Genomic DNA, 57,671 nt, shown 5'->3' on the forward strand with positions numbered 1-57,671 from the left:
GGATTTTGAGGGGAAACCATAAACCATACCTCATCTAAGTTTTCTTCTTCAAGAAAGGCTTTGGCAAGGGCTATATGTCCGTTGTGGATGGGATTGAATGAACCACCAAAAATGCCGATGGAAGCCTCCCCCGATAAAGGGGTAGCCTCCCCCAACCCCTCCGAAGGGAGGGGAGTGCTAATAGGAGTGAAGTGAGATGATGGTTTCATGACGATGTTCTGAGGCTTTAACTGTTCTGTTATGGGCTGATGGCTACAGTAGTTTATATGTCTGAACAACTATGGAGGATCTAAACTATATAACAAATACTCCCTTCTTATTCTTCTTGTTGGATTGAGGCTCCCCTCCTTTCGGAGGGGCTGGGGGAGGCTTTCTTTATCCCTCTAAAAACGCCTTAACAACCTCATAAGTTTCTTGCTTTGCTTTCTCAAGGTCATCATTAACGATAATCTTGTCGAACTTCTCAGAAAAGGTAAGTTCGTAAGAAGCCTTAGCAAGTCGGCTTTCGATAGCTTCAGCACTATCTGTCTGTCTGCCAACAAGGCGACGACGGAGTTCTTCAACAGATGGAGGCTGAATGAAAAGACTCAAGGCACGATCGCCATAGAACTTTTTAATATTACATCCACCCTTTACGTCAACATCGAAAACAACATTCTGACCAGCAGCTGACTGGCTCTCCACCTGTGACTTCAATGTACCATAAAAGCGGTCCTCATAAACCTCTTCATACTCGAGAAACTCGCCATTAGCTATCTTCTCTTTGAACTGTTCCGGTGAAAGGAAGATATATTCCACGCCATTCTGCTCCGTACCACGTGGTGCGCGGGTTGTACAACTGATAGAGAAAGCTAACTTCAATTCAGGATGTTCCTTCATTAACCACTGAACGATGGTACTCTTACCAGCGCCAGAAGGTGCGGAGAGGATGAGTAATCTGCCGCAGGCAGAATCTTGAATATTTGATGTTGTGTTTTTTGTTGTTACCATATTGGGTGAGTATAGGATAGTGTGAGTATTTTGAACTATATGATTTTATGTTGTTAGAGAAGCCCTTTTGTACAGTTATAAATCATCTTTTCAAACGGTACAATGTCTTAATTTCAAATTATTATCATGAAAGAAAATATTTTTTTTCATGATAATAAATATTTTTCTTCGTGAAAATAAATAATTCTTTTCGTGAAGAAAATTTGATAGAAGTGACTGATAATGCTGTTTCAAATTAGTGCAATGTAGCTTATTACAGCATTATCAGTCACTTTAAAAAGGCTGGTTAACCTGCGTTTACAACGCATTCAAAACCTGTTCCTTTATCTGCTCCAACTCGTCCTTCATCTTAACAACGATGTTCTGCATCTCTGCTTGATTGCTCTTAGAGCCAGTGGTATTGATTTCGCGTCCCATTTCTTGTGCGATGAAACCGAGCTTTTTGCCAACACCATGACCACTCTCTTTCATTGTTTCATGGAAGTATTTGAGGTGGTTTGTCAGTCGCTGCTTCTCCTCGTTGATATCAAGTTTCTCAATATAATAAATCAGTTCCTGCTCAAGACGGTTCTTATCGTAGTCAACCTCTGGAATCTGTTTAAGACCATCGATAATCTTTTCTCTAATCTTTGGTACACGACTCTTTTCAAAAGGTTCGATGCTCTTCAAAAGGTTAGCAATATTGTCAATCTTCTCAGTAAACTTCTTTTGTAGAGCAGCTCCTTCTTGTTTGCGGAATTCGGTGAGCTTTTCAATAGCCTCGTTGATAGCCTGCTGTGCTACTTCCCATTCCTCGTCATCTAAAACCTCAACTTCTGTTTTTGCTGTTACGTCAGGAAGACGAAGGAGTGTAGTAAACCAATCCTCAGGTTCTGGGATACCTGTAGATGCAGAGATAGCCTTAATTTGTTTATAATAATTCTCTATCAGAGCCGCGTTGATAGGAGTGGCGTCAACAGTTGACTCCTTTTCAACCCATAGGGAGAAGTCAACCTTACCACGCTCTAACTTCTGTGCAAGGAGACGACGGATTTCCATTTCCTTTTCTCTGTAGAGGGGTGCGATGCGTGCTGAGAGGTCGAGTGACTTACTATTAAGTGATTTCACCTCAACATTGATTTTCTTTTCCTTGTAGGCTACAACAGCTTTGCCATAGCCAGTCATTGATAGTATCATGAGCTTTTCGCGTTAATTTTTTGCAAATGTACAAAAAATGTGGAATAAAAAGAGTATATTTGCAAGTTATTTAGAACATAATTGATTTTTATGTCTTGTATATTAAATATTGATACGAGTACAAATGTGTGCTCTGTTGCAGTAAGTCAGGATGGAGCTTGTATTTTCGATAAGCAAGATACGCTCGATCCTAAGCATAGAGAAAAGTTAGGAACATTTGTAGATGAGGCACTTGCCTTTATAGATGATAATGGCTTGCCACTCGATGCAGTGGCAGTTAGTGGTGGTCCAGGTTCATATACTGGATTGCGTGTTGGTGTGTCTATGGCAAAGGGAATCTGCTATGGACGTGGCGTAAAGCTGTTGGCAGTACCTACGTTAGAGCTGTTGGCAGTGCCAGTATTGCTTCATCATGAGGAGATAGAAGAGAATGCTCTTCTCGTTCCAATGATTGATGCGCGCCGTATGGAGGTTTATTCTGCTGTATATGACCGTGCCTTGAAAGAGGTTCGTGGCATTCAGGCAGATGTAGTAGACGAGAATACCTACAAGGAATACCTTGAGCGTGGTCCTGTTTACTTCTTCGGTAATGGCGCAGAGAAGTGCATGGAGATTATCTATCATCCTAATGCACACCTAATCAAGGGTATTGATGCTTTGGCTAAGAATATGTTCCCATTGGCAGAGAAGCGTATTGCACAAGAGAGGTTTGAGGATGTAGCTTACTTCGTTCCATTCTATCTCAAAGACTTTGTTGCTAAGCAGGCAAAGCCATTGCTGTAGATAAGGCTTTATAATAGGCCTGCCGTCATCACTTAAAATGAAACATTCATCATTCAATGAATATAGAAGGATTAGATTATAACACACAGCGAGAGCGACTCATACTGCCACAGTATGGGCGAGAGATACAAAACATGGTAGATTATGCCATTGGCCTCCCTACAAAGGAAGAGCGTCAGCGGTGTGCAGAAACCATCATTTCCATTATGGATAGGATGAATGTCCAGAACCGTAGTAACTTTGATCACATGGAGAAGCTCTGGGATCATTTGGCATTGATGGCTAACTTTGAGTTAGATATTGACTATCCTTGTGATGTGTCAGAGGCTTTGAAGATTGCTACTAAGCCAGAGCCAATGAGTTATCCGATGTCGAATATTCCTGTAAGACACTATGGAAAATTGTTGTTTGAAGCTTTTGAAGAGCTGAAGACAATGGAACCAGGGACTCGTCGGGATGCATTCGTGCGTTCGGTTGCTAATCAGATGAAACGTAGTCTGATGCAGTGGGGACATGGTACTTGTGATGATGAGAAGATAGCTTCAGACCTTGCTCGCTATACAGATGGTAAGATTCAGTTAGATCTTGATACATTCAAGTTTGAGAAAATTAATGCGAGAGAATTTGCTCAGCCTCGTAATAAGAAGAAAAAGTAATATAACGACACATGGAATCCTTTATCATAGAAGGTGGACATCGGCTGAGTGGCACGATTGCTCCACAAGGTGCAAAGAATGAAGCCTTGGAGGTGATTTGCGCAACCCTGTTGACAACAGAAGAAGTTATCATTCGTAACGTTCCAGATATCCTTGATGTAAACAATCTCATCAAGCTTTTACAGGATATCGGTGTGAAGGTTAAGAAGCTCGCTCCTAATGAATTCTCTTTCCAAGCAGACGAAGTAAACCTCGATTATTTGGAGAGTAGTGACTTTGTGAAGAAGTGCTCTTCTCTGCGTGGGAGTGTCTTGATGATAGGTCCATTGTTGGGTCGTTTTGGAAAGGCTACGATAGCTAAGCCGGGTGGTGACAAGATTGGTCGTCGTCGTTTGGACACCCACTTCCTTGGATTCAAGAATCTTGGTGCACACTTTGGGCGTGTTGAAGACCGTGATGTATATGAGATACAAGCTGATAAACTTGTTGGAACCTATATGCTCTTAGACGAAGCATCTGTTACGGGTACTGCCAATATTGTTATGGCAGCAGTGTTAGCAGAAGGAACAACAACAATTTATAACGCTGCTTGTGAGCCTTATATCCAGCAACTCTGTAAGATGCTTAATGCAATGGGCGCAAAGATTAGCGGTATTGCCAGCAACTTGATTACTATTGAGGGTGTGAAGGAATTGCATACTGCTGAACATAGAATCCTGCCTGATATGATTGAGGTAGGCTCTTTCATTGGTATTGCTGCGATGATAGGTGATGGCGTTCGCATAAAAGACGTGTCTGTACCTAATTTGGGATTGATACTTGATACCTTCCGTCGACTCGGTATACAGATAATTGAGGATGGTGATGATCTTCTTATCCCACGTCAGGACCACTATGTGATAGACTCTTTCATTGATGGAACGATTATGACTATCAGTGATGCTCCATGGCCAGGATTGACACCAGACCTTATCTCTGTGTTGCTCGTTGTTGCTACACAGGCACAGGGTAGTGTACTTTTCCACCAGAAGATGTTTGAGAGTCGTCTGTTCTTTGTAGATAAACTTATTGATATGGGTGCGCAGATTATTCTCTGTGATCCCCACCGTGCCGTAGTTGTTGGTCATGATAACGCCAAGAAACTTCGTGCAGGTCGTATGTCAAGCCCTGATATTCGTGCGGGTATAGCATTACTTATTGCTGCATTGACCGCACAAGGGACAAGCCGTATTGATAACATTACACAGATCGACCGTGGATATGAGAACATTGAAGGACGTCTCAATGCTCTTGGTGCAAAGATTCATCGAGCAGAGGTTTGTTAGTAAGTTGTGTTGGTGTAAATAGATATCAATGATAAAGAAGGAAGAAGTCTATAAGATTGGGCGCATCGGGAAGCCGCATGGCGTACACGGAGAGTTGCAGTTGCAGTTCTCCGATGACGTTTTTGATGTGGTAGATGCCGATTACCTGATATTGGACATTGACGGAATCCTCGTTCCTTTCTTTATGGAGGAATACCGATTCCGTTCTGATGAGATAGCCCTGATGAAGTTCTGTGACATCGATAGCGATGCGCAAGCACGCGAACTGACGGGATGTATTGTCTATTTCCCACGTAAGTTGGCAGAAGAAGGGACAGATGGTATGTCATGGGCGCAGATTGTCGGTTATTCCTTGATAGATGAAGCAACGAATAATGTGATTGGCAAGATTGTTGCTGTAGATGAAACAACTGTCAATACGCTCTTTGAAGTGAGCACACCTGAAGGCGAGGAAATACTCATTCCTGCTACTGACGAGCTTATTGTTGCGACAGACATAGCGGCAAAGACGATTACGATGCGGATTCCAGCAGGACTACTTGACCTCTGATTCGCAGTATAAACTAAAAGAATTAATGAAACAACAAATCTGTATATTAGGCTCAACAGGTAGCATTGGCACGCAAGCCCTTGATGTTATCAGTCAGCATCCTGACCTTTATGAGGCTTATGCGCTTACTGCCAACCATCGTTGGAAGGAACTTGCAGAACAGGCTCGTCGCTTTAATCCTGCTGCGGTTGTCATTGCTGATGAGGCTTACTATGACGCTTTGAAACAAGAATTAGCTGATATGCCTGACATAAAGGTGTATGCAGGTAGTAAAGCTTTGGAGGATATCGTTGAGTCACCATCAATAGATATGGTACTTACAGCGATGGTTGGCTATTCTGGTCTTGCTCCAACAATTCACGCTATCAAAGCAAAGAAGAAGATATGTTTGGCAAACAAGGAGACACTTGTTGTTGCTGGAGAGTTGATTCTTCAGTTGGCTCAGCAGTACCACGTACCTATCCTGCCTGTAGATAGTGAGCATAGTGCTATCTTCCAGAGTTTGGTTGGTGAGGACGAGAATGAGATAGAGAAGATTCTTCTCACTTGTTCAGGTGGTCCTTTCCGTACTTTTAGCCACGAACAGTTGAAGAGTGTTACAGCAGCCGATGCCCTAAAACACCCAACATGGGATATGGGAGCAAAGATTACTATCGACTCTGCATCTTTGATGAACAAGGGTTTCGAAGTGATAGAAGCTAAGTGGCTCTTCGGTGTTCCTGCTGATAAGATACAAGTGTTGGTTCATCCACAGTCTATTGTCCACAGTGCGGTACAGTTTTGTGATGGTGGTGTGAAAGCACAGTTGGGTGTTCCTGATATGCGATTGCCTATTCAGTATGCCTTTTCGTTCCCACAGCGTCTGCCATTAGGGGGCGATAGATTAGACCTTTTCCGTCAGCCGTTAGAGTTCTTTGAACCTGATGTAGAGAAGTTTAAGTGTTTGGCAATGGCATACGAGTCTATCCATAAGGGTGGTAATATGCCTTGTATTGTCAATGCAGCCAATGAGATTGTCAACGAAGGGTTCCGTAAGGGTGCTTGTAGTTTCTTGGCAATGGGCGACATCATTGAGAAGGCAATGCAAACTGTTGCTTTTGATAGCAACCCAGATTATGATGTTTATGTGCAGACGGATGCGGAGGCACGCCGTGTAGCACTTGAGATTATGAATAATAAATAATGAATAGATAAATAATGGAAACATTTCTGATCAGATTGCTTCAGTTTATTCTGGCAATCTCTCTGCTTGTCCTGCTGCATGAAGGCGGACACATGTTCTTTGCGAAGCTTTTCGGTGTTCGCGTTGAAAAGTTCTTCGTATTCTTCGATGTGGGCATCGGTAAGTGGAAAGGTAAACTCTTTAGTTGGAAACCTAAGAAAGACGATACGGAATATGGTATGGGATGGTTGCCACTGGGTGGCTACTGCAAGATTTCTGGAATGATTGATGAAAGCTTCGATACCGACCAGATGAAGCAGGAACCACAACCATGGGAATTCCGTACAAAGCCAGCTTGGCAGCGTCTTTTGATAATGATAGGTGGTGTGTTGGTCAACTTTGTCCTCGCTCTCTTCATTTATTCAATGGTGATGTTTGTATGGGGAGACAGCTATTTCAAGGTGTCTGACATGAGTATGGGTATGCGTTTCAATGCTGAGGCTAAGGCTTTAGGGTTTAAAGACCATGACGTAATGTTGGGAACAGATCAAGGTCCTTTCCGTGAGTATGCGAATGTGAATGGCGATTTCTTCCGTCAGATAGCACAGGCAAAGCGTGTAGACGTATTGCGTAATGGCAAGAAACATAGTATTACTCTGCCTGGCGATATGGATATGCTGCCAATGATTAAGACACGTCCTTTGTTTGCGGAGCCTTTCATTCCTGCACAGGTGGATAGCGTGTTGGGTGATACACCAGCAGCGAAAGCAGGTATTAAGGCAGGCGACCTCATTAAGTCTATTAATGGAAAGCCAGTTGAGACATGGACAGATATGAATTATCAGACAGGTGTCTTGAGTGATGTCTTGGCAGTGAAGAATACGCATAAGGATTCTCTTGCAGTTCGTTCTGTTGTGCTGACGGTTCAGCATAAGGGCGCAGCAAAGCTCGATACATTAAAACTTATGTTGACACCAGACTTGAAGTTGGGTGTTCTGCAGTCAACATTGGCAAGTTATTATAAGCCTGTACAGGAGGAATACTCCTTCTTTGAGAGTTTCCCTGCAGGTATAAAGCATGGTTGGAACGTGCTGCGTGGCTATGTCGGTAACTTCCGTTACCTTGCTTCAGCAGATGGTGCAAAGAGTATAGGTGGCTTCGGAGCTATCGGTAGTCTCTTCCCTCCATTCTGGGACTGGTATATGTTCTGGTCGATGACAGCTTTCTTGAGTATCATGCTTGCCTTCATGAACATTCTTCCTATCCCTGCATTGGATGGTGGTCATGTGGTATTCCTTCTCTATGAGATGATTACTCGTCGTAAACCTTCAGAGAAGTTCATGGTACGTGCAGAGTATGTAGGTATAACCATCCTAATCCTCCTTATGATATTTGCCAACCTTAACGACATTCTTCGTTGGTTGCATCTTATGTAAGAACAAGTTTTCTTTAGCGGATTTAATCTCATAGAGTAGACCGTTAATAGTATCTTAATACGAAGTCACGCAATACAAGCTATAGCAAGTATTGCGTGATTTTTGTTTATTCTTGTCGCTTATTCATAAAGGTTTAGTCGTTTTCTCTCCCTTACTTGCTATTCTCTTTACAGTAGGCTACTCGGATTTTTACTACATGCTGCGCACGTGTTAAGGCTCCGCACCAATGGTGTTCATGCTTAGCACCAATGGTGCGGAGCCTTAACACAATAATAAAAGGTGGCTATAAAGGGCTATGGCAAGTGTTATTAGAAGCGGTAAGCACTAAAACCTGACTCGTAAGGGATGTGTTATGATGAGCTTACTATATCCTAATAAGAAATTACGCAATGCCTACTATGGTAGATATTGCGTAATTATATATTGTCACTTTAATGTTGAATATTTCGATGTTAGTAGTCTTCACCCTCCCTTCCTTTATGGAAGAAAGGCAGGGGGGAGGATTCTTTAATAAAGCAACACTATTCCTGCAATGCCTGCATAACATATCATGCGGATAGGGTTTATCTTCAACCACATCGTACCGACAAAGGTTGCAGCAAAGAGGAACAAGCTAATCCAAAACTGCCAAGGGTTAATACTTGGTGCAGAGAAATTCTCCTTATTACATAATAATAAGGTAGCAGCTGCTAATAGACCTACTACAACAGGGCGTAGACCTGAAAAGATTGACTGCACGATAGGAGTCTTCATATATTTGAGGAACATCTTACTGATAAGAATCATCATTATGACCGAAGGAAGTACAAGGGCTACAGTGGCGGTGATACTACCTAATACTGCCATTCCTGCGCCAAATCCTGCATTATGTATAGCTGTATAACCGCAATAAGTAGCAGTGTTGATGCCAATAGGGCCAGGCGTCATCTGTGATACAGCAACGATGTTTGTAAATTCAGCAGAGCTAAGCCAATGATGGTTCACAACTGTTTCTGTTTGTATCAGTGATAACATTCCATATCCTCCACCGAATCCAAAGAGCCCGATGATAAAGAATGTGTAGAAAAGTTCTAAGTATATCATGTTGTTATTTCTGTTATTAGTCTGTTTTTTGGTGTGCTGTTCTTTCCAAAATTATCCCATTAGCCTATTTAATTCTTCGCAAGTTCCGTTCGATATTTCTTTTGCGAAGTATATCCCGTTAGGCTCTCCCCTCCTTTGGAGGGGCTGGGGGAGGTCTTTCTTACTCCGTTGGTTTAATAAACTTCCCATAAAGGAATCCACCCAAACCAGCAGTAAGAATGAGGTAAACGGGATTAACGCCTAACAGCCAAATGGCTATGGCGGTAACAATAGGAATCCAACAATTTGCCAACGATATTTTGGCACTCTTAGCCAATGTGAAGGTTGGTACAGCTATCAAGGCAACTACTGCAGGGCGTATTCCACGGAACATTGCTGCCACCCATGGGATGTCCATAAACTGATGGAAGAAGAGTGCGATGCAGAGAATGATAAGGAAAGAGGGGAGAATTGCGCCTAAGCAGGTGCAAATGGCTCCTGGGGTCTTCCGCATCTTATATCCTACAAACACACTGATGTTTGCAGCAAGGACACCTGGACAGCTTTGTGCAACAGCTATCAGGTCAACAAACTGGTCTTCGGGAATCCACTTTTTCTTTACTACAACCTCGTTTTGAATAATCGAAATCATAGCATAACCACCGCCAAGTGTGAAGGCTCCAATCTTAAAGAAGGTTTTGAAGGCTTCCCAGTAGAAGTCTTTGGGTGATGGGTGTTGGGTGTTTGGTGTTGATGAAATGTTATCTTTGTCCACTGTGTCTTGTTTTTATAGTGAAATCAATATTAGAGAGGTACAGACGCCCCCATCTGTTCACATATACCTATTCGGTAATATAACTCAGATGAGGGCGTTTCCCTGCGTTGTTTATATATATTAAAGGTGTACTAATCTATTACACCTTCAATAGGGGAGGGGGCAAACTTTACAATTTGCTTTCAACCCACTTGCGTGCATTTACAAATGCTTCAATCCATGGTGTAACCTCTTCCTGACGACGCTCACGTGGATAGTAAGCCTGCTGCCAAGGGAAGATAGCACGCTCCAAGTGTGGCATCATTGCAAGGTGACGACCGTCAGCTGAGCAGATACCTGCCACGTTATAGTCTGAACCATTAGGGTTACCTGGATATTCAGCGTAGTTGTATTTAGCGATGATATTATACTTATCTTCAGCCTCTGGTAGATAGAAACGACCTTCGCCGTGTGCTACCCAGATACCAAGTTTGTTGCCACTCAACGAACCGAACATTACACTATCGTTCTGTGGAATGGTCAAGTTCAAGAATGAACTCTCAAACTTCTTGCTGGTATTGTGGCAGAGGTGAGCACGATGCTTGTGTTCTGGGTTGATGAGGTTTAACTCAACCATCAACTGACAACCGTTACAGATACCCAATGAGAGTGTATCTTCACGTGCATAGAAGCGGTCGAGTGCCTGCTTAGCCTTTGGATTATAGAGGAAAGCACCAGCCCATCCCTTTGCTGAACCGAGTACGTCTGAGTTAGAGAAACCGCCACAGAAGACAATCATGTTTACCTCTTCCAAGGTCTCACGGCCAGTGATGAGGTCGGTCATCATAACGTCCTTCACCTCGAAGCCAGCCAAATAGAGTGCGTAAGCCATCTCACGCTCACCATTAGTACCCTTCTCACGGATGATAGCTGCCTTTGGTGTTGGGTGATGGGTGTTAGGTGTTGCAGTCTTCCAACGGTCTGCATCGAGTCCATACTGCTGGAGAGTACCAGTGAAGTCAGCATTGAACTTCATCTCAATAGGCTGCTTCTTATAGTTCTGAGCACGCTTCTTTGCCATGCCGTTCATACTCTGCTTGCGGTCGAGAAGGTAAGATGTCTTATACCATGTCTCACGCATTGCATCAATATCGAACGCTACCTTCCAGTCACCATCAGCAATACTGAGCGTGCGTTTATCTGGACTTGGTGTACCGATACGAGCAAAGCCGATGCAGTTCTCCGTCAAGAACTCTTTAACTTCTTCCTTATGTTCATCAGCAACCTGAATAACTACACCCGGATTCTCAGCAAAGAGCTTCTTGATGGTGTCGTCGCCCTTGATGTCGTGGAGGTTGATGTTAAGACCACCTTTAGCGTTGGCAAAGGTCATCTCAAGCAATGTTGTGATCAAACCACCTGCTGAAATGTCGTGTCCAGCGAGTATCCATCCACGGCGAATCATCTCTTGTACGGCATCGAAGCAGTCGCAGAAGTACTGTGGTTCTTTTACTGTTGGAACGTCACTGCCAATCTTGCCAAGGCTCTGTGCAAAGGCAGAACCACCAAGACGCTGCTCGTCAAAACTGAAGTCGATATGATAGAGGCGTGTGTTCTTGTCGTTAACAAGTACAGGAGAAACGACCTGACGAACGTCGCTCACTTCACCACCACTGGTTACAATAACGGTTCCCGGAGAGATAATCTTATCTCCATTAGGATATTGCTGGGTCAGAGAAAGTGAATCCTTACCCGTTGGAACGTTCACACCGATAGCGCAGCAGAAGTCTGATAGTGCCTTAACAGCACTGTAAAGACGTGCGTCTTCACCCTTCTGTGAGCGGCAAGGCCACATCCAGTTGGCTGAAAGGCTCAGGCTATCCATGCCGTCTGCCAATGGTGCCCACACGATGTTGGTCAATGACTCGGCTACGGAAAGAACAGAGCCTGCCTCTGGTGAAGCGAGTCCTGCTTGTGGAGCGTGACCGAGTGCGGTTGCGATACCCTTATGACCACGGTAGTCTAAAGCTACAACACCACAGTCTGAGAGTGGCAACTGAATCTCACCCTGACACTGCTGACGAGCAACCTTACCCGTAACGGAGCGGTCAACCTTATTCGTCAGCCAGTCTTTACATGCCACAGCTTCTAACTGAAGCACACGCTGGAGGTATTCCTCCACCTTATCTATACTATAAGATACATTCTCATATTTGCGCTCAACGGTCTCATCTTTCATGATTGTTTTTGGAGAATGACCGAACATCTGAGCTACGTCTAAGTCGAATGGCTTTACACCATCGCCTTGTACGAATGAGAAGTGGGCGTCACCTGTTGTCTCACCAACAACATACATTGGTGCACGCTCACGCTCAGCAATCTTCTTCACGTGGTCGAGGTGCTTCTCGTCAATGAGCAAGCCCATGCGCTCTTGTGACTCATTGGCAATGATTTCCTTGGCACTCAATGTCTTATCACCGATTGGTAATTGTGTCATGTCAATCTTACCACCACACTCTTCAACTAACTCGCTAAGACAATTCAAGTGTCCTGCAGAACCATGGTCGTGAATAGAAACAACGGGGTTGTTGTCCTCTTCTACCAATGCACGTACAAGGTTATAGGCACGTTTCTGCATCTCTGGGTTAGCACGCTGTATGGCATTCAACTCAATACCATTTGAATAACGACCCGTATCAACCGATGATACAGAACCACCACCAAGTCCGATACGATAGTTATCGCCACCAACAACAACAACCTTGTTACCAGCCTGTGGCTCGCCCTTCAGACAGTCACGCTTGGTACCATAACCAACGCCACCAGCAAGCATAATCACCTTGTCGTAAGCATACTTCTCACCATTCTCTTGATGTTCAAAAGTGAGTAGTGAACCAGTAATTAAAGGCTGACCGAACTTATTACCGAAGTCGCTCGCACCATTAGATGCCTTGATAAGAATCTGCTCTGGAGTCTGGTAGAGCCACTGACGAATAGGAAGGATGTCTTCCCAATCACGTAGGGCTGGAGTTGTACCGTCATCTTCTGTCAGACGAGGGTAAGCGGTCATATATACTGCTGTTCCTGCAATTGGCCATGAACCAACGCCACCACCCATACGGTCGCGAATCTCACCACCCGTACCTGTTGCTGCTCCATTGAATGGCTCAACGGTAGTTGGGAAGTTGTGGGTCTCGGCTTTCAGAGAGATAACACTCTCAATAGGCTTTACTCGGAAAAAGTCAGATGTGCTCTGGTTTGCTGGCGCAAACTGTTCTATCTCTGGACCTTGTGCGAAAGCTACGTTATCTTTATAAGCTGAAAGAATCTTACCGGGGTTCTCTTTTGTAGTCTTCTTGATGAGGCTGAAGAGACTGCTCTCCATCACCTTACCATCAATGACGAACTCTCCACCGAAAATCTTATGGCGGCAATGCTCAGAGTTAATCTGTGCGAAACCGAAGATTTCAGAGTCGGTGAGTGGTCGGCCATTCTGCTTCTCAATCTTATGGAGATATTCCATCTCCTCAGGTGAGAGTGCTAAGCCTTCCTCTTCGTTGAACTTCTCTAAGTCCTCCACACGCTTGATAGGCTCTGGCTCGTGGTTGACAGTGAAGATTGTCTGGTCCAGACCCTCATACATGCGTTGCAACATTGGGTCGTAATCAGCATCTTTGCTGCTTACAGGGAAGTACTCCTCTATACGCAAAATGCCGTCAAGACTCATGTTTTGAGTAATCTCGACGGCATTCGTACTCCAAGGAGTAATCATCTCACGGCGTGGTCCCACATAGTAACCCTGCAGTGTCTCTTCGTTCTGCAAGTAGGTGGCATCGCCATAGAGCCAACAAAGTTCGTTGATTTCCGCGTCGGATAATGCATGATTGACTTCTGTGGCAATCACGCTTTTGGACTGAGTTCTGAAGAAAAGAATCATAGTCTTTATATAAAATTTGGTGTTACTTCTGTTTGCAAAGATACGATATTCTTTGGATATACTGCCCTTTTGTCCAGTGTTTTTTAGTCTTCTTAGGTATTATAAATAATCAGACTCGGTTTTGTCAGTCTTATCCTACGGAAGTTGTATTTGTTGTCTTGAATTTCTTTTCATGAAAATAATTGGTTCTTCCGTTAAATGTGTAGATTGAAAATAGTATAAGACTGATACACCTGCTTAGTATGACAATCCCAAATTAGATGGTTTTTCACAGGGGATAAGCTACAAGATAAAATGCAAATTGATACTATATCTATCTGCCGCCTACAAGCAGTTTATGCCCTTATTGACCGATATTTGTAAATTATTTTTAATCAGCTCAAATTCAATATATGCTCTTTTATGCTCTAAAAGACGGCTAATTGACTTGCAAAAGATGCTCTTTTGAGGGCTAACTAACGCCCTTTTGAAGTCCAATTAAGCACCTTTCACTTATCTACTTTATAACCTATTGATTTTCTTATGGTTACAAATCAGCTCCGTGTATATGTTTTTGCCGTTATTTATAGATGTCTTATTTGAATTTATGTAATAATTTTTCAAACCCTTGTCTACAGATTTTCGAAGTCTTAAAATGAAAAGGTTTTCAGTGTCAGAGGATGATAAAAGAATAGATAGTTGACGGTCTTAGCTATATTTTTGTTTAATAAGTAACTTCGGTTCTTCTGTTAAAGCAATACGAAAAGCATCCACGCATTTAGCGGAAGAACCATATTTTTCTGGAAAGATATGGCCTTTGTTTGTACAATCCACTTATCCTTCTTAAAATTATTTAATCAAACATGAATCTTATCATTTTCTTTTTAATATCCACAGGGCATTTATCAAATGGTAGTATTCGTTTATGATATATATATCCGATAAATAAACTCCCATCATCAAAATAAACCCTGCACCAATCACTTCCCCAAATTGGGGTATATAAAAATATCTGGTTCCTACGAATCTTTGTCTTTACTTTTGACTTCGTTGTAGGTCTCTCTCTGACATAGGTGAAACCATCTGGGTCATTAATCACAGCAGGAAATTTCATGTAATCCTCTTTATATAGAAGATTACATCCTTTACTATCATAGATGCAATTGATATCAGAATACCTGAAGCTACGAGGTGGTTCAGTAGTTACCATAAAATAGAGTGCTTTATCACCCAAATCAAGTTCTACAACGGAATCTAACGGGTTACCATAACTGAAAACATGAGCCTTGGTGATTGCTGCAAAAATAATACTATCACTTTTGTCTTGATAGAGCGACTTTACAGAATAAGTATTGTCCCCTATATCTATGCATTTTGACTGGCATGTTTCTAACACTTTATAAAGATCATATATACAATCTTTACAAGAGTGTTGTGCATGTGTGGATAAAAAGCATACGCATGCTAAAATTAACATGGTTATATATTTCTTCATAATCATAATTTATTAAAGTTTCCCACCCAAAAAAATAGATAGAAATAACCGTTTGTCGAATTTTCTTTGTAAATTAGTAATCGCTAAAGAACTGATTTTAAAGACAAAACAACAAAACTGTTATGGAAGCAAAAATAGAGAATATAAGTGAGTTATCCAAACTTTTGAGTGTTAAAACTCGAATGAGTGATGATTTATTTCATCTTTCTGGCAAGTTTGGTATCGGCCACTTGCTATCTCGCCTGTCATTAGAAAAACAGGACGGGGTTTCGGCTTCGGAGTTGATTCTTTCTCTTTGTCTCTTCCGCATTGTCGGTGAGAGAGCATCAACCGTATATGCAAACACTTCCACTGCGTAACGTATGTTACCCTGCCTGGTTTGGCACAATCAGCGTGCGCACGTCTTCAATACTTCACCCATCTTACCATTGTAATACTCGATAGCGCCGCTGCCGTTCTCACGAATTCTTATCATGGACAAACCATTTGTTGTTCATAAGTAAATTAAGTACCTTCTCATTATTAAATTTTTCAACTTGAAAAGAAAAAGTCAAATATCCCACATCGACATTATTATGAATTAACCATTCAAACGTTTCGTCAAAAATAGTTAACCCTATCATATAATAAAGATTGATGCTTTCCTTACTATGTCCTCGTGGAGTATAAGTCTTGTTACCTTTCATAAACTCTATAAAATCTTCTCTTGAAAACTTAGAATATTTTTCATTTAGGGCTATATCATATCCTTTTGTCAAATAGATAAAATTAGAGTCTATGTTGTGAAACAAAGGCATAAAAATTGGTTCTAAGAAATCGACAACTGGCCATTCATATTCAAAATTAAATGTTTTTACTTGTTCCTGATTAGTTACGAAACCGTCAATATCTAATTTGTATATTTTATATAGTTGCTCTGTTATACGCGAATCAATAACACTTTTTATCATTATTTCCTATTTATGTAACTATTCAGCGATAATAAACGTTGAATAGTTGTAAATTCTTTGTAACTTGTTAGAAATCCCTAAAGTTTCACTTGTGTCCTCTAATAACTTTACCGCTTTCTTTTTTCTTTGGTTGTTAAATCTCCAACTCATTCATAACCCCCAAGAGAAGAGTATAGAGTCCGCCTCACATTTTGATATTACGACATCAATACTATTATATAAATTTTTAATTTGAGAAGGGCTATTACTACTATTGTAATTTCTTTTAGCTGTATGATAGACGTATTCCCATTTCTTTTCTTCGAAATAGTATGTAATATCCAAAGATTCTCGTATACTTCCATCTATCGTCATGTAAGTTTTACTTCCTAAATATATATCACTTTCCCAAATTATCCTATTGTTCTTTATTAAATTACGCTTTTGAAAATAGCAAGGTACTCCGTCCTTTTTTAGCGGATTAATCCAAGTCCCCCCCGATGGATAGGAGGGGGAGTATTTCCAAGAGGAATCTAATAGAGGTAACTTTATAATACTCCTTTGGTCGTTAAAATTTATGTCATATTTATTCTTTTTATCAGCACAGCTAAATATTATCAAGATGACACATAAAAAGCAAAGCATATATCTTAGTCTTCTATTCTTACTGTTTCTGTCCATTTCCAAATTTCTTTAATGCTACCACCAAGCCTTATGCCTTCTCCTCTCATTTTATTAGGGATAATGGCATCGTGTTGTCCATCATGATTATTACTAAAGTTTCCCACCCTAATAAATAGATAGAAACATAACAATTTGTCGAATTTTCTTTGTAAATTAGTAATCGCCAAACAACTGATTTTAAAGACAAGACGACAAAACTGTTATGGAAGCAAAAATAGAGAAAATAAGTGAGTTATCCAAACTTTTGGGTGTTAAAACTCGAATGAGTGATGATTTATTTCTTCTTTTTGGCAAGTTTGGTATCGGCCATCTGCTATCTCGCCTGTCATTGGAGAAACGGGACGGGGTTTCGGCTTCGGAATTAATCCTTTCTCTTTGTCTCTCCCGTATTGTGGGCGAGAGCATCCACCGTATATGCAAACCTTTTTCCTATGTTCTTTCTTGCTCGAAGAACCTGTCTCTCGGTTATTGTATCTTCCAATTGTTTATTCTGTATAATTTCATCAAAAAGTTCCATTAATTGTAAGTTTCAGGTTAAAAATGTCTAAACTCATTATACAACTATTTGTTTTACACGTCTTTATAATATCTTTGCAATAGATATACCGCATTCTGTGAAATGAGGTTAGTTTTGTGTACCTGTTTGCGTCGTTTTATATAATAATGTGAGCGGGTTTCAAAACAGTAGAACTGACTACTTTTTACGTTATGTTAGGAAGAATCTATTACAAGTAGAATAATAACCAAAATAAAATAGTAAATATGAAAAAGAGTCTTTTTATCGTAGCTTTAGTAGCAGGTACACTTGCATTTAGCAGTTGTGCCAGCAAGAAGGATTTGGAGAATTGTCGTACAGAGAATAATCAGTTGACGGCAGATTATCAGAATGCTAAGGAAACGATTGCAGCCAATAACGCACGTATCAAGAGCTTGGAAGATCAGTTGGCTCAGGCAAGAGAGAGTGCTGCTGCGCTGCAGGGTAGTCTTGATAACAGTTTGAGAAATGCCAATTCAAACAATATCAACATCTCTAAACTTGTTGATCAGATTAACGAGAGTAATCAGTATATCCGTCACTTGGTTGAGGTGAAGTCTAAGAGCGACTCATTGAATATGGTATTGACAAACAATCTTACTCGTTCTTTGAGCCGTGAGGAGTTGAAGGAGGTTGATGTACAGGTTCTGAAGGGTGTTGTTTATATTTCTTTGGCTGATAATATGCTTTATAAGAGTGGTTCTTATGAGGTGAATGATCGTGCTGAGCAGACACTGAGCAAGATTGCTAAGATTATCACTGATTATAAGGATTATGATGTGCTGATTGAGGGTAATACTGATAACGTGCCTATTAATACATCTGCTGACAAGATGAAGAATATCCGTAATAACTGGGATCTCTCTTGTTTGCGTGCAGCATCTGTTGCACAGTATCTGCAGGACCGCTTCGGTGTAAATCCTAAGCGTTTGACAGCTGGTGGTCGTGGTGAGTATAACCCACTCGCAACTAATGATACTGAATTGGGCAAGCAACGCAACCGTCGTACACAGATTATCATTACTCCAAAGCTTGATCAGTTCATGGATCTCATTGGTGAGGCTCCAGAGACTAAGGCTGCAAAGTAAGCTGTAGATGAGTATAAGTGTTCTGTTCTTGATGCTTCAGAAACGCTCACGAAGATATAAGCGAATGTTGGTAGCACTTTCTATATGTGTGATTTATTTCTGTGGAAAGTGTTTTGGAGCAACAATGTGGTGTTTACTGCATTGAGTGAATAAGAAGAGTTTATAATAATAAATCTGCATCTTGTCTGTTTCATGTTGACAAGATGCAGATTTTGTTTTTATATTAAGGTGAAATAATAATATGGATTTCGTTTTTAAGATTTTGGCTACACTGGTAGCCGTTGAGCACATATATATAATGTCTCTTGAGACTATTTTTACTAAGTCGGCTACTACGGCACGTACATTTAATATGAAAAGAGAAGAGTTAAGTCGACCATCTGTCTCTACCTTATTCAAAAATCAAGGTGTTTATAATCTATTGTTGGCGGTATTGATTTTAATCGCTGCTTGGGGAATGAATGACTTGTTTTGGACACGTTGCTTCTTGGGGTATGTGTTATTTGTGGCAGTATATGGAGGGCTTACCAGTAATCCAATGATTATCCTAAAGCAGGGTGGTCCAGCTTTGGCGGCATTAATTTATAGTTTTGCCTGCTTATAGTTTTATTGGATTAAGCGTTTGAAAAGGAAATTCCCTTGTTTTCGATTTTGCGTCTAAGGGGTTATTTTGGTTTTTGTCTCTTTGTGGTGCTTTTTTCGGCTTTTGTTGGTTTGGTGTGATTGTAGGGGTGTTGTGGGTGTTGTTTTGGTTGATTTATGTCAAGGTTGCGGTGTGTTTTTAAGTTTTTTGAAAAATATTCTTGAAAACATTTGGAGGGAATAAAATTTCTCTATACCTTTGCACTCGCTTTTAAAAACAAGCCATCTGGCAAGTTACTGAAAGCAACAAAAGAAAGAGTTCTTTGAAAAGATTTACATAAACAGAGAAGTAGTACAAGAAGCGTCTGTTTGGTTTTATATCAAATGGATGGGTAAAAGAAACGAACCGATCAATTCATTGTCCCTGCTTTTGAGGCATTGCCTCAAAACAATTAAGGAACAAAAGAAAAGGTGCTTTTTACTTGATACTTTTAGGATAAGCGTTCTGAAACAGAGATTACTCGGTGAAGCGTTTGGGTTAACGTGGTATTCATTATCACTTATCACCTATCCTTATCACCAAAACATATTTTACAATGGAGAGTTTGATCCTGGCTCAGGATGAACGCTAGCTACAGGCTTAACACATGCAAGTCGAGGGGAAACGGCATTGAGTGCTTGCACTCTTTGGACGTCGACCGGCGCACGGGTGAGTAACGCGTATCCAACCTTCCCATTACTGTGGGATAACCTGCCGAAAGGCAGACTAATACCGCATAGTCTTCGTTGATGGCATCAGATATGAAGTAAAGATTTATCGGTAATGGATGGGGATGCGTCTGATTAGCTTGTTGGCGGGGTAATGGCCCACCAAGGCGACGATCAGTAGGGGTTCTGAGAGGAAGGTCCCCCACATTGGAACTGAGACACGGTCCAAACTCCTACGGGAGGCAGCAGTGAGGAATATTGGTCAATGGACGGAAGTCTGAACCAGCCAAGTAGCGTGCAGGATGACGGCCCTATGGGTTGTAAACTGCTTTTGTATGGGGATAAAGTTAGGGACGTGTCCCTATTTGCAGGTACCATACGAATAAGGACCGGCTAATTCCGTGCCAGCAGCCGCGGTAATACGGAAGGTCCAGGCGTTATCCGGATTTATTGGGTTTAAAGGGAGCGTAGGCTGGAGATTAAGTGTGTTGTGAAATGTAGACGCTCAACGTCTGAATTGCAGCGCATACTGGTTTCCTTGAGTACGCACAACGTTGGCGGAATTCGTCGTGTAGCGGTGAAATGCTTAGATATGACGAAGAACTCCGATTGCGAAGGCAGCTGACGGGAGCGCAACTGACGCTTAAGCTCGAAGGTGCGGGTATCGAACAGGATTAGATACCCTGGTAGTCCGCACAGTAAACGATGGATGCCCGCTGTTGGTACCTGGTATCAGCGGCTAAGCGAAAGCATTAAGCATCCCACCTGGGGAGTACGCCGGCAACGGTGAAACTCAAAGGAATTGACGGGGGCCCGCACAAGCGGAGGAACATGTGGTTTAATTCGATGATACGCGAGGAACCTTACCCGGGCTTGAATTGCAGAGGAAGGATTTAGAGATAATGACGCCCTTCGGGGCCTCTGTGAAGGTGCTGCATGGTTGTCGTCAGCTCGTGCCGTGAGGTGTCGGCTTAAGTGCCATAACGAGCGCAACCCCTCTCTTCAGTTGCCATCAGGTGATGCTGGGCACTCTGGAGACACTGCCACCGTAAGGTGTGAGGAAGGTGGGGATGACGTCAAATCAGCACGGCCCTTACGTCCGGGGCTACACACGTGTTACAATGGCCGGTACAGAGGGACGGTGTAATGTAAATTGCATCAAATCTTGAAAGCCGGTCCCAGTTCGGACTGGGGTCTGCAACCCGACCCCACGAAGCTGGATTCGCTAGTAATCGCGCATCAGCCATGGCGCGGTGAATACGTTCCCGGGCCTTGTACACACCGCCCGTCAAGCCATGAAAGCCGGGGGTGCCTGAAGTCCGTGACCGCAAGGATCGGCCTAGGGCAAAACTGGTGATTGGGGCTAAGTCGTAACAAGGTAGCCGTACCGGAAGGTGCGGCTGGAACACCTCCTTTCTGGAGAGAATGCTTATTAGTTATTGAGTTGATACGTATTTAATTATATAAGTTGACAATTTAACGGTACTCAAGATGATATAAAGAACCTTTGGTTCGTTTTTCTTCTTGTACTCACTGATACTGTTTTAGAATAAGAGAAAGGAAGTCTGGCAGTAAAAGCCGCAGTGCTTTCTTCCAACTCAGTCCTATAGCTCAGTTGGTTAGAGCGCCACACTGATAATGTGGAGGTCGGCAGTTCAAGTCTGCCTGGGACTACACATCGGCGTAAGCCAATGTGTGATGGACTTAACTTCTTCTCTATCCCTTGGGGGATTAGCTCAGTTGGCTAGAGCACCTGCTTTGCAAGCAGGGGGTCAACGGTTCGAATCCGTTATTCTCCACTTCGCTGTATTTTACAGCATAAGATCTTTGACATATTGACACAAGCAAGACTGTAATGTAGAACTATTCTTTCTATAATGGGAAGAATTAGTATTCTAATTATTGAAGAAACAACTTCAAATTCTTTAGAATCACACAACAGCTGAAAGTATGAGCTACATTCTCTGTGAGTAATTACAGAGAAGGCGAAGAAAGTAAGAAAGGGCGCATGGCGGATGCCTTGGCTCACGGAGGCGATGAAGGACGTGATAAGCTGCGATAAGCCTTGGGTAGGTGCAAATAACCTTTGATCCAAGGATTTCCGAATGGGACAACCCAGCAGGTTGAAGACCTGTTATCACTACATGTCTGTAGTGAGGCGAACGAAGGGAACTGAAACATCTTAGTACCTTTAGGAAGAGAAAATAAATAATGATTCCCCTAGTAGTGGCGAGCGAACGGGGAAGAGCCCAAACCTGCTTTGTGGCAACGCTTAGCAGGGGTTGTAGGACCACGTTGTCGTACTTAGATTGTGAGAAGAATGTTCTGGAAAGATCAATCATAGAGGGTGATAATCCCGTATTCGAAGCATGACGAGACGTAGTGGTATCCTGAGTAACGCGGAACACGTGTAATTCTGCGCGAATCAGCCGGGACCATCCGGTAAGGCTAAATACTCCCGTGAGACCGATAGTGAACGAGTACTGTGAAGGAAAGGTGAAAAGCACTCCGATGAGGAGAGTGAAATAGTTCCTGAAACCATGCGCCTACAAGCGGTCGGAGCCGCGTAAGCGGTGACGGCGTGCCTTTTGCATAATGAACCTACGAGTTACCATGTCTGGCAAGGATAAGCGTCATGAGACGCGCATCCGCAGTGAAAGCGAGCCTGAATAGGGCGTCAAGTCAGATGGGGTAGACGCGAAACCAAGTGATCTACACTTGCCCAGGTTGAAGTTCGGGTAACACCGAATGGAGGACCGCACGGATAAGCGTTGAAAAGCTTCCCGATGAGGTGAGTGTAGGAGTGAAAGGCCAATCAAACTTGGAGATAGCTCGTACTCCCCGAAAGGCATTTAGGTGCCGCGTGCGACGATCTCCATAAGAGGTAGAGCGACCGATAGGTCAAGAGGGCTTCACCGCCTATCGAGACCTGACGAACTCCGAATGCTTATGGACTGCAGTCGTGCAGTAAGGGGGCGGGTGCTAAGGTCCGTCCCCGAGAGGAGAAGAATCCAGACCGCCGTCTAAGGTCCCGAAATTCTGTCTTAGTTAGTCTAACGAAGTCTGGTCCCCGTGACAGCTAGGATGTTGGCTTGGAAGCAGCCATTCATTCAAAGAGTGCGTAACAGCTCACTAGTCGAGGGTCCGGGCATGGATAATAATCGGGTATAAGTCAGATACCGAAGGCGCGGGATAGTAATGTATATTAAAAGTATCGGTAGGGGAGCATTCCATTAGCGTTGAATGGTGCAGGTAACTAATCCTGGAGCTTATGGAAAAGCAAATGTAGGTATAAGTAACGATAAAAAGGGTGAGATTCCCTTTCGCCGAAAGACCGAGGTTTCCCGGGCGATGCCAATCAGCCCGGGGTTAGTCGGGTCCTAAGTCTCAGCCGAATGGCGATGGCGATGGCAGATGCGGTTAATATTCCGCAACTCGCATATACAGTGATGTGGAGACGGAGCAGTGACACTGCCGCGCCCTGACGGAATAGGGCGTTTAAGTGTGTAGGCTATGAGGAAGGCAGGCAAATCCACCTTCCGAGCTGAACCATGAAAGTACAGGTAATCCTTCGGGATAACTTGAGTGCAGGTAATCATACTTCCGAGAAAATCCGCTAAACTTAATGTATATGCGACCCGTACCGCAAACGGACACACGTGGTCGGGTAGAATATACTAAGGCGTTGAGAGATTCATGGTTAAGGAACTAGGCAAATTGACCCCGTAACTTCGGGATAAGGGGTCCTCATAGCAATATGAGGCGCAGAGAATCGGTCCAGGCAACTGTTTAACAAAAACACAGGGCTGTGCAAACTCGAAAGATGATGTATACAGCCTGACACCTGCCCGGTGCCGGAAGGTTAAGAGGAGATGTCACCAGCAATGGGAAGCATTGAATTGAAGCCCCGGTAAACGGCGGCCGTAACTATAACGGTCCTAAGGTAGCGAAATTCCTTGTCGGGTAAGTTCCGACCTGCACGAATGGTGTAATGATCTGGACGCTGTCTCAACCATGAGCTCAGTGAAATTGTAGTATCGGTGAAGATGCCGATTACCCGCGATGGGACGAAAAGACCCCGTGAACCTTTACTACAGCTTAGCATTGACCTTGGTCATCCGATGTGTAGGATAGGCCGGAGGCTTCGAAGCGGGTGCGCCAGCATTCGTGGAGCCATCCTTGAAATACGGCCCTTTGGCTGTCTGAGGTCTAACGCGCCTAAGGTGCGGACACTGCTTGGTGGGTAGTTTGACTGGGGTGGTCGCCTCCAAAAGCGTAACGGAGGCTTCCAAAGGTGCCCTCGGGCCGATTGGTAACCGGCCTTATAGAGTGCAATGGCATAAGGGCGCTTGACTGGGAGGCAGACATGCCGAGCAGGCAGGAAACTGGGGCATAGTGATCCGGCGGACGTGTATGGAAACTCCGTCGCTCAAAGGATAAAAGGTACTCCGGGGATAACAGGCTGATCCCCCCCAAGAGCTCATATCGACGGGGTGGTTTGGCACCTCGATGTCGGCTCGTCACATCCTGGGGCTGGAGAAGGTCCCAAGGGTTGGGCTGTTCGCCCATTAAAGTGGCACGCGAGCTGGGTTCAGAACGTCGTGAGACAGTTCGGTCTCTATCTATCGTGGGCGTTGGAGTTTTGAGTGGTGCTGACACTAGTACGAGAGGACCGTGTTGGACAGACCTCCGGTTTACCAGTTGTGCCGCCAGGTGCACCGCTGGGTATCTGAGTCTGGATTGGATAAGCGCTGAAAGCATCTAAGTGCGAAGCCAGCCGCAAGATGAGAACTCCTCATAAGGGTCGTCATAGACGATGACGTTGATAGGGTGTAGGTGTAAAGACGGTGACGTCAAAGCCGAGCACTACTAATTGCCCGAAACTTTCTTCGGGTCTCCCGCCTCCAAAGTTTGGAGTGCGGGGACCAGTGACTCAGACTTTGAGCTGTGTATTCTTCTTAAAGTAAGGAGATAGGTTCTATATATGTTTTGCTTGTGGAAATACGTCACCTTATACGGCTGACAACTATCAGTAGAGAAATTAAATCTTGTCTACTTGAGAAGGAGAACTTAATAGATATACGCAAAGTATATATAACTTTAAGTAAAGTCATCCGAACGATTTATCAGGTGGTTATTGCGGCGGGGTCCCACCTCTTCCCATTCCGAACAGAGAAGTTAAGCCCGCCTGCGCCGATGGTACTGCAATGCAATGCGGGAGAGTAGGTGGCCGCCTCCTTTTACAAGAGCTCTGAAGAGAAATCTTCGGGGCTCTTTTTTTGTTGTTGGGTGATGGAGATAGGTGATGGTTGTTGAATGTTAGGTGTTGATGATGTGTTGATAGGAAGAAGATATTGTATTGGGCTAATTGGGCTAATTAGGCTAATTGTATTGGGCTAATATAAGGCTAATAAGCCTAATAGGGCTAATATTTTTTTATTATCGCTGTTGTGCGTAATATGCCTAATACTTTTGTTTATTACGGCTAATGGGCTTGATAGCGAGAGTATTTTGTGTCTTAATTGACAGATTGTTTTAAGGCTTACTATTATTGATTGAATACTTTTTGATTGTTAGATGATGTGTTGGTGCTTAGCACATATTGTGCTGATGGTTCGCACCAATGGTGTTTTGGGCTAAATACTCTACAATGTGTCATTAAAGTATAGACAACTTGTTGATAGGGTGAAGCTATAGTTTTGCGCTAATTAGGCTAATTTGTCTAATAGCCTGATAGGGCTATTGTTTTTTATTAGGTACTGTCCTTAAAAGTGTGTAAGTCTATATTACAAAAATATGCTTAAAATCTTTATAAGGTAATGAGGTTAATAAGTCATTTAAGTCCAATGAGCGTAGTTAGGCTAATATATTAATACAATATTAGGCTAATAATGTTTATTAAGTTTAATAGGCCTAATAGGTTTAATTTGGGAGTAATTAATCTCTGAATATTATTTGTTGATTAATACACGCTTAAAGGTGTGTTAATTCTTTTGGATAGAGCCTTTATTTATCTCATAGAGCACAAATGTTTATTTGAAGCTTGTTATGAGCTTATATTGCAAGGGATCAAACTTTCTGTTCGTTGTTTGTTGTTCTTATAATTACTTAGTCTGTGAATGGTGGTCTTAGTTTTTTATGGATAATAAAAGAACATATTAATGGATGCTATTGCAGCTTTATACATAATCTTATCTTTTTTACTGAAGTTTGTTTGGAGTTACAAGATTATAGTTTAGGTCTTTTCTTTGTTTCAGGTATATTATTACTTATACCCTCCATTTTTGTTGTAGAGGTCGTCAAGATGGTTATAGAAGCAGTATTTTTGCCACTGCTCATTTAGTTGTTCATACGTTGGGTTTTGTTTTATGGAATGGATGGTACTATCTGACTTAAATGTTTCTTCAAGGATATATATACTTTTAGTATAGTTCCAAATAAGTTTAGAGTAAAGGATAAATTCATTGTCGATATATTGATACATCTTCCATGTATAACAGTTTTGGTTATCATCACTTTGTTGAGTTACAAGAAATTTTAAGTTTGGAACAATAATGGGATAGCTATTAATACTATCAGACTTTGCTTTTATGTATTTACCTTGCTTGGTAGACCATAAATAGATAATTGGTTTAGATTCTTGCTGTGGATAGAAACAGATGTCACGTTGTCCGTCAAAGTTGTAATCATCTTGTTCAATTGTGTATATTTGCGCCTTTGTAAGCTGTACTGATTGGAGATACTTATGATTGATATATATGTTAGCAAAGTTATTTTCTTTCTTTGTACTTATTTGCCAAGTAACTAATTTTTCCTTATTTATTTTCCACCATTCCCGTTGCTCTTCAGCAGTAGCTCTCTGATAGTTTTTATTATTTAGAGTCATTACGTTCATATAGGAATCCCATCCAAGATGTTGTTTGGAAGGCTCAACCATAAACTCACTACTGCCAACATCTAATCCATTGTCGTTAGGGATGCGCCCAATACCAAAATTTGCTTTTTGTATGTTATTAGTTTTATATGATTTCCACACTCCTTCATACTGATTATTATAATAGCCATCCACTCCACTATATATTTCATCCATGTAGACAGAGTCTTTATATATGAAGAAGTCAGACTCTAAACGGCCTGAGAAGACTCCAGTATCATATTGTGTGGAATCTTCTTTAAATTCATACTTTGCAATAATTTTGTATCGATTGATAGGATAGTATTCTGCATCGAGCTGTTTAAATTTGCTGATGTGAATATTACCTGTAAAGCAAGTGATGTTATTTTTGACGCGGCTTTTGCCAATAACATGATAAATCTCAGCCTTCACTTTGTCTTTATAGATGGTGTCAAAATGTATATATAGTCGTTGTCCGTTACCAATATAGCCGAGTATATTATTATTCATTAGTATACGGCTATAATCGTATTTCAGACAGTTGTCACTTTCTGCGTAACTTACTTGCAATGTGGCTGTAGTTATAAAGATGAGGATAATGTTTTTTTTTAGCATAGTATGAGTTTATCAATAGTTTATTATGCAAATATAGTATTTATTTTTTATTCCAGTTTTATTAGTGCTAAGTTTTTTACTACTTGTAGATATTTATATAATGACAGATGTCTTTTTAATATCTTACATTATTACGTTTCTATCTTCTTTGTCAATCTCTTAACAACTTATAAAAAAACAAAGCAGCAACATCCCGAAAGAATGTTACTGCTTTTTGTTTATAGTATTATTTCTCTGATTATTACAGAGGATTTATTATTCTGCTACAGGACGGACACAGCCACCAGCAGCACGTGTAATATCCATAAGAGGTCTTACGTCATTTTCCTCAATTGTAAAACATCTTCCAGTTCTAGTACCATTAGCGATACCATTCCAATAAATACCTTTACCACCGACTCTGAACAAATCACCTGTGCTAAAGGAGCGTGAACCGATAGCTGGGAAGTAGACTGTAGATGGTGACGATGCATCTTTGGTATAGAAGTGATAACCCTGATCCCAGTTGCCAAGTGCATTTATTTTCCCAGGCTGAAAGATTACATTTTCACCAGTTGTTGTTACACCTGTAAAAGCGTTATATGGAGGCATGTGGAAACCAACTGGACATGGGTCGTAAATTGTTTTTACGAGAGCATTTGTTGGATCTTTTAGCACTGTAGTTTCCATTGACCATAAGTTATATTGATTATAATTATTAGCCCAAGAAACATCACCTATATAGAATTTCTCAGGATTCTGGATTGAATTTTTAATAGACATGTCGTCACCTGCATTTTCAATAATAGTGCCGCCATAGAGTTTATCTACATCTACACCAGGGAAAGCATCCTTACGTCCAAACTGATAGAATGTTGTAGAATATATTCTTTCAGCGTATGGAGTTTGTGTAATAGTTATGTATGCAGTTTTCTTCTCACCATTGCCTACTTCCTGTTCAATCTTCATACGTGCAACACGTGCTGCCTCATAAGATGTAGCTTGCCATTTATATAATGTATAGCCAAGGATATTCTTTGTAAATTTAAACTTAGCACCATCATGGTTCGTAGACTCAATTGTACTCAACGCATCACTATGATCGAACCAAAGGTGCCAGCTCCACATAATAGTACCATCAGCACTCTTAATAGCGATAACAGCATTACCATTCTTAATATTTGCTGCAGACACATGGAAGTTAACAAATGACTTGTCACCATTGTTCGTAACACTCAAACCGTCAACAAGATCCTTCTGGTCCATCCAAACGATAGATGCTTGTGTTGCTGGGTTAGTCGTATTCTGTACGTTAATGTAAGGAGTTGTAATGTCATTTCCTAAATGATCCTTGAAATTACTCAAAACATTAGCACCAGTGTGAGTAGTCTTATATGAACTTTCATTTGTAGCACCACCCTTAACAGCGTTACCATATACCAATGGGATGCGATAGTAACCAGGAGCAGAAATCAAGTAGCTGTTAGCAGTGTTCTGGATAGCATCACCGCCATTAGTATTTGACAAGTTATAAGGATTGCTTGCAGAGCCCTTAGCGGTAGCATCCTGCAGAACCTTATTGTATTCTGTGAGGCGGTCTTTTAAGTCAGCTTTTGTGATGGTTGCTTTTCCAGACTCTGCAGTAGCACCACCATTACCACTCTCCTTAGACATTGCTGTCAACCAAGAAGGTTTGTTGGTACCCAAGTTAGTCCAGCTGTCAGTTGCACGGTCATACTCCTCGTAGCCAACAGCCTTCCACTTTACAGGCTGCTTTGTTCCATCAGGAGCATTTCTGTAACTTGTAACAAAATAGTCGTTTGACTTGTCCTGATTGTATGCTACGCTTGCTGGGTTTGTTGTTTCAAGTGTATATTCCCATGTTGAGTTCTTCTCGCTGAGTTTATAAGTTTTGGTAGTACCAGCCAACCATGAACCCTTTAGTGTACTTTCAATTTTAGAACCATCAGTGAACTCAACATATACAGTAATATTCTTACCTGTAAGCTCCTGAGGAATCATATAGAAGGTATAATTGTCACCATCATTACCAGTAAGCACAGCGTTAGGGTTCTGATTAGTGCTAACAGCAAGCCCTTCAAGCTTAAATGTCTTTGCGTCACTTAAGTTCTCCCATTTAGCACCAGTACCATCAAACTTGTCAGAAAGTGTATATTTACCTTTGCTCAAAGCATTGCGGATCTCAACCTTACTTATAGTCTTGTTGATAGAAAGGTTTTGACCAACAGCAAACTTGATAGCAGTCAGTGCGTGACGGAAATCTAAGTCAGTTCTTGGAGCAGTACCCTGAACAGAATAGTGTACATGACCAGAACAAGCAGTCATCAAGTCCTTCTGGTTTGTTACATCTGTTTCAGCCTCAAACTCAATATAAGGGCTACCCTCATAAGACTCTGGAGAAAGCTTAATCTTAGTATACTCATCCTTAACCTGTGGGAATACAGCATAAAAACGAGCGTGAGGAATTGCCCAACTCCATTTTCTTGGTGTAACAAGCTTACCATTACTCAAGGTTGGCTCATTGTAGAACCATTCAGGCTTAGTTGTGATATTAGCTTCAGTAGTACCACGATGACCAGAAGCAGAGAAGTTCTCTGTAATGTTTTTAATAACATTAGCACGTGTCTGAACATCTGCCTGAACAGGATTAACACCCTCTACAGTTGTCTCAATAATGCAGAGTTTTTCAGCGTCAGCGCCCTTAACATCCAATTTCTGTGGTGCAAGATCTTCTGATGAAAGATAAGGATTAATTGCTCCACGTGTCAAACTTCCACCGCTTACAGCAATAGCACGTGTTTGAACATCGTTCACACCAAATGAAACAAATGCGTCATTATCTCCGTTGTTCTCATTCAAATTGTCATTATCGACACAAGAAAATATTGTCAAAGTAGCTACACCAGCCAACAACAATGTTGATAATTTATTTTTCATACTTCGTTTAATTTGAAATATTTTAAGTTTTTACTATGTGTGGATGACTTAACCTTCAATATCAGTGTCTTCGTCATCTACTGTTTGTTCTATCACTCTTATGTTGCCTCCTGCATCACCTCCAGGGCGTACATTAGGGCTTGTTGCCATAATAAAACTCTTTTCAGCCAATTCAAAAACCTTGGCACAAGGCTTGACATAAGCCTCTTTCACAAGTTGTCGTTCTGTTTTCATTTGTAGAATGTGATTTTTTACTATATTATTTACTTGAGAATACAGTGTTGTAGACTCTGTGGTTATTAAAGATAGTAGAATGAAAATTTACCTGATTATCCTGTCAGATAGAAAAATCGTTCTGTTTTTGTATTACTAATATATAGTAGCTTTTTCTTTAAAAAGCGGTGCAAAGGTATAAAGCTTTTGCGACTTATTAGCATTTTTTGGAAGAAATGTGTATAATAATTTGATGTTTAATATAATTTTATAGATAAAACTGTTAATTGTTTATGTGTAAAGGGCTATGTTTGTTAAGATTGAGTGAAAAGTTCTAAGATCATGGTTTTTGCATCTATTCTTTCTCTAATAAGGAAAAAACTATTAACTTTGTCAACCACATTAATTCATTATGTTATACTTCATTAGGCGATTTATAGTTTGGTTAAGACGTGCGCGCTATTCCAGAGGGTTTGGCGTACAGTCACCTTGGGCATACCGCTTTATTCGTTATGTGGTGAATGAGCATTATCCTTATTATAAGTATGAGCAACTTGATAAACAGGTAAATGGAATTGATAGGAGAACTCGCAAATTATGTAAACTTTATTTTCGTTTAGCCAATTATCAGCAACCTCATGTGTTTGTTGATTGTTACCCAGCATCTTCGTGTTATAAAACTTACGTAACTGCAGGTTGTCAAAAGGCTCGATATTATAAGGTTACAAAAGAGACAACGGAAGAAAAAACACTTCAAATCTTTTCAAATGCTGGTGAGTATAGTATAGTTCGTGTTCCGCTTATTGAGAATTATCGTTTACTTATAGATAAGGCATTAGATTATCTTTCCTCAACATGTGTTTTGGTTATAGAAAATATCAAGCGGGATAAGGAGGCAAAAGCCTATTGGGCAGAACTTGTTTCTGATACTCGTACAGGCATTAGCTTTGATTTATACTATTGTGGAGTGTTGTTTCTTAATAGAGATATGGTAAAGCAATCATACGTGGTGAATTTCTGAACGCACAAGACTTAAACTTTATAAATGTAATACTATTATGAAAATATATACAAAAGCAGGTGATAATGGTACGACATCCTTATGTGATGGCAGTCGCTTATCAAAAGATGATATGCGAGTAGAAGCATACGGAACATTAGACGAACTGAATGCAAATATAGGGTTGCTTATCTCATTGTTAGAAGTAGACTCCTCTAAAGGTTTTGTTACTAAACTCATAGAGTTGTTAGTTGAAATTCAAGAAGAACTGTTTGTAATTGGAGGCGAGCTTGCCGGTGCTGAAAGAAAGGCAGAAGACCTTATTAGTACTCAAAACTTAATTAGAAAGCTTGAAGTAAATATCGATGAACTATCTTCCCAACTCCCTGTGCAGCACCATTTTGTTTTGCCAGGGGGTATCATTCCGGCAGCTCAAAGTCATGTTTGCCGTACGATTTGTCGTCGTGCTGAGCGTCGTATCGTTGCTTTATCCCATGTGGCAACAGTTTCACCTAAAATCCTTATCTTTGTCAACAGATTATCAGATTATTTCTTCATTTTGTCACGTTATTTGAATAAAGATAGTGGCACAAGTGAAAAAACATGGAAAAATACTTGCAGATAAGAAAATAAATGTTACTTTTGCACGCACTAAGAATCATGTAAAAAAATAAGAATATGTATTGGACACTTGAATTGGCCTCTAAGCTGGAGGATGCTCCATGGCCTGCAACAAAAGATGAGCTGATTGACTATGCAATGCGATCAGGTGCACCACTTGAGGTTCTTGAGAATCTTCAGGAGATTGAAGATGAAGGGGATGTCTATGATAGTATCGAGGATATTTGGCCTGACTATCCTTCAAAGGACGATTTCTTGTGGAATGAAGACGAATATTAAAGAATAGAAAAGAGGTTGTATCATAAAGATACAATCTCTTTTTTGTCTTAAACTCAAATCGGTCATTAGGCCGCACTAAACATATATACGATCAGTTGATAGTATTTATAATAAGGTGTATGTAGCCTTTAAAATCTTAGATTTTAATTCTGTATAGATGGGAAATACATAATAGCTTGCTTGGAAAATTTATGACAAAATTATGGGCTTTATCGTTGGCTCCTTGTTGAAAAACAGCTATTTCCGGCTCTTTTGTAACTGCCATGAAGTCAAGAAGTTATAAGATTGGTTTGTAAGAGGTGCTTAATTGGACTTCAAAAGGGCGTTAGTAAGGTCTGAAAAGGGCATCTTTTGCAAGCCAATTGGGCGTCTTTTCAAAGCTAAAAGAGCATCTTTAAAAATGCAGTATGCGAAATTTATTTACAACTACCACTTATGTGTATATGTCTTCTTTTGGCAAGTAGGATGTAGAAAGACAGATATGTGTTTGCTCTTTCTTATCAGAGAGTTTTCTTTCTATATATCCATGCGCTTTTTAATATTTATACGTAAGAAAGCAATAATTCAACCAGGCATACGTTATAGAAACGTGTTTAAACGTTTAATACTCATATTTTCACTCACTTGTCTGATAGGGAACTCTGTCAAGGCACAGTACGATCCGTCTTATAGTCACTATTGGGCGATGGAGCCATCGTTCAATCCTGCTACGGTTGGAAAGGACAATAAGCTGAATGTTGTGGGTGCATACGCCCTCGACTTTGCTGGCTATGAACACAATCCGAATACTTTCTATGTAGGAGCAGATATGCCAGTTTATTTCATGAAGCAATATCATGGAGTGGGAGTTTCTATTCTGAATGATAAGTTAGGAGCCTTTGTTCATCAGCGTGTTGCAGGACAATATGCCTTTCGTAAGGACCTTTGGGGCGGAATGCTTTCTGCAGGTGTTCAGGTGGGTATGCTTTTTGAAAAGTTGGATGGCTCTAAGTTAGACCCAGAGGAGGGTAGTGATCCAGCTTTAGCACAAGGAGAAGTTAATGGACACGGACTTGATTTAGGTGCAGGACTCTATTATACGCACAAGGATTGGTATGTTGGAGTATCCGTTCAGCATCTCAATGCTCCCTTAGTAGATTTGGGTGAGACCAATGAGTTACAGATAAATCGTACATATTATTTGACGGGTGGATACAATATTAAATTGCGAAATCCGTTTCTTACTATACCGACTTTTGTTCTGGCACGTTATGATGGTGTGAACTATCGGGCTGATATCACTGCCCGACTGGTCTATACACACGAGAAAAAAGTACTTTACGGAGGCGTTTCTTATAGTCCAACAAACTCTGTTACAGCCATGATTGGTGGAACATTCCACGGAATTAATTTGGGTTATAGCTATGAGATGTACACGGGTACGACGGCTTTCAAGAATGGTAGTCATGGGCTATTCGTTAGCTATCAAACCGATATAAACCTGCAGAAGAAAGGCAGGAACAAACATAAAAGCGTAAGATTTCTATAGAAAGATATAATGAAAATGAAGAAAAGTATAGTTGCCATTTGTCTTGGTGCACTCGTCTTGGGAACATTGACAGGCTGTTTCGCTGGTAAGTCAACCGCTTCGTCAGGTCGTGGCGGAGAGGTCACTGGCGTTGGTGGAGGGCGTACCTTCCGCGAGCCAGCCCCTTACGGCATGACACTTGTCAAGCGTGGCTGGTTGAGAATGGGTTTGGAAAAGCAGGACTCCCTATGGGGTAAGAAGACTCCTGTAAAGGACATCTCTGTTGATGGTTTCTGGATGGATGAAACAGAGGTGACCAATTCCGAGTACAAGCAGTTTGTTGAGTGGGTTCGTGATTCTATTATTCGTACCCGTTTGGCTGATCCTGCATACGGTGGTGATGAAAGCTATATGATCACAGAAGACAAGAACGGTGATCCTATTACCCCTCGTCTGGACTGGAACAAGCGTCTGCCTCGTAAGCCTAATGAGGATGAACAGCGTGCTTTTGAGAGCCTTTATGTAACCAATCCTGTAACAGGTGAGAAGAGCATTGATGGTAGACAGTTGAACTATCGTTTTGAGATTTACGATTATACATCAGCTGCTCTGCGTCGCAACCGTTTGAATCCACAAGAGCGTAATTTGAATACTGATATCACTGTTGACCCTAATGAGGTTGTGATGATATCAAAGGATACAGCTTATGTCGATGAAAACGGCGTTATTCATAACGAGACAATCAATCGCCCATTGACGGGTCCTTGGGACTTCCTCAATACTTATATTGTCAATATCTATCCAGATACGACTTGTTGGGTGAATGACTTCCGTAATTCAGATAACGAGATTTATCTCCGTAATTACTTTAGTAATCCAACTTATAACAACTATCCTGTAGTAGGTGTAACATGGGAACAGGCTAATGCCTTCTGTGCTTGGCGTACGGACTATCTACTTAAAGGCTTAGGAAAAGAGGCACGCTACGTACAGCGTTATCGCCTACCGACTGAGGCTGAGTGGGAGTATGCTGCTCGCGGAAAGAATCAGGACGAGTTCCCTTGGGATAATCAAAACGTTAAGAGTGGTAATGGTTGTTTCTTTGCTAACTTTAAGCCAGACCGTGGAAACTATACGAAAGACGGTAACTTGATTACAAGTAAGGTAGGAATCTATGGTGCAAACTCTAATGGGTTGTACGATATGGCAGGTAATGTTGCCGAGTGGACAAGTACCATTTATACAGAGGCAGGTGTTGATGCGATGAATGACCTCAACCCACAGTTGGACTATAAAGCAGCCAAGGAAGACCCTTATCGCTTGAAGAAAAAGAGTGTTCGTGGTGGTAGCTGGAAAGACCCAGAAAGTTATATCCGTAGTGCTTGGCGTACTTGGGAGTATCAGAACCAACCACGTAGTTACATCGGTTTCCGTTGTGTTCGCAGTCTTGCAAGTTCATCAAGTGAGGCAGCAAAAGAGAATAAGAAAAGCAGTAAGAAAAAGAGAAGATAAATGACACAGTACAGTAAATACAATATCATTTACCATCTGCAGAAGTGGATGGATAGTGTTCCTGGACAAACGTTCCTAAACTATGGTTATAGTTGGGGAGCTTCGGTTGTAATTCTTGGAGCTTTGTTTAAGTTGACCCACTTGCCGGGAGCTAATATTATGCTTTACTTCGGTATGGGTACTGAGGTTATCGTGTTCTTCCTCTCTGCGTTCGACCGTCCGTTTGATAAGACAGATGACGGTCGCGAACTCCCAACACATGTTACAGAGGAGTATCTTGAGGACAAAGAGAATGCAGTAGAACGTCCAGCTGCTGCTCAACAGCCACAATATGCTGCTGCGGAGAATATTGCACAGAGTGTTCAGCAGGCTATGCCTTCAGCTAATGATATTGCTGCAGCCGTTGTTGGTCAGCAGAGTAAGGCTATCGCTGATGCGCAACAGCAGACGCCTGAGATGGTAGAAGCACAGACAAACTATGTTGCTGCTTTACAGAATCTGACAGAGATGTTAGGTAAGGTGAACGACCAGAGTCAGCGTCTGACACGTGATAGCGAAGAGATGGAGAATCTTAATCGTACTCTCACAGGTATTGCTAAGGTTTATGAGATGCAACTTAAGAGTGCCAGCCAGCAGATTGGTACCATTGATCAGATCAATGACCAGACTCGTAAGATGGCACAGCAGATTGAGCAACTCAATAGTATCTACGCTCGAATGATTGAGGCAATGACTGTTAATATGCGTGTGGCAGCACCGGGTGCAGCTCCTCAGCAGTCTGCTCCAGAAAGCTTGTAATGATGAAATATGGTAGGGAAGGCGTCTGTTCTCAGTGGTCTTCCCACTACAAATAATAGAATTAATGGCTATTAAGAAGAGAAAGATTTCCCCTCGCCAGAAGATGATTAACCTTATGTATATCGTCCTCATGGCAATGTTGGCATTGAATATCTCCACAGAGGTACTCAATGGCTTCTCTGTTGTTGAAGAGAGCTTGAACCGCACAACGGGAAATTCATCCAAGGAAAATGAAGCTATTTTTGGCGAACTTGACCAAATGATGCGTAAGAACCCACAGAAGGTGAAACAGTGGTTTGTGATGGCATCGACGGTCAGAGAGATGAGTGATTCTCTCTATAACTATGCACAATCGCTGAAAGTAGCCATCGTTCGTGAGGCTGATGGTGAGAAGGGTGACCCTTTGAATATCGAAGGAAAGGATAATATTGAGGCTGCCAGCTATATTATGTTGAACCCAGCTAATGGGCAAGGACATAAACTTTACGAGGCTATCAATAATTATCGAGCACGTATTCTGCAGTTTGTAACAGACCCTCGACAGAAGAAACTTATTGCAAGTAACCTTTCTACAGAGGTTCCTAATCATTCAATGGGTAAGAACTGGGAAGAGTATATGTTCGAGAATATGCCTGTTGCTGCAGCGGTAACGCTTCTCTCGAAGTTGCAGAGCGATGTTCGCTATGCAGAAGGTGAAGTGTTGCATACTTTGGTGGCTAATGTTGGTCTGAAAGACTTACGTGTTAACAAGTTGCAGGCATTCGTTGTGCCAAGTCAGACACGCCTTTATCCGGGTGAGACAATGACGGCACAGATGTTTATGGGTGCTGTTGATTCTACACAGCAGCCACAGGTCTTTGTAAATGGACAGCTTATTAAGGGCAATCAGATAACCGTTAAGGCTGGTGCTCCAGGTAAACATAATTTGAGTGGATACATTCTAATCAAGGACTTGTCGGGTAATGTTTTGCGTAGAAACTTCTCGCAAGACTATTGGGTTACGGGTGGTCCACAGCCAAAAGAGTATATCAGTCCACAAGGAATGCAGAAGGTTCCACCTTTCGATGGAATGGCTACTATTGCTGCAGACTTGATGAATGTACTCTATGCAGGCTTTGATAACCCAATCACGATTAGTATTCCTAACACTTCTCAGAGCGACGTACAGGCTACTATGTCTGGTGGTTCACTTGTTTCAAGGGGTGGTGGTCATTTTATCGCACGTCCTTCGGCGGTCGGTCAGCCTGTAACTATCTCTGTATCTGCAAAGGGTCGTAAGATTGGAGAGTATCAGTTCCGTGTGAGAAAATTGCCAGATCCATCGCCATATATCGCTATGGGTGCTGATAGATTTAAGAGTGGAACACTTTCTAAGGCTGCCCTTATGTCTGCATCGGGCATTCAAGCTGCTATTGATGACGGTCTGCTTGATATTCCTTTCAACGTAACAAGCTTCCGTGTTGTCTTCTTTGATAATATGGGTAACGCTGTGCCGCTGGCAAGTAATGGTGCTTCGTTTTCTCCACAACAAAGGGAACAGTTCCGTGAGTTAAGCCGCAACAAGCGATTCTACATCACTAATGTTGTCGTTCATGGACCTGATGGTACAACCCGAACGCTTAATGGAAGAAATATGGAGGTAATTGTAAGGTGATAGTTGACGAGTAGACAAGTTTACAGGTTGACAAGTTGATAGATCGTATTGATACTATTTCAACTCATAAAACACGATATCACAGTATCTCTTTTAGAAAAGAACAAACAAAACAATAATGAAAAAGATATTTCTCATAGTCTGCACAGCCTGCTTGGCACTTACTGTAAGTGCACAGCCTGCTGCACGTCGTAACCAACAACAGCGCCAGTCGCCTGCTAATTCGATTACTACACGTGCGCAGATATCCTTCCCAACAACTGCTCCTTTGGAGGAAGATGTTGTTTGGCGACGTGATATCTATCGTGAACTCAAACTTACCGAGGATGCTAATGCGGGTTTGTACTATCCTACAGAGCCTGTAGGTTCACAGATGAATCTCTTTACGTACATCTTCAAGTTGATGATGAGTGGTCCTAATCGAGGTGGTATTGCTGCGTATAACTACCGTATGGATGGCAATGAGATTTTTACTGATTCAGCTCGTATTAAGCCTTTGCAGTTCCTTGATAACTATCACATATTCTACGAACGTACTGACCATGGTATCCGCCTTGACAATAGTGATATCCCTTCAGGGGAGGTGAAAGGCTACTATCTTAAAGAGAGTGCCTATTATGATCAGGGAACAGCAACCTTCCATCGTAAGGTTGTAGCCCTCTGTCCGATTATGTATCGTGAAGATGATTTCGGAGATGGTGAAGTGAAATACCCTCTTTTCTGGGTTCGTTATGATGATTTGGCTCCTTTCCTTGCTAAGCAAACAATCATGACCAGCAATCTAAACAATGCTGCAACGATGAGTGTTGACGATTATTTCACGATGAATCTCTATAAGGGAAAGATTTATAAGACAACGAATATGTTAGGTAAGACTCTCGCACAATACTGTCCTACAGATTCTGCAATGGCTGCAGAGCAGAAGAAGATTGAGCGTGAGTTGGTTGCTTTTGAGAAGACAATCTATGGCGATCCAGCTCGTCGAGATAGTTTGGATAGCATCTCTGCTGCTAAAGAAGCTGAGAAGGCACCAAGAAAGGTAGGACGTACTCGTCGCGCAAGTACTCCATCAAGCACAGTTAGTCGCTCACGTCGCCCATCTAATAGTGGCGGTGGAGGAGTATCTCCTGCACGTGTTACCGTTCGCCGCGAGCGTCATTAATATTTTTTTGAGTCTTCAGTAATTTTGTGTGGTAGTCTAAAGCTATTACATATATAAGGCACACAGAGCAACTCTAAGTTTGTAGTAAGAAACTTGGAGTTGCTCTGTGTTTTTTTTCTTAAAAGTCTAAATGCAAAAAGCAAACCTTATCACTCAAAATTGCGGAACTCTTCTTTTGTCCTAATTTTTCATATATTGATTTTGTAAAGACCACCAAACGGCTTGCAAATAACGCCCACTTGGCTTGCAAAAGATGCCCTTTTGAGCTCTTAGTAACGCCCTTTTGAAGCCTTGTTAAGCATCTTTTGAAATCGTACTTTGCAACTATTTGATAACAAATCACTTACACAGACGCTAAAATAATTAACTTTTAAGCTGTTTTCCTATCCTTTTTTAAAATATTTTGTCAATATATTTCCTTGCCTTTTGGGTTAAAGAGATGTAGCGCACGGAGGTACTTCTGTGTATTGCTTTTAGCTTTGTTGCTTCTGCTTTTCATGTGAAGTATTATGTAATAGGTTTACTTTATCACTTCATATTCTGGGAGAATCTAAATTTTCTTAAGGATGGTTTTATAGATTCCACGATGGAATCTTCCTTTAATGAAAGATAGATAAAATTTCATTAAAGGAATTTTATAGAACCAACCTTAATTAATTTTAATTGGGCAATAATTGCCTTACGGATGTGGTTAATGTATAGAGACACTCGAATAGTATTCCTATTTTGAGTCAACTTTCATTCATGTGGACCTTTTGTGTTCATAATGTAGGAAGTGGTTTCAGTTCTTTTATCATTAACACTTACGGTTATGAAGAAAATTGTTTCATTGGCTTTATTAGCCCTATCATTCCTTATTTCAGCTCCTGCCTATGCAGATGAACCATTAAAGTTCGGTGTAAAGGCTGGATTGAATGTGAGTGATTTTCGCTTTAATAGTGACGTGTTTGACAAATCTAATCAGGTTGGTTGGTTCATTGGTCCTACAGTAAAATTTACCTTACCAGTAGTAGGTTTAGGCATGGATGCTTCTGTTCTCTATGACTATCGTTCGGCAAAGCTTGATTATGCTACTATGACGCAGACGGTAAAGCAGCAAGAACTTGCGATACCAGTGAATGTTCGCTATTCTATTGGCTTAGGTAGTTTGGCAAGTGTCTTTGTCTTTGGTGGTCCTCAAATTGCTTTTAATATAGGCGAAAAGGAATATCAGTGGAATATGAAGAGTACTTATTCTTTGAAGAATAGTAACTTTAGTGTCAATCTTGGCTTTGGTGTAACGGCCTTCAAACATTTGCAGGTAAGTGCTAACTATAACATTGCTTGTGGTAAAACAGGTGATGCAACTTGGAAAACAGCAACAGATGCTGCAACGTCTGTTTTCGAAAAGAAGGGTAGTCGTAACAGTTCATGGCAGTTAGGTTTAGCTTATTTCTTTTAAGTACAAAATATTAAGTAACATATAAAAACGTCCCATTTCATCGAGAGTGAAATGGGTTTTTTTATGTGATAAAACGTTACGTTAAGTCTGTTTCTGTGATAGGAGGGTATTAATGATTCGTTCCATCTTTGTGTATTTGCATCTTTCTTTGTAACTTTGTATTCAAACCAATGTCTGGTTTATTGTACAGTTTGCAGTGGCTGATAGGTAACAAACAATTTATAATGACTTACGCTAATATTATTTTACCCCTTCCTCTTGAAGGCTATTTCACGTATGGTGTGCCCGATACTTTGATATCTCGGGTAACAGCTGGTGTACGTGTGTCTGTCCCTTTGGGAAAGAGTAAGACTTACGTGGGCATTATTGCGGAATATCCTGTAAATATACCGAATCCATCGGAGAATGTTACAGCAGAAGGGAAAAAGATTATCTATAAGAATATCATAGATGTATTGGATAACACTCCTGTACTTCTCCCACAACAACTGAAGCTTTGGCATTGGATATCTGATTACTATATGTCGCCTATTGGTGATGTTTATAAAGCAGCACTACCATCGGGACTGAAAGAGGAGTATGGTTATCGTCCTCGAACAGAACTTTATATCCGATTAGCTGATAACCTACGCCATGAACGTACACTCACACTTATGATAGATTCCATGAAGCGTGCAACGAAACAAGTGGAAGTTCTTATGGCTTATTTACAATTGGCTGGTGTCGATGAAATGGTGGAAATTACATCAGAAACAGTACTGCGAGAGGTGACCAGAGAGGAGTTGATGAACGTTACCCATGCCTCTGTTGGCGTTATTCGTGCTTTACAAGATAGGAAAATCCTTGTTACATACGAGAAGGAAGTCGGTAGGTTGAATCGTGGAAACCCACCACATCCAGAGAATATAAAACCTCTGAACGAGGCACAGGCGGAGGCTTACAATCAGATTCTCTTGCAGATGATGGCGCATAGAGTGACACTACTGCATGGAGTGACCTCTTCTGGAAAGACGGAAATATATATTCATCTTATTCAGAAAGCACTTAATGAACATAAGCAGGTGTTGTATCTGTTACCCGAGATAGCACTAACGGTTCAGATTACAGAACGCTTAAAAGCCGTGTTTGGTGATAGACTCGGAATATATCACAGTAAATACAGTGATGCTGAGCGTGTGGAGATATGGCATAAGCAGTTGTCTGATTCGCCATACGATGTAATTTTAGGTGCAAGAAGTGCTATTTTTCTCCCATTTCATCGATTAGGTCTGGTTATTATAGATGAAGAACATGAGCAGAGTTTTAAGCAGCAAGACCCTGCTCCTCGTTATCATGCTCGCTCAGCTGCGATTGTGTTGGCACAGATGTATCCTGATGCAAAGACACTTTTGGGAACGGCTACGCCTTCAATGGAAAGCTATTACAATGCTAAGCAAGGCAAGTATGGTCTTGTTGAGTTGACACGCCGTTATAAAGATATCCAACTTCCTGAAATAGAAATTGTAGATATCAAGGATCTTTATCGTAGAAAGATGATGACTGGAGCCTTCTCTCCACGTCTTCTCTCTGCTGTTCGTGAGGCATTGGGGCGTGGCGAACAAGCAATATTGTTTCAGAATCGGCGTGGCTTTGCGCCGATGGTGGAGTGTAGACAGTGCGGATGGGTTCCAAAGTGTCCAGACTGTGATGTGTCATTAACGCACCATAAGAATATGAACTACCTTTCTTGCCACTACTGCGGCTATACGATGAAGGTGCCAGATGTATGCCCTTGTTGTGAAAGTGAGGATATCCGTGGGCGAGGGTATGGAACAGAGAAGGTAGAAGATGAAATCCGTTATATATTCCCTGAGGCTCGTATTGCGCGAATGGACCTTGATACAACCCGCACACGTAATGCTTATGAACGTTTGATTAATGACTTTTCTACGGGGAAGAGCAATCTTCTGATAGGTACGCAGATGATTTCAAAGGGGCTCGACTTTGATAAGGTTTCGGTCGTGGGAATCCTCAATGCAGACTCAATGTTGAATTATCCTGACTTCCGTGCATACGAGCAAGCGTTTATGATGATGAGTCAGGTGAGTGGACGAGCAGGAAGAAAAGGAAGGCAGGGGTTGGTAATTCTTCAGACAAAGAGCCCAGAGTTGCCGGTTATTCAGCAGGTAGTGCGAAATGATTATCAGTCGTTTTATTCCGACTTGCTGATAGAGAGACGTGACTTCCATTATCCCCCATTTTATCGACTTGTCTATGTCTATTTGAAACATAGGGATGAGAATACAGTGAACTCAGCAGGTTTAGAGTTGGGTAGTAGACTCCGTGAAATCTTTGGTGAGCGCGTACTCGGTCCAGATAAACCAGCAGTAGCTCGTGTGAAGACGTTAAGTATCAGAAAAATAATGCTTAAGTTGGAGAATGGAATTGACTATCCACGTGTTCGCCAGTATCTTCGTGGAGCCTTAGATGCCATGTTGAAGGATAAGAGATATGGTGCTCTTCAAGTGTATTATGACGTTGATCCGCTATAGTTTTAGTTACTTATCTCTTTTCTAAAGTCTTGTTTCCCAAATTATTTTCATGAAGAAAAATATTTTTTATCGTGAAAATAAATATTTCTTTTCATGAAAATAATTCCTTTTGTTCATGAAAATAAATGAATGGAGTTGGTTGTTAGGGTAGGTTGGAAATTGTATTAGTGCTTTCTAAAGCGATGTTTGACGACTTTTACAGCATATCTTTCAAATACGATCAGGTATGAAAAGCACCTTTTATTTCATGTGTTAATAGGCTTAAGGAGGATGTTAGTCAAAGTAGGGGTATAGTTCTTTGAAGCCATCAACGATGTCATTGATGAGGTTGGGATTATCTTTTAATTGCTGTTTACATATTATCAGATACGCACTCTTCATGAGGTTATAATGATGTTCAAACTCTTCTGAGTTAAAGTAAGTCTGCATATACCTACTGTATACTCGGAATCTTTTTGTTTCAAGTTCAGACTCTCCAATAGAGTTAGCACCAATAAAACCGAAAGAAGCTTTATCGTCTTTCCCAGCAACCTCTTTCATAATGGCCATGCAAGTCTGTATACATTCTCTGGGCTCGTTGAGTCCCGTCAGGATATTATATTTCTTGTCACTATCTCTATGTGCTTTTAGATGGAACTTGACGGCATAAAAATGTTGTGAATAGACCTCTACCCACACCCAATAAGTCTGATGACTTTTATTAGACTTAAACGAATACAAAAGTTTATAAAGTAAAAAGCCTTGAGGTCCATCCCAAGGCTCATCTATTTTCTTCACAAATCTGTAAGGATAATAACTCAGGCTCATTTTTGTAGATATTTAAGTGTTGAGGTAAGCATCAATCTTCATTCTCTCGGCTTCCTCTTTTGGTACACGTACAAAACCATTCCCACTGAAGAGAACCTCTCTCTCTTCGGCAGATAAGTATCTTGCAATCCTTTGCAAGCTTTCTAATTTCTTTTTCTCTTGGTATGCCTGTTTACAAGCAATCCTTGAGGCAAGTGTTGATATTGTTGTTCCCATAAACTTATTCCTTTCTGCTGCAAATATATAAATATTAGTTGAAAACGACAAGTAATTAGTGATGATTTTATAAAAGTGTAGAGGCAGCCAGAATCACTCTGACTGCCTCTTAGTGGTATTAGTTGTGGAAAACGGTAGATTTATTAGTGGCTTAGAAATCAATATCAAGTCCAACACCGAGTACCTTATTGGTACGAGTAAAGATATCGGTGTTCTTAGTTGCGAGGGTCTTAGGCTGCATTGTTACAGAACCATCTGGCTGTGTTACCTCATCCTTACCCACTTCGATAGCACCAGTGTACTCCTTTTTGAAGTTTGAATAGTTGGTAAAGAAATAAGCAACATTGAGGTGAGCATTCTTTGCAACCTTAATCTTTGCACCGAAACCGAAGCTATAACTGCTTGTTACGAAGCTAAGGTCGGTCAAGTATTTGCCATCGCCAAGACCGTAGAGCGTACGCTGACCACCTGCACTGACTGTCACTGATGGGTTGATATCCCACTCAACACCAGCAAGGAACTCCTGTGTGTTATGCTTAAGGAAGCGCTGCTTGTCATTGTCCATGCGTGCATCCTTATCGAAATAGTGGTTATATCCTGCCATAACACGGAGGTTCTTCAGTACTTCATATTGTGTACCAAGTGCAAGAATACCAGGGATATCGTTTGGAGTGTTCACGCCATTCTCATACTTTTTGGTGTCATCACGCTTTGTGTTGTTCTCAATATTGAACTTTGTGGTAAACTCATAGCGTGCAGCAAAGTTCCACTTGCCTGTACGGTAGTCAATACCGAGGATTGGAGTGATACCCCATCCGCGCTGAGAAACCTCTAAATAGCGGTCTTTTACATTTTCTTTGCTACTGTCCAACTTGTCTGCACCTGCACGAATGAGCTTTGCACCTGCAGTAGCCTTCTGTGCGCCAGCTGCATATTGGGCTGCTGCTGCTTGCAACTGAGCCTTTGCAGTAGGGTCGGTAGCTTTATCTGCTTGTGCCTGATATGCTGCCGCCTGAGTTTGTGCAGCGACAGCCTGTGCCTGCAATGCGCTTGCCTTTTCGTTCAAAGCCTTAACCTTTGAATCGAAGTAGTCGTATAGATTCTGGTTATTTCCACCTACATTTGCAGAAATATTGGTGATACTACCTTCGTATTTGTTATAGATATAATTGAAACGAGCACCACCAAATACAGAGAGATTCTCGTTAATCTTATAAGCAACACCGAGTTGGAGACCGAAGTTATACTGCTGACCGCTCATGTAGCTTTGAAGGCTATAGCTGGTAGCAGGCGTCTCCTGCTGTCCGAGAAGTGCCGCAAAGGTAGGCAACTGCTGATTGATAAGTGCAGGGAGGAGTGATACTGGACGTTCAAATGTAGGAAGACCGTCGTTGAAAGCAGCCTTACCACCGCCACCAGTCAAACCAAAACCAGCTTGGAAACTCCATTTGTCTTTATTATATGCCACCTGGAAAGATGGGAGGATAGGCACAGAAGCCTTACCTTGATAGAACTTACTGCCATCTGTAGTATTACCACCATTCAGCTTGAAAGGATACTCATAAGGAGTATTAGCGAATGCAGGAACACTGAAAGTAGATGTTATCTCACGTGTCTGATATATGTTTTGGAAGTTAAGAGAGAGATGAAAACCTTGGTCAAGGAAAGCTACACCAGCAGGGTTAAAGTAAACACCGTCAATACCAATTGCGCCTACACGTGCGAAGTTACGGTTAAATGCGATGTTCTGATTGGTGTTTGTAAGCAAACCTCCGGCTTGTGTTGTTGTTGCCATTGCGAGCAAAGCAGCTGCAAGGACAGTCTTCTGATACTTCATTTTTGATTTGTAAGTGTATATAAAACTTATAGAATTTGGTTGCAAAGTTATGAATATTGTTCTAAACTTCCAAATTTTCACTTGTTTTTTCTCACTTTTAGTTAAAATGTGCATCGTTGCTTAGGAAGCAAAAAGGGTAGTAATAAGGCTCTTCCGTTAAATGTATAGATTGTGAATAGAATAAAGGCTTATAGATTTGCATGGTATTATTATTTCTAATTAGATAATCTTAAAAACGAGGAAAACTAAAAGATAAAATGCAAATTGATACCATATCTATCTGTCTTCTACAAATAAGGCATTCTCATATTACTGATGTTTGTAAATAATTTTTATAAGGCTTAAACCCTATATATGCTCTTTTGGCTTCTAAAAGACGCCCAATTGACTTGCAAAAGATGCCCTTTAGAGCTCTTGTTAACGCCCTTTTGAAGTCTTATAAGGCACCTTTTGAAATGCAGTTTTATAAATACTTGATAGCGAATAATTTACGAAGGTGTTGTTAGTGCTTGTTTTTAGCCTTGTTCTCTGCCTATTTTGTGACTCATTTTGTAAATAAAATTCTAACGACTTAAGTGCTAATGTGTCAATGAGAATAGGTTAATAACCTCTGTTTTCTCTACACACTGACAGTGCTTTTGCGCCTTTTATCGCTTTTTATAATCCTCAGTGTTCTTCTTTTCTCTGTGTGGCATTAAGTCAAAGTTCTAAATTTAAATGTAAACTTTATCATTTTAAATGACTGAAGCCTCTAAAAAGAAACCCCACTACGTTACTATTGTTGTAACTTAGTGAGGTTTCTTAGTATTTATGCACCTCCCTTTTGGAGGAAGATAGGAAGGGAGTCTATATTGTGATTGACCTCAACCTTTCTATGTTTTCAGCTGTGGATACTGAATACGAGTATGATACATCGCTTTGAGACGTTCGATAAGAACGGTTTTGGCAGCGGTGATATCACGGAATGTGATAGGACAATCGGTGAAGTTACCATCAGCGACTTGTCCGTCAATAAGGCGATTTACCAATCCGCTGATGCTTTCTTCTGTGTATTCTTGCAGCGAGCGTGAAGCAGCCTCAACGGTATCGCTCATCATAAGAATAGCCTGTTCGCGGGTGAAAGGATTTGGTCCAGGGTAGCGGAACAAGTCTTCGTTAACCTCCTCATCAGGATGCTCATTCTTGTAATGTATATAGAAATACTTTGCAAGTCCAGCCCCATGGTGTGTGGTAATAAACTCCTTAATCTCGCGTGGAAGGTTATACTTTTCTGCAAGTTTCAGACCTTCCGTTACATGGCTAATGATGATACGTGCGCTCTCAAGGTCGTTTAGTTTGTCATGTGGGTTGATACCCGCCTGATTCTCGGTAAAGAACGCAGGATTGAGCATCTTACCAATGTCATGATAGAGCGCGCCAGTACGTACCAATTGGCTCTTTGCACCAATTCTGCTGGCTATTTCTGTGGCCAGGTTACCAACAGTGATAGAGTGCTGGAAGGTACCAGGAGCAACTTCGCTGAGTCGACGTAGCAGTTCATTATTTGTATTCGACAACTCAAACATTGTTACTGTAGAAACGAAACCGAAAGTTTTCTCGATGACCAACATCAATGGATAGGTAAAGAGAAGGAAGAAGCCGTTGACTGCAAAATGGTAATACATACTGCGGTCGAGCTTTGAAAGGTCGTCTGCCTGTATGAGTTGGATAGAGAAATACACCGCTGCTGAAGTAATTGTTACAAGGAGTGCGGTAAGGAAAATTTGACTTCTCTTTGATAATTCACGTAGGGAATAAATCGCGACAAGTCCTGCTACAAACTGTATGATAATAAATTCGTATTGATATTTGACCGCGACTGCACTGATGAGTACCATCGTTAAGTGTCCGATGAAGGCTGTTCGTGAGTCCATAAACACACGGAAGAATATCGGTGCCATGCTGAATGGCAGGATGTACACACTCAGAATGTTATGCTCCATCATCAAAGATGTGAGAATAGGGTAGATGACTATCATCACATAGAGAAGTGAGATAGCACGTGGCTTATTGAAGTAATCTTTTCGGAAAAGTGCCAAGTAAAGTGTGAAAAGGCAGATGAAAATCAGTACGTAGATGGTCTGTCCGATGAAAGTTGAGGTAATCTCGTCCTCGGAAGCTTTACGTTTCTCCATCGCTTGTTCGAAGGAATTCAATACACGGAATGTCTTAGCATCAACGATGTCACCTCGGTCAATGATACGCTGTCCCTCCAATACCATTCCCGAAGCTTGTGGAATAAGACTGAGCATGTCGTTCATTTCCGTTTCACTACGGTCTTTATCATAGACAAGGTTTGCCTCAATATATTCATTCAGGTTACACTGCTGCAGCACAGAACGCTTTGGCCCCAGTAATGGGTCCATGAAAAGCTGCTCGTAAGCACCAAGGGTTGAGTAGGTCTTGTTGATAGGTACGCTCACAGCCTGTTTGCCCGTAACGACACGGATGAGGTGATTACTATCCTTGGCAAGTGTAGAGTATTGTTGTGGGTCAATGACTCCCGCTTCATAGATTTCGTGCAATCGGTGTGCAATTGCGTCAACATAGTCTTGGGATAAGCCTGGTATACCATCTTTATATGCCTGCTTAAACTGTTCAATCTTCTTCTGCTCAACAGCTTGATTGATGTTATAATAAGGCTGGAAATGCTTTGTGATAGAGTCTTTTTCAATCTTCAAAGCAGCATCAGTCTTAAAGATAGGGAAGTCAAACTTCGCTATCAGCTGTCCATACATCCATGGTTTACCCTCGTCGTAGTGGAAAAGTTTACCTTTTGTACGGGGTAGAAAAAGTACGATTAGAACTACAGCCACAATGACCAATATGACTCTTGAAATCATATTTCGCCAATAGGGGTTGCTGATGTTTTTGAATCTTATCATCTTATATCTTATTTCGTAAATGTTATAATAACTTGTTGTATCTTGTTGCGTTAATCCTCTAACAACTTGCGAAAATACTAAAAATATAGCGTATAGTCAAAAAAAAACATTAATTTTGCAGGAAAATATAATATTTAAGACAATGGCAGAAAGAAATGTGAGAGTGCGTTTTGCCCCAAGTCCAACAGGTGCTTTGCATATTGGTGGCGTACGTACTGCTTTGTATAACTACCTTTTCGCCCGTCAGCATGGCGGCAAACTTATCTTCCGTATTGAGGATACAGACTCTAACCGTTTTGTTCCTGGAGCAGAGGAGTATATCCTTGACTCTTTTGATTGGTTAGGTATTAAGTTTGACGAGGGTGTTAGCTTTGGTGGAGAGCATGGTCCTTACCGTCAGAGCGAGCGTCGTGATATTTATAAAAAGTACGTCAATCAGCTTTTAGAGGCTGGTAAGGCATACATTGCTTTTGATACACCAGAGGAGTTAGATGCGAAGCGTCAGGAGATTGAAAACTTCCAGTATGATGCGCACACTCGTCTGCAGATGCGTAACTCCTTGACAATGTCGAAGGAGGAAGTTGAAAGTCTGATAGAGGATGGACAGCAGTATGTTGTTCGTTTCAAGATAGAACCTGGTGAGGAAGTTCATATCAACGATATGATTCGTGGTGATGTTTGCATCAAGACAGATATCCTTGATGATAAAGTTTTGTTTAAGAGTGCAGACGAATTGCCAACTTATCACCTTGCAAATATCGTTGATGACCACTTGATGGAAATCTCTCACGTTATTCGAGGTGAGGAGTGGTTGCCAAGTGCGCCATTGCATGTGTTGCTTTATCGTGCTTTTGGCTGGGAAGATAGTATGCCACGCTTTGCCCATCTGCCACTGTTGTTGAAACCAGAGGGCAAGGGTAAGCTCAGTAAACGTGATGGTGATCGTCTCGGTTTCCCAGTATTCCCATTGGAGTGGCACGACCCTAAGACTGGTGAAATAAGTTCGGGCTATCGTGAAAGTGGCTATTTCCCAGAGGCAGTAGTCAACTTCTTGGCACTCTTGGGCTGGAATCCAGGTACAGAGCAGGAACTCTTCTCTCTTGAGGAACTTGTAGAAGCATTTGATATCACGAAGTGTTCAAAGAGTGGAGCTAAGTTTGACTATCAGAAGGGTATGTGGTTTAACCACGAATACATCCTCCGTAAGTCAGATGATGAGATAGCACAACTCTTTGCTCCAATCGTAGCTAACAATGGTGTTGAGGCTACTATGGAACAGGTGACACAGGTTGTACACATGATGAAAGACCGTGTTAGCTTCGTGAAGGAACTTTGGGACCTCTGCTCTTTCTTCTTCATTGCACCAACAAGCTACGATGAGAAGACCGTCAAGAAGCGTTGGAAGGAGTATTCTGCACAGCAGATGAGCGAGCTTGCTGAGGTATTGGAAGGAATTGAAGACTTCAGTGTCGAAGGTCAGGAGCCTATCGTTTTGAAATGGGTAGAGGATAAGGGCTATAAGCTTGGTGATATTATGAATGCATTCCGCCTCACCCTCGTTGGTATTGGTAAGGGTCCTGGAATGTTCGATATATCTGCCTTCCTTGGCAAAGAGGAAACCTTGAAGCGTATGCACAAGGCTATCGAGGTATTAGGATAAGCACCTCGAAAGGCTAAATTAATTGAGCCGAGTATGTATAATATAATAATGTATGCCATCCAATTTGGCATCGCTGTGGGTAGTCTTTTCAATGAAAAGCTACGCAAGATGTGGCGAGGCGAACAGGAGGCAGTGCGGATCTTACGTGAGAAGGTGGAACCAAACGCTCAATACGTTTGGTTTCATGCTGCTTCATTGGGCGAGTTCGAACAAGGTCGCCCTTTGATAGAGCAGATACGGAAGGACTATCCACAATACAAGATTCTGCTTACTTTCTTTTCTCCTTCTGGTTATGAGGTGAGGAAGAATTATGAGGGAGCAGACATCATTACCTATCTTCCTATTGACACGGTGGGCAATGCGCGTAGATTCTTACGTGCAGTTCGTCCTGTTATGGCATTCTTTATTAAGTATGAATTTTGGTATAACTATCTGCATGTTTTGCAGCATCGTAACATACCTGTCTATAGTGTGTCAAGCATTTTCCGCCCTGATCAAGTCTTCTTTAAGTGGTATGGACGTGGTTATGGACGTGTTTTGAAATGCTTCAGCCGTTTCTTTGTTCAGAATGAGGAGAGTAAGGAACTCTTGAGTAAGATTGGAATTTCAGATGCGGTAGTAGTGGGTGATACTCGTTTCGACCGTGTTTTGCAAATTAAGGAGGCAAGTAAGAAACTACCATTGGTAGAGAAGTTTGTCAATATAGATGCTACTGCCAGAAAGAAAGTCTTTGTAGCTGGTTCATCATGGCAGCCTGATGAGGAAATCTTTATCAAATACTTTAATGAGCATAAAGACTGGAAACTAATCATTGCACCGCATGTTATTGGAGAAGATCATCTAAAGACAATCCTCTCACTGATTAAGGATAAGAAGGTAATACGCTACACACAGGCAACCGAAGAGAATGTTGCTGAGGCAGATGTGTTGATTATCGACTGTTTCGGCTTGTTGTCATCTATCTATCATTATGGTGATGTAGCCTACGTAGGTGGTGGCTTCGGAGTTGGAATCCACAATGTTCTTGAGGCAGCTGTATGGGATATGCCAGTTCTCTTTGGTCCCAACAACAAGCATTTTGCAGAAGCACAAGGACTCTTGCGTGATGGTGGTGGCTTTGAAGTCTTCGACCTTGAGAGTTTCAGTCTATTAATGAATCGCTTTGCCGAAGACGAAGAGTATCGCACTGCTTGTGGCAGCTTGGCTGGTGCTTATGTTGAGAGTCTGGCAGGTGCAACAAATAAAGTTCTAAGCAACGTAAAGTTATGAAATATCAGATAACATGTGATAACTGTGGCACACAGTTTATTGTCGAGGCTGAAGAAGGACAGACCATCGAGTGCACTTGTCCTCATTGTCAAGGCATCATGGAGGTGACCTTACCTTTGGTAAGTGCTGGTCAGCAATATGAACAACCATCTGGTTTTACTCCACAGTCGCAGCAGATGCAGGCAGAAACACCAAAGAAAGATAGTAATGCTATCCTTTGGGGTGTCCTTATTGGTCTACTCTTACTGGCAGGTGGTGTGGGTGCTTATTTTATGTTTGGCTCGTCTTCGCCAGAAACTCCAGTAACTGATTCTATTCCTAACGATACGATTCCGTACGAAACTCCTATTCAGGTAGAAGAGGCTCCATCTGTTGATACTGTGGCAACAGCCCCAGTAATGCCAGAGCATAAGGAAGAAGAGCAAGTTGAAGAACAGCCAGAAGAAGGCACAGATACTATTGCTACATTCGGACACGATGAGTAACTTCAACGATACACATAACGAATAAAATAGAAATATATACATGGGAAAGATTATTTTAACAGGTGACCGCCCTACAGGTAAACTTCATTTGGGTCACTACGTGGGTTCTCTCCGCCGTCGTGTGGAACTTCAGAACCTCGGAGACTACGATAAGATGTTTGTCTTCATGGCAGACGTACAGGCGTTGACAGACAATGCTGATAATCCAGAGAAGATTCGTCAGAACATTATTGAGGTGGCGTTGGATTACCTTTCTGCTGGCTTGAGTCCAGAGAAATGTACACTCTACATACAGAGTCAGATTCCTGAAATTGCAGAGCTAACCACTTTCTTGATGAACCTCGTTAGCGTAAGCCGTGTTCAGCGTAACCCAACAGTGAAGACTGAGATTAAGATGCGCAATTTTGAAGCTAACATTCCAATGGGCTTTTTTGCTTATCCAGTGTCTCAGGCTGCTGATATCGCTGCTTTCAAAGCTACTACTGTGCCTGCAGGTGAAGATCAGGAGCCAATGTTAGAGTTGACACGCGAACTCGTACGTCGCTTCAATCAGACTTATGCACCAGTACTTGTTGAGCCAGAAATCATGTTGCCAGAGAACGCAACAGCACGTCGTCTGCCAGGTACTGATGGTAAAGAAAAGATGAGTAAGAGTCTTGGTAACTGTATCTATCTCTCTGATGATGCTGATACCGTATGGAAGAAGGTGAAGACAATGTACACAGACCCAACTCACTTGAATGTTTCTGATCCTGGTCATGTTGAGGGTAACGCAGTGTTTACTTACCTCGACGCCTTCTCAACAGATGAGGACTTTGCTGAGTTCTGGCCTGAGTTCCAGAATCTTGATGAGTTGAAAGCTGCTTACACAGCCGGTGGTATCGGTGATATGAAGTGTAAGAAGTTGCTCAATAGTGTGTTGAACAAGATGCTGGATCCAATCCGTGCACGTCGTCGTGAGTACGAACAGGATATTCCAGAGATTTATAACATCCTCAAGAAGGGCTCATTGGAAGCGCGTGAGGCTGCTGCTCAGACAATGGATGAGGTGCGTGCAGCTATGCAGATTAACTACTTTGAGGATACTGAGTTGATTCAAAGTCAGGCTGAGCGTTTCAGACAGAAGTAAGTTTTTAGCCCTACTTTAAATTTATATAATAGTCTTATTCCATCTTTCTATAGAAGGAATAAGACTGTTTTTTGTGTCTAATAGTCTTGCAGTTAGTACTTTAAATTAAGTTTTCTCACCTATTCTAATATGTGTGCGAACGCCCCGCACGTATGGTGCGGACGCCTAACACCATTGGTGCGGATGCTTAGCACGATGCAAAATGATGAAGGTTTTTGAGCATTTAGATGTCAATAAAGAGTTCTGTTGCAGAAGGTAAACAGTTCTTTATAGCCTAAACTCTTTTTTGTACCAGTATAACGTGGATAGAAAAAGAGAGGCTTTTTGTCTGATTGTCAGTATATTTCCTTTTTTGCTTGACTAAAATTAATAATTATTTAGGAATTATTCCTTAGTATAATTTGTGTCAACTAAAAAAAGTCCCTACATTTGCCTAACCCAACCTAAACAATATAACATAGGCAAATAGTATTCTGCGGCGAGGGATATAATCCTATCTTCCGTGATGAGCTATTAATATCGTGAACATAAATAGAATTTCATTAATAATTTTATATCCTTCCGTGCTGCTTTAGGCATGACTCTCTTTGCCCATTGCTTTGCGGAGGACACTAAACAATCTTTATCTATTAAAAGTTAGATGCGTATGATTTTACACATCAAACCAATTGGTTTTACGTTATGCATGGGTGTATCTTTCTTGATGCCTACGCAAGGATTTGCAGTTTCAAAACTGCCTGTTCAGAGCGTACAGCAATCAGGGAAGTGCACAGGTATTATTCTTGACGAGCAAGGTGAACCTATCGTAGGTGCTACTGTTCAAGTGAAAGGTACAAGTAATGGAGCTGCTACTGATTTAGACGGTCGCTTCACTCTGTCGAATATCTCTCCTGGTAGCATTATTGTTATCAGTTACATTGGTATGGACACTAAGGAAGTGAAATGGGATGGTCAGGAAATTAAAGTAAAGTTAAAGGAGGAGCAGCATGCCCTTAACGAACTTATCGTGACGGGTTATGGTGGTCAGCAGAAGCGTGCTACGTTGACAACTGCTATCTCTAAGATGGATAATAAGGTATTAGATGCGGCAGCTTTCTCAAATGTCGGTAGTGCATTGCAGGGTAGTGTGACAGGTCTTCAGGTTGTCAATAGCTCTGGTCAGCCTGGTACAGCACCTTCTATCACCTTGCGTGGTGGTGCTTCAATTACGGGAAGTGCTCCGGCATTGATTATCGTCGATGGTGTTGAGCGTACTTTGTCAGAGATTAACCCATCTGATATCGAGTCAATAGAAGTTTTGAAGGATGCGGCTTCAACAGCTATTTATGGTGCGAGAGCAAATGGTGGTGTAATCCTTGTTACAACAAAACGTGCTCAGGCTGGCAATTCCAGCATCAACTATCGTTTGAAGGTGGGTGCAAACTTTAAGCGTAATGATTATAATTTCATGAACGCTCGCAACTATCTTTACTATAATCGAATGGGTTTCAAGCGTTATGCTGACGCTATGGAAGGACACGGAAGGGCTGCTAACGTAGATGCACAGAATGGTTATTCTGGTCGCGGATATACTGATTACACTCCACGTACGGATGTTATGTATTACGATGCAACCAATGCTGAGCACCAAAGACTGCTAACTGAAGAAGGATGGGAAGTTATGGACGACCCTTACTATGGCTCAATAAATGGTGCAAAGCTTATCTTTAAGGATTATGGTGGCCTCTTAGAGGATGCAATCTACCATAATCAGACCCTTACACAGGACCATTATCTGAGCTTTAGCGGTGGTAATAACATGGGTTCTTTTGTAGCTTCATTAGGTTACTATGATGAAAATGGTGTTGTACGCAATACTTCTTTCCGCCGTTTTACTGGTAGTGTGAAGGGTGATTATCAGATTAAGCCTTGGTTGAAGGTACGTGCTGGTGCGCAGTACACATGGTTTACGAAGCCAGATAGTTATTTCGGATCATGGAGTTCTTTGTTCTATCGTACTCGTTCACAGCGTCCTACATGGAATCCTTACCTTGCTGATGGTTCTCCAGCACCTGGTTGGAGCAGTTCAGATGGTAACTATATGTATTGGAATGATAAGCTCACGATGGAGAATAGCTCACGTTCAGAGACTTTCAATATAGGCTTTGACTTGACATTAATACCTAAGCATTTGAAGTTGTCAGCTAATGGTTCTATCTATCATGTGCTCAATCAGAATGAAAGCTTCAATAAGGCTTACTATACACAGAGCAATCCTAATAACATCAATACGACACGTCGTTCATACGCTTATATGATGAAGGATACACAGATACAGCTTAATACGATATTAAACTACTTCGATACGTTTGCTGAGCATCATAATGTAGACTTCATGGTGGGTGCTGAGTATTATGATTATAACTACTTCTGGATGAATGCTTCTACAAAGAATTCGCCTACAGATGATATCCCTACGCTCAATGCTGGTGCTGATAAGGATAGTAATCCTAAGTCAGAGAAGTCTGGTAATCGTATTGAGTCTCTCTTCGGACGTTTCAACTATGATTACAAACAGAAGTATTTGCTTAGCTTCACTTTCCGTTATGATGGTAATTCTAAGCTGAAGGATAATCGTTGGGGCTTCTTCCCTGGTATCTCTTTGGGTTGGAACATGATGGAAGAGGATTTCTGGAAAGAGTCAAAACTGTCAAACTTTGTTAGCAATATCAAACCACGTATCAGTTATGGTAGCAATGGTAATGTGAGCGGTATTGGTGATTTCTATATCTATGGAATCTATGACCAGCTTACAAACTATCGTGGTAACACTGCTTTCTATGACCGTTCGCTTGTGAATACAGCCTTAAAATGGGAGCAGAGTCATACATTTGAGGCTGGTCTTGACCTTGGTTTCTTCAAGAATCGTTTGTCATTAATTCTCGACTACTACGTACGTAATACAAGTAATCTGCTTCAGAGCGTGAACCTTCCTTCGTATTTAGGTTTCACATCTATCCAAACCAACTTGGGTAAGTTACGTAATCAAGGATTTGAAATGGAGGTACGTGCTACTCCTGTTCACCTGAAGAACAGCTTCCGTTGGGACCTCTCTTTCAACCTCTCAACTGTAAAGAATACGATTGTTCAGCTTCCTAAGAGTGACCGTCCATTCAATCAACTTCAAGGAGTAGAGGTTGCTGCGGGCAAGGTTGGTGCTGATGGCAAGACTCCAACTAAGTGGATTGGTGGTTATCGTGAGGGTGGAACACTCGGAGAACTCTATGGTTATAGCCAAGATCATATCTTCAGAGACTGGGATGATGTAAAGGCTAATGCTAACAAGCGTATTGATAACATTGCAAAGTTGTATGGTCCAGGTCTTGCAGATGAGGTAAACCCACAGACAGGAGTGCTTTATAAGAACTCAACAGGCTGGAAGGCTATTGAACCTGGTGATGTTTGCTGGGAGGATATCAATGAAGATGGTATTATCAACTCACTCGATCGTAAGGTATTGGGTAATTCAAGACCTTCTGTTACAGGTGGTTGGACAAGTACGTTAAGCTATAAGAATCTCTCGTTATTTGCTCGTTTTGACTATGCTTTAGGTCACATGATTTACAATGACCTCAAGGCTCGCTCTATGGGACAGTATCAAGGACAGTTTAACCTTATAGAGAATGTACAGGATATGTGGACGGAAACTAATCCAGGTGCAAGCTATCCAGCATTTAGCTATGCAGACCAGTTGAATAAGCAGAATATCTGGCGTGAAGGCTCTAAGTTCTTTGAGAAGGCTGGTTACATGGCATTGCGTGAGATTACATTGAGCTATAACTTGCCAAGAACATGGATTAAAGCGATGAAGATGGCGAATGCCAATGTTTATGTGACAGGCCAGAACCTCTTCTATCTCACCCCATACGATGGTGCTTCTCCTGAAGCAATCTTGGAGGGATATGACTACGGTCGTTATCCAACTCCTCGCACACTTATCTTTGGATTAAACGTTACATTTTAACTAAGCAATGTTACTTACAATGAAAAAGTTACTATCCTATATAACAGCTGCAGCCCTCAGCCTTTCGCTGACAGGCTGTATGGACATCGAGCCAGTTAGTACTATTACCGATGCAAACTATTGGAAGAATCCTGATCAAGTTCAGGCTTTCAATCAAGGACTGAGTTCTTGGATGCGAAGCTATGCCGATAAGTATATCGTCTGGGGTGAGATGCGCAGTAATATCTATAGCGGTACTTCCTTTAGTGGTGAGGCTCCACAGGGGTATGACCGTCTATGGAATAACACCCTTGAGAAGAGTAATGCGGTGGTGGGCAACTATGGAGGTCTTTATACTGGTATCAA

The 57,671-nt window shown here is 41.6% G+C and carries 39 protein-coding genes, 2 tRNA genes, 3 rRNA genes and 2 pseudogenes (2 of these 46 cut by a window edge); 31 read left to right on the top strand and 15 right to left on the bottom strand.

From position 1 onward, the window contains the following. The 3 genes from nadD to PMEL_RS01255 form a co-directional block, all read right to left on the bottom strand. Positions 1-209 carry the 5' portion of a nicotinate (nicotinamide) nucleotide adenylyltransferase gene (nadD, locus tag PMEL_RS01245; RefSeq protein ID WP_120173621.1) on the bottom strand. Its footprint begins 439 nt before the window's first position, so the window shows 209 of its 648 coding nt (coding positions 1-209); the start codon lies at positions 207-209; its stop codon lies beyond the left edge, outside the window. Positions 210-375: 166 nt separating this feature from the next. Next, entirely contained in the window at positions 376-990 is a 615-nt protein-coding gene (gene gmk, locus PMEL_RS01250; RefSeq protein ID WP_120173622.1) for a guanylate kinase, read from the bottom strand. 297 nt (positions 991-1,287) lie between these two features. Then, positions 1,288-2,166: a YicC/YloC family endoribonuclease gene (locus PMEL_RS01255; protein WP_120173623.1), complete on the bottom strand. Its 879-nt coding sequence runs from the start codon at positions 2,164-2,166 to the stop codon at positions 1,288-1,290. Between the two features lie 90 nt (positions 2,167-2,256). On the opposite strand from PMEL_RS01255, the gene tsaB reads away from it, so the two are divergent. From tsaB to rseP, 6 genes are read left to right on the top strand one after another with little or no spacing between them, the layout of a single operon-like run. Beyond that, the gene (gene tsaB / locus PMEL_RS01260; protein WP_120173624.1) at positions 2,257-2,949 is read left to right on the top strand and encodes a tRNA (adenosine(37)-N6)-threonylcarbamoyltransferase complex dimerization subunit type 1 TsaB; all 693 of its coding nucleotides are present in this window, start codon (positions 2,257-2,259) and stop codon (positions 2,947-2,949) included. Between the two features lie 56 nt (positions 2,950-3,005). Further along, positions 3,006-3,605, top strand: coding sequence for a DUF4290 domain-containing protein (locus tag PMEL_RS01265; protein WP_120173625.1), 600 nt, complete (start codon positions 3,006-3,008; stop codon positions 3,603-3,605). Between the two features lie 11 nt (positions 3,606-3,616). Next, a complete protein-coding gene (gene murA / locus PMEL_RS01270; protein ID WP_120173626.1) occupies positions 3,617-4,930 on the top strand; it encodes a UDP-N-acetylglucosamine 1-carboxyvinyltransferase in 1,314 nt (437 codons plus the stop codon). A 28-nt stretch (positions 4,931-4,958) separates the two neighbouring features. Beyond that, complete coding sequence (gene rimM / locus PMEL_RS01275; RefSeq protein WP_120173627.1) at positions 4,959-5,480, top strand: ribosome maturation factor RimM; 522 nt, start codon at positions 4,959-4,961, stop codon at positions 5,478-5,480. A 25-nt stretch (positions 5,481-5,505) separates the two neighbouring features. After that, the gene (locus PMEL_RS01280) at positions 5,506-6,663 is read left to right on the top strand and encodes a 1-deoxy-D-xylulose-5-phosphate reductoisomerase (protein WP_120173628.1); all 1,158 of its coding nucleotides are present in this window, start codon (positions 5,506-5,508) and stop codon (positions 6,661-6,663) included. 14 nt (positions 6,664-6,677) lie between these two features. Then, positions 6,678-8,078 carry an RIP metalloprotease RseP gene (gene rseP / locus PMEL_RS01285; protein ID WP_120173629.1) on the top strand — a complete coding sequence of 467 codons (1,401 nt, stop codon included), beginning with the start codon at positions 6,678-6,680 and terminating at the stop codon, positions 8,076-8,078. A gap of 507 nt (positions 8,079-8,585) precedes the next feature. Here rseP and PMEL_RS01290 read toward each other — a convergent pair. The 4 genes from PMEL_RS01290 to PMEL_RS01310 form a co-directional block, all read right to left on the bottom strand. Next, complete coding sequence (locus PMEL_RS01290; RefSeq protein WP_120173630.1) at positions 8,586-9,161, bottom strand: chromate transporter; 576 nt, start codon at positions 9,159-9,161, stop codon at positions 8,586-8,588. Positions 9,162-9,321: 160 nt separating this feature from the next. Continuing rightward, positions 9,322-9,915 carry a chromate transporter gene (locus PMEL_RS01295; protein ID WP_120173631.1) on the bottom strand — a complete coding sequence of 198 codons (594 nt, stop codon included), beginning with the start codon at positions 9,913-9,915 and terminating at the stop codon, positions 9,322-9,324. Between the two features lie 169 nt (positions 9,916-10,084). After that, positions 10,085-13,831, bottom strand: a complete 3,747-nt coding sequence (gene purL, locus PMEL_RS01300; RefSeq protein WP_120173632.1) for a phosphoribosylformylglycinamidine synthase — start codon at positions 13,829-13,831, stop codon at positions 10,085-10,087. 832 nt (positions 13,832-14,663) lie between these two features. Then, complete coding sequence (locus PMEL_RS01310; protein WP_231999394.1) at positions 14,664-15,305, bottom strand: SH3 domain-containing protein; 642 nt, start codon at positions 15,303-15,305, stop codon at positions 14,664-14,666. A 122-nt stretch (positions 15,306-15,427) separates the two neighbouring features. Between PMEL_RS01310 and PMEL_RS01315 the strand changes: the two are divergent. Next, positions 15,428-15,651, top strand: a pseudogene (locus PMEL_RS01315) (IS4 family transposase); the annotation flags it as partial. Positions 15,652-15,763: 112 nt separating this feature from the next. On the opposite strand, the gene PMEL_RS01320 reads toward PMEL_RS01315, so the two are convergent. Beyond that, positions 15,764-16,255, bottom strand: coding sequence for a hypothetical protein (locus PMEL_RS01320; RefSeq protein ID WP_120173634.1), 492 nt, complete (start codon positions 16,253-16,255; stop codon positions 15,764-15,766). Positions 16,256-17,120: 865 nt separating this feature from the next. On the opposite strand from PMEL_RS01320, the pseudogene PMEL_RS01330 reads away from it, so the two are divergent. From PMEL_RS01330 to rrf, 8 genes and pseudogenes are all read left to right on the top strand, one after another. Further along, positions 17,121-17,360 (top strand): annotated as a pseudogene (locus tag PMEL_RS01330) (IS4 family transposase); the annotation flags it as partial. 320 nt (positions 17,361-17,680) lie between these two features. Continuing rightward, positions 17,681-18,541, top strand: a complete 861-nt coding sequence (locus tag PMEL_RS01335) for an OmpA family protein (RefSeq protein ID WP_120173636.1) — start codon at positions 17,681-17,683, stop codon at positions 18,539-18,541. Positions 18,542-18,782: 241 nt separating this feature from the next. Then, positions 18,783-19,145 carry a DUF1304 domain-containing protein gene (locus tag PMEL_RS01340; protein ID WP_120173637.1) on the top strand — a complete coding sequence of 121 codons (363 nt, stop codon included), beginning with the start codon at positions 18,783-18,785 and terminating at the stop codon, positions 19,143-19,145. A gap of 571 nt (positions 19,146-19,716) precedes the next feature. Continuing rightward, a 16S ribosomal RNA gene (locus PMEL_RS01350) occupies positions 19,717-21,247 on the top strand. 184 nt (positions 21,248-21,431) lie between these two features. Then, positions 21,432-21,505 (top strand) — tRNA-Ile (locus PMEL_RS01355). A gap of 51 nt (positions 21,506-21,556) precedes the next feature. Then, positions 21,557-21,630: transfer RNA gene (locus tag PMEL_RS01360), tRNA-Ala, on the top strand. 189 nt (positions 21,631-21,819) lie between these two features. After that, positions 21,820-24,723 (top strand): 23S ribosomal RNA (locus PMEL_RS01365). Positions 24,724-24,957: 234 nt separating this feature from the next. Beyond that, positions 24,958-25,070 (top strand): 5S ribosomal RNA (rrf, locus tag PMEL_RS01370). Together the 16S, 23S and 5S rRNA genes with 2 tRNA genes alongside form the textbook arrangement of a ribosomal RNA operon. 1,026 nt (positions 25,071-26,096) lie before the next feature. Here rrf and PMEL_RS01375 read toward each other — a convergent pair. The 3 genes from PMEL_RS01375 to PMEL_RS01385 all read right to left on the bottom strand — a co-directional run bounded on the left by PMEL_RS01375 (position 26,097) and on the right by PMEL_RS01385 (position 30,512). Further along, positions 26,097-27,236, bottom strand: a complete 1,140-nt coding sequence (locus PMEL_RS01375; RefSeq protein WP_172586731.1) for an XAC2610-related protein — start codon at positions 27,234-27,236, stop codon at positions 26,097-26,099. A 360-nt stretch (positions 27,237-27,596) separates the two neighbouring features. Beyond that, the gene (locus tag PMEL_RS01380) at positions 27,597-30,278 is read right to left on the bottom strand and encodes a fimbrillin family protein (protein WP_231999395.1); all 2,682 of its coding nucleotides are present in this window, start codon (positions 30,276-30,278) and stop codon (positions 27,597-27,599) included. A gap of 48 nt (positions 30,279-30,326) precedes the next feature. Continuing rightward, positions 30,327-30,512, bottom strand: a complete 186-nt coding sequence (locus PMEL_RS01385; RefSeq protein ID WP_120173640.1) for a hypothetical protein — start codon at positions 30,510-30,512, stop codon at positions 30,327-30,329. A gap of 391 nt (positions 30,513-30,903) precedes the next feature. Here PMEL_RS01385 and PMEL_RS01390 point away from each other — a divergent pair, with 391 nt between their 5' ends. The 10 genes from PMEL_RS01390 to priA all read left to right on the top strand — a co-directional run bounded on the left by PMEL_RS01390 (position 30,904) and on the right by priA (position 42,996). Beyond that, complete coding sequence (locus PMEL_RS01390) at positions 30,904-31,512, top strand: hypothetical protein (RefSeq protein ID WP_120173641.1); 609 nt, start codon at positions 30,904-30,906, stop codon at positions 31,510-31,512. Between the two features lie 37 nt (positions 31,513-31,549). Then, on the top strand, positions 31,550-32,116 hold the full coding sequence (locus PMEL_RS01395; protein ID WP_120173642.1) for a cob(I)yrinic acid a,c-diamide adenosyltransferase: 567 nt from the start codon (positions 31,550-31,552) through the stop codon (positions 32,114-32,116). A gap of 53 nt (positions 32,117-32,169) precedes the next feature. Beyond that, entirely contained in the window at positions 32,170-32,391 is a 222-nt protein-coding gene (locus tag PMEL_RS01400; RefSeq protein ID WP_004337463.1) for a DUF2795 domain-containing protein, read from the top strand. 589 nt (positions 32,392-32,980) lie between these two features. Further along, the gene (locus PMEL_RS01405; RefSeq protein WP_120174603.1) at positions 32,981-33,919 is read left to right on the top strand and encodes a type IX secretion system membrane protein PorP/SprF; all 939 of its coding nucleotides are present in this window, start codon (positions 32,981-32,983) and stop codon (positions 33,917-33,919) included. 9 nt (positions 33,920-33,928) lie between these two features. After that, a complete protein-coding gene (locus PMEL_RS01410; protein ID WP_120173643.1) occupies positions 33,929-35,410 on the top strand; it encodes an SUMF1/EgtB/PvdO family nonheme iron enzyme in 1,482 nt (493 codons plus the stop codon). Beyond that, positions 35,411-36,208, top strand: a complete 798-nt coding sequence (gldL, locus tag PMEL_RS01415) for a gliding motility protein GldL (protein WP_120173644.1) — start codon at positions 35,411-35,413, stop codon at positions 36,206-36,208. Between the two features lie 64 nt (positions 36,209-36,272). After that, entirely contained in the window at positions 36,273-37,862 is a 1,590-nt protein-coding gene (gene gldM, locus PMEL_RS01420) for a gliding motility protein GldM (RefSeq protein ID WP_120173645.1), read from the top strand. Between the two features lie 118 nt (positions 37,863-37,980). Then, entirely contained in the window at positions 37,981-39,024 is a 1,044-nt protein-coding gene (gene gldN / locus PMEL_RS01425; protein WP_120173646.1) for a gliding motility protein GldN, read from the top strand. A gap of 811 nt (positions 39,025-39,835) precedes the next feature. Further along, a complete protein-coding gene (locus tag PMEL_RS01430) occupies positions 39,836-40,465 on the top strand; it encodes a porin family protein (protein WP_120173647.1) in 630 nt (209 codons plus the stop codon). Between the two features lie 224 nt (positions 40,466-40,689). Continuing rightward, positions 40,690-42,996 carry a primosomal protein N' gene (gene priA, locus PMEL_RS01435; RefSeq protein WP_120174604.1) on the top strand — a complete coding sequence of 769 codons (2,307 nt, stop codon included), beginning with the start codon at positions 40,690-40,692 and terminating at the stop codon, positions 42,994-42,996. 273 nt (positions 42,997-43,269) lie between these two features. Here priA and PMEL_RS01440 read toward each other — a convergent pair whose 3' ends face one another. The 4 genes from PMEL_RS01440 to PMEL_RS01455 form a co-directional block, all read right to left on the bottom strand. Beyond that, positions 43,270-43,773 carry a hypothetical protein gene (locus PMEL_RS01440; protein ID WP_231999396.1) on the bottom strand — a complete coding sequence of 168 codons (504 nt, stop codon included), beginning with the start codon at positions 43,771-43,773 and terminating at the stop codon, positions 43,270-43,272. A 42-nt stretch (positions 43,774-43,815) separates the two neighbouring features. After that, complete coding sequence (locus PMEL_RS01445; protein WP_120173649.1) at positions 43,816-44,019, bottom strand: hypothetical protein; 204 nt, start codon at positions 44,017-44,019, stop codon at positions 43,816-43,818. Positions 44,020-44,170: 151 nt separating this feature from the next. Then, positions 44,171-45,856, bottom strand: a complete 1,686-nt coding sequence (locus PMEL_RS01450) for a hypothetical protein (RefSeq protein WP_120173650.1) — start codon at positions 45,854-45,856, stop codon at positions 44,171-44,173. A gap of 872 nt (positions 45,857-46,728) precedes the next feature. Next, positions 46,729-48,780: an HD family phosphohydrolase gene (locus PMEL_RS01455; RefSeq protein WP_120173651.1), complete on the bottom strand. Its 2,052-nt coding sequence runs from the start codon at positions 48,778-48,780 to the stop codon at positions 46,729-46,731. A gap of 142 nt (positions 48,781-48,922) precedes the next feature. Between PMEL_RS01455 and gltX the strand changes: the two genes are divergently transcribed. From gltX to nanU, 6 genes are all read left to right on the top strand, one after another. Continuing rightward, positions 48,923-50,440, top strand: coding sequence for a glutamate--tRNA ligase (gltX, locus tag PMEL_RS01460; RefSeq protein ID WP_120173652.1), 1,518 nt, complete (start codon positions 48,923-48,925; stop codon positions 50,438-50,440). Between the two features lie 33 nt (positions 50,441-50,473). After that, a complete protein-coding gene (locus tag PMEL_RS01465) occupies positions 50,474-51,709 on the top strand; it encodes a 3-deoxy-D-manno-octulosonic acid transferase (RefSeq protein ID WP_120173653.1) in 1,236 nt (411 codons plus the stop codon). Further along, a complete protein-coding gene (locus PMEL_RS01470; RefSeq protein WP_120173654.1) occupies positions 51,706-52,194 on the top strand; it encodes a hypothetical protein in 489 nt (162 codons plus the stop codon). The genes PMEL_RS01465 and PMEL_RS01470 overlap by 4 nt, the downstream gene beginning before the upstream one ends. Before the next feature lie 40 nt (positions 52,195-52,234). Next, on the top strand, positions 52,235-53,323 hold the full coding sequence (gene trpS / locus PMEL_RS01475) for a tryptophan--tRNA ligase (protein ID WP_120173655.1): 1,089 nt from the start codon (positions 52,235-52,237) through the stop codon (positions 53,321-53,323). Between the two features lie 646 nt (positions 53,324-53,969). Then, entirely contained in the window at positions 53,970-57,326 is a 3,357-nt protein-coding gene (locus tag PMEL_RS01480; RefSeq protein ID WP_120174605.1) for a SusC/RagA family TonB-linked outer membrane protein, read from the top strand. A gap of 19 nt (positions 57,327-57,345) precedes the next feature. Next, positions 57,346-57,671 carry the 5' end (the start) of a SusD family outer membrane lipoprotein NanU gene (gene nanU / locus PMEL_RS01485; RefSeq protein WP_120174606.1) on the top strand. 1,264 nt of this gene lie beyond the right edge of the window, so only the first 326 of its 1,590 coding nucleotides appear in the window; it begins with the start codon at positions 57,346-57,348; its stop codon lies beyond the right edge, outside the window.

The sequence above is a fragment of the Prevotella melaninogenica genome (genome assembly GCF_003609775.1).
GTDB lineage: Bacteria > Bacteroidota > Bacteroidia > Bacteroidales > Bacteroidaceae > Prevotella > Prevotella melaninogenica_A.

Bases quoted from the DNA above. Each gene is read 5' to 3' on its own strand.
- rimM (WP_120173627.1), top strand. From the start codon at position 4,959: ATGATAAAGAAGGAAGAAGTCTATAAGATTGGGCGCATCGGGAAGCCG.
- PMEL_RS01290 (WP_120173630.1), bottom strand. From the start codon at position 9,161: ATGATATACTTAGAACTTTTCTACACATTCTTTATCATCGGGCTCTTT.
- PMEL_RS01265 (WP_120173625.1), top strand. From the start codon at position 3,006: ATGAATATAGAAGGATTAGATTATAACACACAGCGAGAGCGACTCATA.
- PMEL_RS01335 (WP_120173636.1), top strand. From the start codon at position 17,681: ATGAAAAAGAGTCTTTTTATCGTAGCTTTAGTAGCAGGTACACTTGCA.
- PMEL_RS01450 (WP_120173650.1), bottom strand. From the start codon at position 45,856: ATGAAGTATCAGAAGACTGTCCTTGCAGCTGCTTTGCTCGCAATGGCA.
- PMEL_RS01445 (WP_120173649.1), bottom strand. From the start codon at position 44,019: ATGGGAACAACAATATCAACACTTGCCTCAAGGATTGCTTGTAAACAG.
- gldM (WP_120173645.1), top strand. From the start codon at position 36,273: ATGGCTATTAAGAAGAGAAAGATTTCCCCTCGCCAGAAGATGATTAAC.
- rseP (WP_120173629.1), top strand. From the start codon at position 6,678: ATGGAAACATTTCTGATCAGATTGCTTCAGTTTATTCTGGCAATCTCT.
- tsaB (WP_120173624.1), top strand. From the start codon at position 2,257: ATGTCTTGTATATTAAATATTGATACGAGTACAAATGTGTGCTCTGTT.
- gldL (WP_120173644.1), top strand. From the start codon at position 35,411: ATGACACAGTACAGTAAATACAATATCATTTACCATCTGCAGAAGTGG.
- PMEL_RS01280 (WP_120173628.1), top strand. From the start codon at position 5,506: ATGAAACAACAAATCTGTATATTAGGCTCAACAGGTAGCATTGGCACG.
- PMEL_RS01400 (WP_004337463.1), top strand. From the start codon at position 32,170: ATGTATTGGACACTTGAATTGGCCTCTAAGCTGGAGGATGCTCCATGG.
- trpS (WP_120173655.1), top strand. From the start codon at position 52,235: ATGGGAAAGATTATTTTAACAGGTGACCGCCCTACAGGTAAACTTCAT.
- PMEL_RS01480 (WP_120174605.1), top strand. From the start codon at position 53,970: ATGATTTTACACATCAAACCAATTGGTTTTACGTTATGCATGGGTGTA.
- PMEL_RS01470 (WP_120173654.1), top strand. From the start codon at position 51,706: ATGAAATATCAGATAACATGTGATAACTGTGGCACACAGTTTATTGTC.
- PMEL_RS01390 (WP_120173641.1), top strand. From the start codon at position 30,904: ATGTTATACTTCATTAGGCGATTTATAGTTTGGTTAAGACGTGCGCGC.
- PMEL_RS01380 (WP_231999395.1), bottom strand. From the start codon at position 30,278: ATGAAAAATAAATTATCAACATTGTTGTTGGCTGGTGTAGCTACTTTG.
- gltX (WP_120173652.1), top strand. From the start codon at position 48,923: ATGGCAGAAAGAAATGTGAGAGTGCGTTTTGCCCCAAGTCCAACAGGT.
- purL (WP_120173632.1), bottom strand. From the start codon at position 13,831: ATGATTCTTTTCTTCAGAACTCAGTCCAAAAGCGTGATTGCCACAGAA.
- PMEL_RS01410 (WP_120173643.1), top strand. From the start codon at position 33,929: ATGAAAATGAAGAAAAGTATAGTTGCCATTTGTCTTGGTGCACTCGTC.
- gldN (WP_120173646.1), top strand. From the start codon at position 37,981: ATGAAAAAGATATTTCTCATAGTCTGCACAGCCTGCTTGGCACTTACT.
- PMEL_RS01430 (WP_120173647.1), top strand. From the start codon at position 39,836: ATGAAGAAAATTGTTTCATTGGCTTTATTAGCCCTATCATTCCTTATT.
- PMEL_RS01375 (WP_172586731.1), bottom strand. From the start codon at position 27,236: ATGAATAATAATATACTCGGCTATATTGGTAACGGACAACGACTATAT.
- PMEL_RS01465 (WP_120173653.1), top strand. From the start codon at position 50,474: ATGTATAATATAATAATGTATGCCATCCAATTTGGCATCGCTGTGGGT.
- PMEL_RS01320 (WP_120173634.1), bottom strand. From the start codon at position 16,255: ATGATAAAAAGTGTTATTGATTCGCGTATAACAGAGCAACTATATAAA.
- PMEL_RS01340 (WP_120173637.1), top strand. From the start codon at position 18,783: ATGGATTTCGTTTTTAAGATTTTGGCTACACTGGTAGCCGTTGAGCAC.
- PMEL_RS01395 (WP_120173642.1), top strand. From the start codon at position 31,550: ATGAAAATATATACAAAAGCAGGTGATAATGGTACGACATCCTTATGT.
- PMEL_RS01255 (WP_120173623.1), bottom strand. From the start codon at position 2,166: ATGATACTATCAATGACTGGCTATGGCAAAGCTGTTGTAGCCTACAAG.
- gmk (WP_120173622.1), bottom strand. From the start codon at position 990: ATGGTAACAACAAAAAACACAACATCAAATATTCAAGATTCTGCCTGC.
- murA (WP_120173626.1), top strand. From the start codon at position 3,617: ATGGAATCCTTTATCATAGAAGGTGGACATCGGCTGAGTGGCACGATT.
- priA (WP_120174604.1), top strand. From the start codon at position 40,690: ATGACTTACGCTAATATTATTTTACCCCTTCCTCTTGAAGGCTATTTC.
- PMEL_RS01310 (WP_231999394.1), bottom strand. From the start codon at position 15,305: ATGAAGAAATATATAACCATGTTAATTTTAGCATGCGTATGCTTTTTA.
- PMEL_RS01455 (WP_120173651.1), bottom strand. From the start codon at position 48,780: ATGATAAGATTCAAAAACATCAGCAACCCCTATTGGCGAAATATGATT.
- PMEL_RS01385 (WP_120173640.1), bottom strand. From the start codon at position 30,512: ATGAAAACAGAACGACAACTTGTGAAAGAGGCTTATGTCAAGCCTTGT.